The organism is Streptomyces sp. NPDC058576 (assembly GCF_042718715.1).
In the GTDB taxonomy this organism is placed as follows: Bacteria; Actinomycetota; Actinomycetes; order Streptomycetales; family Streptomycetaceae; genus Streptomyces.
This window is the reverse complement of the sequence record NZ_JBHXPF010000062.1, coordinates 1-42,159: the sequence shown is the minus strand read 5'-3', so window position 1 is coordinate 42,159 and position 42,159 is coordinate 1. Positions and strand designations below refer to the sequence as shown.

General features: G+C 71.5%; 41 protein-coding genes and 1 tRNA gene. 17 read left to right on the top strand and 25 right to left on the bottom strand.

The genetic code is table 11. The features are described 5' to 3' along the window. Nucleotides 1–62: 62 nt before the first annotated feature. The 7 genes from ACFWRV_RS30525 to pdhA form a co-directional block, all read right to left on the bottom strand. Complete coding sequence (locus ACFWRV_RS30525) at nucleotides 63–1,055, bottom strand: NAD(P)H-quinone oxidoreductase (RefSeq protein ID WP_384339128.1); 993 nt, start codon at nucleotides 1,053–1,055, stop codon at nucleotides 63–65. A 90-nt stretch (nucleotides 1,056–1,145) separates the two neighbouring features. Continuing rightward, on the bottom strand, nucleotides 1,146–2,282 hold the full coding sequence (locus ACFWRV_RS30520; RefSeq protein ID WP_384339126.1) for a potassium channel family protein: 1,137 nt from the start codon (nucleotides 2,280–2,282) through the stop codon (nucleotides 1,146–1,148). Next, nucleotides 2,240–3,988 (bottom strand): molybdopterin molybdotransferase MoeA, encoded by a 1,749-nt coding sequence (locus ACFWRV_RS30515; RefSeq protein WP_384339124.1) that lies wholly within the window; start codon nucleotides 3,986–3,988, stop codon nucleotides 2,240–2,242. The genes ACFWRV_RS30520 and ACFWRV_RS30515 overlap by 43 nt, the downstream gene beginning before the upstream one ends. Next, nucleotides 3,985–4,923, bottom strand: a complete 939-nt coding sequence (locus tag ACFWRV_RS30510) for a DUF6457 domain-containing protein (RefSeq protein WP_384339122.1) — start codon at nucleotides 4,921–4,923, stop codon at nucleotides 3,985–3,987. Before ACFWRV_RS30510 ends, ACFWRV_RS30515 begins: the two co-directional genes overlap by 4 nt. A gap of 111 nt (nucleotides 4,924–5,034) precedes the next feature. Continuing rightward, a complete protein-coding gene (locus ACFWRV_RS30505; protein ID WP_384339120.1) occupies nucleotides 5,035–6,513 on the bottom strand; it encodes a dihydrolipoamide acetyltransferase family protein in 1,479 nt (492 codons plus the stop codon). Further along, entirely contained in the window at nucleotides 6,513–7,544 is a 1,032-nt protein-coding gene (locus ACFWRV_RS30500) for an alpha-ketoacid dehydrogenase subunit beta (protein ID WP_384339118.1), read from the bottom strand. Before ACFWRV_RS30500 ends, ACFWRV_RS30505 begins: the two co-directional genes overlap by 1 nt. Then, nucleotides 7,541–8,701 carry a pyruvate dehydrogenase (acetyl-transferring) E1 component subunit alpha gene (gene pdhA / locus ACFWRV_RS30495; protein ID WP_384339116.1) on the bottom strand — a complete coding sequence of 387 codons (1,161 nt, stop codon included), beginning with the start codon at nucleotides 8,699–8,701 and terminating at the stop codon, nucleotides 7,541–7,543. The genes ACFWRV_RS30500 and pdhA overlap by 4 nt, the downstream gene beginning before the upstream one ends. Nucleotides 8,702–8,943: 242 nt before the next feature. Between pdhA and ACFWRV_RS30490 the strand changes: the two genes are divergently transcribed. Further along, the gene (locus ACFWRV_RS30490) at nucleotides 8,944–9,549 is read left to right on the top strand and encodes an Lrp/AsnC family transcriptional regulator (protein WP_384339114.1); all 606 of its coding nucleotides are present in this window, start codon (nucleotides 8,944–8,946) and stop codon (nucleotides 9,547–9,549) included. Nucleotides 9,550–9,564: 15 nt separating this feature from the next. Here the strand turns inward: ACFWRV_RS30490 and ACFWRV_RS30485 are convergent, their stop codons facing one another. After that, nucleotides 9,565–10,164 (bottom strand): TetR/AcrR family transcriptional regulator, encoded by a 600-nt coding sequence (locus tag ACFWRV_RS30485; protein ID WP_205083547.1) that lies wholly within the window; start codon nucleotides 10,162–10,164, stop codon nucleotides 9,565–9,567. A 123-nt stretch (nucleotides 10,165–10,287) separates the two neighbouring features. Here ACFWRV_RS30485 and paaN point away from each other — a divergent pair, with 123 nt between their 5' ends. Further along, nucleotides 10,288–11,988, top strand: coding sequence for a phenylacetic acid degradation protein PaaN (paaN, locus tag ACFWRV_RS30480; RefSeq protein ID WP_384339112.1), 1,701 nt, complete (start codon nucleotides 10,288–10,290; stop codon nucleotides 11,986–11,988). On the opposite strand, the gene ACFWRV_RS30475 is transcribed toward paaN, so the two are convergent. Genes ACFWRV_RS30475 through ACFWRV_RS30465 form a run of 3 tightly spaced genes read right to left on the bottom strand, consistent with a single transcriptional unit; the run spans nucleotide 11,989 to nucleotide 14,896 of the window. Beyond that, nucleotides 11,989–12,693: a TrmH family RNA methyltransferase gene (locus ACFWRV_RS30475; protein WP_384339110.1), complete on the bottom strand. Its 705-nt coding sequence runs from the start codon at nucleotides 12,691–12,693 to the stop codon at nucleotides 11,989–11,991. Further along, nucleotides 12,690–14,048, bottom strand: a complete 1,359-nt coding sequence (locus tag ACFWRV_RS30470) for an HTTM domain-containing protein (RefSeq protein ID WP_384339108.1) — start codon at nucleotides 14,046–14,048, stop codon at nucleotides 12,690–12,692. Before ACFWRV_RS30470 ends, ACFWRV_RS30475 begins: the two co-directional genes overlap by 4 nt. Continuing rightward, complete coding sequence (locus ACFWRV_RS30465) at nucleotides 14,045–14,896, bottom strand: DUF5819 family protein (protein WP_384339106.1); 852 nt, start codon at nucleotides 14,894–14,896, stop codon at nucleotides 14,045–14,047. The genes ACFWRV_RS30470 and ACFWRV_RS30465 overlap by 4 nt, the downstream gene beginning before the upstream one ends. A gap of 115 nt (nucleotides 14,897–15,011) precedes the next feature. Here ACFWRV_RS30465 and paaA point away from each other — a divergent pair, with 115 nt between their 5' ends. The 6 genes from paaA (at nucleotide 15,012) to ACFWRV_RS30435 (ending at nucleotide 20,004) form a co-directional block, all read left to right on the top strand. Beyond that, entirely contained in the window at nucleotides 15,012–16,109 is a 1,098-nt protein-coding gene (paaA, locus tag ACFWRV_RS30460; protein ID WP_384339104.1) for a 1,2-phenylacetyl-CoA epoxidase subunit PaaA, read from the top strand. Further along, nucleotides 16,106–16,396 carry a 1,2-phenylacetyl-CoA epoxidase subunit PaaB gene (gene paaB / locus ACFWRV_RS30455; RefSeq protein WP_030115881.1) on the top strand — a complete coding sequence of 97 codons (291 nt, stop codon included), beginning with the start codon at nucleotides 16,106–16,108 and terminating at the stop codon, nucleotides 16,394–16,396. The genes paaA and paaB overlap by 4 nt, the downstream gene beginning before the upstream one ends. Further along, nucleotides 16,393–17,109, top strand: a complete 717-nt coding sequence (gene paaC / locus ACFWRV_RS30450; protein WP_384339102.1) for a 1,2-phenylacetyl-CoA epoxidase subunit PaaC — start codon at nucleotides 16,393–16,395, stop codon at nucleotides 17,107–17,109. The genes paaB and paaC overlap by 4 nt, the downstream gene beginning before the upstream one ends. Then, nucleotides 17,103–17,600, top strand: a complete 498-nt coding sequence (paaD, locus tag ACFWRV_RS30445; RefSeq protein WP_384339100.1) for a 1,2-phenylacetyl-CoA epoxidase subunit PaaD — start codon at nucleotides 17,103–17,105, stop codon at nucleotides 17,598–17,600. The genes paaC and paaD overlap by 7 nt, the downstream gene beginning before the upstream one ends. Continuing rightward, entirely contained in the window at nucleotides 17,601–18,659 is a 1,059-nt protein-coding gene (locus tag ACFWRV_RS30440; protein WP_384339098.1) for a 2Fe-2S iron-sulfur cluster-binding protein, read from the top strand. It abuts the gene before it with no gap. Between the two features lie 154 nt (nucleotides 18,660–18,813). Then, nucleotides 18,814–20,004, top strand: a complete 1,191-nt coding sequence (locus ACFWRV_RS30435) for an acyl-CoA dehydrogenase family protein (protein ID WP_384339096.1) — start codon at nucleotides 18,814–18,816, stop codon at nucleotides 20,002–20,004. A 76-nt stretch (nucleotides 20,005–20,080) separates the two neighbouring features. Here ACFWRV_RS30435 and ACFWRV_RS30430 read toward each other — a convergent pair whose 3' ends face one another. The 4 genes from ACFWRV_RS30430 to ACFWRV_RS30415 all read right to left on the bottom strand — a co-directional run bounded on the left by ACFWRV_RS30430 (nucleotide 20,081) and on the right by ACFWRV_RS30415 (nucleotide 23,709). Further along, on the bottom strand, nucleotides 20,081–20,425 hold the full coding sequence (locus ACFWRV_RS30430; protein WP_383602943.1) for a rhodanese-like domain-containing protein: 345 nt from the start codon (nucleotides 20,423–20,425) through the stop codon (nucleotides 20,081–20,083). 65 nt (nucleotides 20,426–20,490) lie between these two features. After that, on the bottom strand, nucleotides 20,491–21,510 hold the full coding sequence (locus ACFWRV_RS30425) for a J domain-containing protein (protein WP_384339094.1): 1,020 nt from the start codon (nucleotides 21,508–21,510) through the stop codon (nucleotides 20,491–20,493). 102 nt (nucleotides 21,511–21,612) lie between these two features. After that, nucleotides 21,613–23,172, bottom strand: coding sequence for a DUF2252 domain-containing protein (locus tag ACFWRV_RS30420; protein WP_384339092.1), 1,560 nt, complete (start codon nucleotides 23,170–23,172; stop codon nucleotides 21,613–21,615). A 186-nt stretch (nucleotides 23,173–23,358) separates the two neighbouring features. Further along, on the bottom strand, nucleotides 23,359–23,709 hold the full coding sequence (locus ACFWRV_RS30415; protein WP_384339090.1) for a winged helix-turn-helix transcriptional regulator: 351 nt from the start codon (nucleotides 23,707–23,709) through the stop codon (nucleotides 23,359–23,361). 171 nt (nucleotides 23,710–23,880) lie between these two features. Between ACFWRV_RS30415 and ACFWRV_RS30410 the strand changes: the two genes are divergently transcribed. After that, nucleotides 23,881–24,492 carry an FMN-dependent NADH-azoreductase gene (locus ACFWRV_RS30410; RefSeq protein ID WP_384339088.1) on the top strand — a complete coding sequence of 204 codons (612 nt, stop codon included), beginning with the start codon at nucleotides 23,881–23,883 and terminating at the stop codon, nucleotides 24,490–24,492. Nucleotides 24,493–24,646: 154 nt separating this feature from the next. Here the strand turns inward: ACFWRV_RS30410 and ACFWRV_RS30405 are convergent, their stop codons facing one another. Together ACFWRV_RS30405 and ACFWRV_RS30400 are read right to left on the bottom strand one after the other, a co-directional pair. Next, nucleotides 24,647–25,465, bottom strand: coding sequence for a ScbR family autoregulator-binding transcription factor (locus ACFWRV_RS30405; protein ID WP_384339086.1), 819 nt, complete (start codon nucleotides 25,463–25,465; stop codon nucleotides 24,647–24,649). A 344-nt stretch (nucleotides 25,466–25,809) separates the two neighbouring features. After that, nucleotides 25,810–25,892: transfer RNA gene (locus ACFWRV_RS30400), tRNA-Leu, on the bottom strand. A gap of 313 nt (nucleotides 25,893–26,205) precedes the next feature. On the opposite strand from ACFWRV_RS30400, the gene ACFWRV_RS30395 reads away from it, so the two are divergent. The 6 genes from ACFWRV_RS30395 (at nucleotide 26,206) to pknB (ending at nucleotide 34,264) form a co-directional block, all read left to right on the top strand. Next, nucleotides 26,206–27,060, top strand: coding sequence for an FhaA domain-containing protein (locus tag ACFWRV_RS30395; RefSeq protein WP_384339084.1), 855 nt, complete (start codon nucleotides 26,206–26,208; stop codon nucleotides 27,058–27,060). Between the two features lie 10 nt (nucleotides 27,061–27,070). Further along, nucleotides 27,071–27,589: an FHA domain-containing protein gene (locus ACFWRV_RS30390; protein ID WP_003967913.1), complete on the top strand. Its 519-nt coding sequence runs from the start codon at nucleotides 27,071–27,073 to the stop codon at nucleotides 27,587–27,589. Nucleotides 27,590–27,718: 129 nt separating this feature from the next. After that, a complete protein-coding gene (locus tag ACFWRV_RS30385) occupies nucleotides 27,719–29,218 on the top strand; it encodes a PP2C family protein-serine/threonine phosphatase (RefSeq protein WP_384339130.1) in 1,500 nt (499 codons plus the stop codon). Nucleotides 29,219–29,240: 22 nt separating this feature from the next. Then, nucleotides 29,241–30,641 carry an FtsW/RodA/SpoVE family cell cycle protein gene (locus ACFWRV_RS30380; RefSeq protein WP_384339082.1) on the top strand — a complete coding sequence of 467 codons (1,401 nt, stop codon included), beginning with the start codon at nucleotides 29,241–29,243 and terminating at the stop codon, nucleotides 30,639–30,641. Further along, on the top strand, nucleotides 30,638–32,095 hold the full coding sequence (locus tag ACFWRV_RS30375) for a peptidoglycan D,D-transpeptidase FtsI family protein (protein WP_384339080.1): 1,458 nt from the start codon (nucleotides 30,638–30,640) through the stop codon (nucleotides 32,093–32,095). The genes ACFWRV_RS30380 and ACFWRV_RS30375 overlap by 4 nt, the downstream gene beginning before the upstream one ends. Nucleotides 32,096–32,266: 171 nt before the next feature. Beyond that, nucleotides 32,267–34,264: a Stk1 family PASTA domain-containing Ser/Thr kinase gene (gene pknB / locus ACFWRV_RS30370; protein WP_384339078.1), complete on the top strand. Its 1,998-nt coding sequence runs from the start codon at nucleotides 32,267–32,269 to the stop codon at nucleotides 34,262–34,264. Nucleotides 34,265–34,357: 93 nt separating this feature from the next. Here the strand turns inward: pknB and ACFWRV_RS30365 are convergent, their stop codons facing one another. The 6 genes from ACFWRV_RS30365 to ACFWRV_RS30340 all read right to left on the bottom strand — a co-directional run bounded on the left by ACFWRV_RS30365 (nucleotide 34,358) and on the right by ACFWRV_RS30340 (nucleotide 38,828). Next, nucleotides 34,358–35,092 carry a class E sortase gene (locus tag ACFWRV_RS30365; protein WP_384339076.1) on the bottom strand — a complete coding sequence of 245 codons (735 nt, stop codon included), beginning with the start codon at nucleotides 35,090–35,092 and terminating at the stop codon, nucleotides 34,358–34,360. Nucleotides 35,093–35,117: 25 nt separating this feature from the next. Continuing rightward, entirely contained in the window at nucleotides 35,118–36,425 is a 1,308-nt protein-coding gene (locus ACFWRV_RS30360) for a class E sortase (RefSeq protein ID WP_384339075.1), read from the bottom strand. Further along, entirely contained in the window at nucleotides 36,422–37,060 is a 639-nt protein-coding gene (locus ACFWRV_RS30355) for an aminodeoxychorismate/anthranilate synthase component II (RefSeq protein WP_384339073.1), read from the bottom strand. The genes ACFWRV_RS30360 and ACFWRV_RS30355 overlap by 4 nt, the downstream gene beginning before the upstream one ends. Then, nucleotides 37,057–37,245, bottom strand: a complete 189-nt coding sequence (locus ACFWRV_RS30350) for a hypothetical protein (RefSeq protein WP_384339071.1) — start codon at nucleotides 37,243–37,245, stop codon at nucleotides 37,057–37,059. Before ACFWRV_RS30350 ends, ACFWRV_RS30355 begins: the two co-directional genes overlap by 4 nt. 78 nt (nucleotides 37,246–37,323) lie before the next feature. Then, nucleotides 37,324–38,019, bottom strand: coding sequence for a class E sortase (locus ACFWRV_RS30345; RefSeq protein WP_384339069.1), 696 nt, complete (start codon nucleotides 38,017–38,019; stop codon nucleotides 37,324–37,326). A 41-nt stretch (nucleotides 38,020–38,060) separates the two neighbouring features. Further along, nucleotides 38,061–38,828, bottom strand: a complete 768-nt coding sequence (locus ACFWRV_RS30340; RefSeq protein WP_384339067.1) for a DUF881 domain-containing protein — start codon at nucleotides 38,826–38,828, stop codon at nucleotides 38,061–38,063. A gap of 142 nt (nucleotides 38,829–38,970) precedes the next feature. Here ACFWRV_RS30340 and crgA point away from each other — a divergent pair, with 142 nt between their 5' ends. Next, nucleotides 38,971–39,225 (top strand): cell division protein CrgA, encoded by a 255-nt coding sequence (gene crgA, locus ACFWRV_RS30335; RefSeq protein WP_384339066.1) that lies wholly within the window; start codon nucleotides 38,971–38,973, stop codon nucleotides 39,223–39,225. A gap of 281 nt (nucleotides 39,226–39,506) precedes the next feature. On the opposite strand, the gene ACFWRV_RS30330 is transcribed toward crgA, so the two are convergent. Together ACFWRV_RS30330 and ACFWRV_RS30325 are read right to left on the bottom strand one after the other, a co-directional pair. Then, nucleotides 39,507–40,406, bottom strand: a complete 900-nt coding sequence (locus ACFWRV_RS30330; RefSeq protein WP_384339064.1) for a rhomboid family intramembrane serine protease — start codon at nucleotides 40,404–40,406, stop codon at nucleotides 39,507–39,509. A 144-nt stretch (nucleotides 40,407–40,550) separates the two neighbouring features. Continuing rightward, nucleotides 40,551–41,078 carry a peptidylprolyl isomerase gene (locus tag ACFWRV_RS30325; RefSeq protein ID WP_384339062.1) on the bottom strand — a complete coding sequence of 176 codons (528 nt, stop codon included), beginning with the start codon at nucleotides 41,076–41,078 and terminating at the stop codon, nucleotides 40,551–40,553. Nucleotides 41,079–41,358: 280 nt separating this feature from the next. Between ACFWRV_RS30325 and ACFWRV_RS30320 the strand changes: the two genes are divergently transcribed. Then, nucleotides 41,359–42,078 carry a DUF5324 family protein gene (locus ACFWRV_RS30320; RefSeq protein ID WP_384339060.1) on the top strand — a complete coding sequence of 240 codons (720 nt, stop codon included), beginning with the start codon at nucleotides 41,359–41,361 and terminating at the stop codon, nucleotides 42,076–42,078. Nucleotides 42,079–42,159 lie beyond the last annotated feature (81 nt).

The window sequence follows — 42,159 nt, the reverse complement described above, 5'->3', positions numbered from 1 at the left end:
GGGTGTGCCGTGGGGGTGTGTGCCGCCGGGCCCCTCGTCGTACGGGTGGCCGGCTACGGAGGTCAGGCGCCGGCCGACGGTGTGACCAGCAGGACCTTGCCGATGTGCGCGCTGGACTCCAGCACCCGGTGCGCCTCGGCGGCGTCCGCCATCGGCAGCGCCCGGTCCACCACGGGCTTGACCACCCCGCCGCCGATCAACGGCCACACGTGGTCGCGTACGGCGGCGACGATGGCGGCCTTCTCGTGGAGCGGCCGGCCCCGCAGGGAGGTCGCGGTGACGGCGGCCCGCTTGGTCAGCAGGGCGCCGAGGTTCAGTTCGCCCTTGGCGCCGCCCTGGAGACCGATGATCGCGAGGCGGCCGTTGACGGCGAGCGCCTGGACGTTCCGCTCCAGGTACTTGGCGCCGATGAGGTCCAGGATGACGTCGGCGCCCGCTCCGGCGGTGTTCTCGCGCAGCTCCTCGACAAAGTCCTGCTCGCGGTAGTTGATGAGGATGTCCGCCCCCAGCTCGGCGCACCGGGCGAGCTTCTCCGGGCTGCCCGCCGTGACCGCGACCCGGGCGCCGACCGCCTTCGCCAGCTGGATCGCCATCGTGCCGATGCCGCTGGAACCGCCGTGGACCAGGAAGGTCTCGCCGGGGCGGAGGTGGGACACCATGAAGACATTGGACCACACCGTGGCGGTGACCTCGGGCAGCGCCGCGGCCTCCACCAGGTCGACGCCCTCCGGTACGGGCAGGAGCTGGCCGGCCGGAACGGCGACCTTCTCCGCGTAGCCGCCGCCCGCCAGCAGCGCGCACACGGCGTCGCCGACCGCCCATCCGGTCACCCCGGGACCGAGCGCGAGGACGCGGCCCGCGCACTCCAGGCCGGGGTAGGGGGAAGCGCCGGGCGGCGGGTCGTAGAAGCCCTGCCGCTGGAGCACGTCGGCGCGGTTCACGGCGCTGGCGACGACCTCGACGAGGACCTCGCCGTCGCCGGGTACGGGATCGGGCACCTCGGCCCACACGAGCGCCTCGGGGCCACCGGGTTCGGGAATCGTGATCGCATGCATGGCCGCGAGGCTACTCCGGCTCGGCGTACGGTCCGGGGCACGGCGTGCGGTCCGGGGCCGGCGTTCCGGCCGAGGAGGCGCGCGTTGCGATCAGGGGCGCGGCGGCATCGAGGTGTGCGGCACCGAGGCGGAGCTGGGGCTCTTCCGCACGATGGTGATGACCCGGTCCGTCAGCTGCAACGGGCTCGCCGCCGGGTCGTCGTAACCGAGCAGCCGGTGCCCGCGCAGCACACTGACCACGAGGTCCTCCGTCTCTCGTACGTTCTTGCCCACCTCGGCCTTTATGACCGGCCGTTCGACCAGGTCGAGGCCGCTGCCCTGCTGGATCAGATCCTCCATCACGGTGCCCGCGCTGGGGCTGAGGACGGAGAGGCCGAGCAGCCGTCCGGCGGCACTGGCGCTGGTGATCACGGCGTCGGCGCCGGACTGCCGCAGCAGGGGGGCGTTCTCCTCCTCCCGCACGGCCGCCACGATCTTCGCCCCGCGGTTCAACTGCCGCGCGGTCAGGGCGACCAGCACGGCGGTGTCGTCGCGCTGGGTGGCAATGATGATCTGACGCGCCTTCTGGAGCTCGGCGCGCAGCAGGACATCGCTGCGGGTGGCGTCGCCGAGCACGCCGGTGAAGCCCTCGGCATTGGCGGCCTCGATCACCTTGGAGGCCGGATCGACGACGACGATCTGGTCTTTCGACAGGCCGGTGGTGCAGAGGGTCAGGATCGCCGAGCGGCCCTTCGTTCCGAAGCCGACGACGACGGTGTGGTCTCGCAAGTTGGATCTCCAACGCTTCAGCCGGAAGTCCTCCCGGGTCCGTTCCGTGAGGACTTCGAGAGTGGTACCGACCAGGATGATCAGGAAGAGCACGCGCAGCGGTGTCACGAGCACCACGTTGATCAGCCTGGCTCCGTCGCTGTACGGGGTGATGTCCCCGTACCCGGTGGTGGAGAGGGTGACCGTCGCGTAGTAGACCGCGTCGAGCAGATCGACCTTGCCGTCGGCGTTGTCGTTGTAGCCACCGCGGTCGAGCCAGACGATCAGCACGGTCGCGGTCAGCACGAGCAGCGCCATCAGCAGGCGCTTGCCGACCTGCCGAGCCGGACCGAGGGCCACCCGCCGGGGGAGCATCACCCGGGTTAGCACGACCACTTCTTCGGCTCGCCTGGCCATCGCATCATGGCCGGGAAGTTTCACGTGAAACACCCTTCCGTCCACGGCGTCGCCGGGGCCCATGGGAGATCCAGAATCTCCACCTCGGTGCCGGACCGTACCCCGCCCGGCGGCACAACTGCCAGCCCGTCCGCCGCGGCGATCCCCCGCAGCATCGCGGGCCCGTTGTAACGCAGCGGCGCGACATGGTCCCGGGCACCCGCCCGGCCCGCGCGGTGGACCACGGGGACGAGGCGGGTGTCGTGCGGATGGCCGGGCACGTCGGCATGGACGAGGGCCCGGTACGCGTCCTGGGCGGGGCGGCCCGCGATGCCCGCGAGGAGCGGCTCCGCGAGTGTCAGCAGACCCGATACGGCCGCCAGCGGATTGCCGGGCAGCCCGACGAGATACGGCCCGTCCGGCGACAGCCTCGCCAGCAGCATGGGGTGGCCGGGGCGGACCGCGACCCCGTCCACCAGAAGTTCGGCCCCGAGGGCGTCGAGGACCGGGTGCACATGGTCGACCGGGCCGGCGGCGGTGCCGCCGGTGGTGACGATCAGGTCGGCGTCGGACGCGGCGAGGGCGTCGCGCAGCGCCCCGGCGTCGTCCCCGAGACGGCGGGGTCCGGAGACCTCGGCTCCCAGGGCCCGCAGCCAGGGGCCGAGCATGGGTCCGAGGGCGTCCCGGATCAGCCCGTCGTGCGGCAGACCGGCGGCGAGCAGTTCGTCGCCGAGGACAAGGATGTCGACGCGTGGGCGGGGCACAGCGGGCAGCGCGTCGTACCCGGCGGCCGCGGCGAGGCCGAGCACCGCCGGGGTCACGACCGTTCCGGCCGGGACGAGCTGCTCGCCCGAGCGGCACTCCTGGCCCCGGGGCCTGATGTCCTGCCCGGTGGCCACGGGCCGCCGGGCGTGCAGCAGCCCCTTGGCCTCGTCGGCGTGCGCGTGCTCGCTGCGGATGACCGCCGTGGCGTCGGGCGGGACGCGGGCACCGGTGGCGATCCGTACGGCGGTGCCGTCGGGCAGCGCGTCGGCCGGGCCGCGACCGGCGAGGATTCCCGCCCCCGCCTCGTACGCCCAGGGCCCGGGACCGGCGACCGCCCAGCCGTCCATGGCCGAGGTGTCGAAGGACGGCAGATCGGTGAGCGCGCCGAGCGTCTCGGCCAGCACGTGCCCGAGCGCACGGTCGAGCGGCAACCGGATCGTCGCGGGCGGACCGGCCCGCCCGGCCCTGGCCGCGACCGCCCGCGCCCGGTCCCAGGACAGGGCTGGTGCGGGAGTCCGGGTGGCGCGGGGCGAGGGGGATCCCGGCAAGGCTTCCGTGGGGCCGCCCGGGGAGGCCCGATCGGGCAACGACCGCTGATCGCTGTCGGACGCCTGGGCGGGGGCGGGGGCGGGGCGACGGTCGCCCAGTCCGCTGTTCCGGCCGTCGCCCAGGCTCTCGTTCGGGCCGGTATTCCAGCCGTCGCCCAGGCTCTCGGTCGGGCCGCTGTTCCGGCTATCGCCCAGGCTCTCGTTCGGGCCGCTGTTCCAGCTATCGCCCGGGTCCTCGTTCGGGTCGCTGTTCCGGCCGTCGTCACCCGGGTCCCCGTTCGGGGCACTGATCCGGCCGTCGCCGAAGCCGCCGTCCCGGGTGTCCCGGCCGTGGCCCGGACGCCGGCTCGACCCGCCGACGAGGGCGAGCGCCTGCTCGACGGCCCGCTCCTCCTCCTCGCGTGCGAGGTCGCGCCCGGACCCGGCGGGGCGGCGGTCGCTGCCGGGCTCACGCAGCGGCCCGTCGGAGCCGGTCATGGTGTCCCGGTCCCCTCGCGGCCCGCGTCGGGCTTCGCCGCGCCCGCAGGCCCGCCCGCCGTGTCGCTCTCCCCCTTCGCCGCCGCTGCCGCCTCCGCCTCCCAGCGCAGAGCGAGGGCGGTGGCCTTGCGGGAGGCCTCCGCGACCGCTGCGGCGGCCTCGTCGGGCCCCGCGCCGGCACTCGCCCTGGCCGCCGCGTACCCGACCAGGAAGGTCGTGAGCGGAGCAGCGGGCCGGGCGACTCCGTGCGCGGCGTCACGGGCGAGGTCGAGCAGGACACCGGTGTCGACGTCGAGTTCGATTCCCAGTTCGTTCTTGACCGAGGTGATCCATTCGTCCAGCACGGCCCCATGCTCCCTGATCCGGGCTCGGGCGGCGGCGATGTCGTCCCAAGTGTCGCAGTCGAACGCGGCGTCAGGACCCGCGTCGACCCGTGCGAGGTCCAGATCCGCCGTCAGAAGCCGGAGCGGCAGCCCGGCGAGGCCCCCGTACTCGGTGGCGATCAGGCCCAGCTCCCGGCGGAGCGGTTCGGCACGGTAGGCGGCGACGAGCGGCTGGTCACGCCCGTCGGGGTCGACGCACAGGGCCCCTTCCCGGCCGGGCTGTCCGGCGGCGGCGAGCAGCGCGTCGACCGTGCCCGGGCCGAGGAACGGGAGGTCGGCGGAGAGGACGAGGACGCGCTCCGCCGTGGTCAGCCGCAGCCCCGCGCCCAGCGCCGCCAACGGGCCGCCTCCCTGGGGCACTTCGCAGGTCCAGACGACTGGTCTCGCGGTCGCCCGACGTCCGCCCACCACGACGGTCAGCGCCGCGCCGGCGCTCGCCGCGAGGACGCGGTCGAGCAGCGCCCGGCCGCCCACCCGGACTGCTGGCTTGTCGGCGCCGCCGAGCCGCTTCGCGGCCCCGCCGGCAAGGACGATCACGTCATAGGCGGTCATACGTCGAGTATGGGCGGCACCCCGGAACGACGCGCCCGCCGGGGTGGCCGGAAGACCCGGCCGGCCCGGCGGGGCGCCTCAGGGGGAGCCGCCGGTCGCGCACCTGCGCGGCTACAGGGTGCGCAGCAGCACCGCCGGCTGCTCCACGCAGTCCGCCACGTACCGGAGGAAGCCGCCCGCCGTTCCGCCGTCGCACACCCGGTGGTCGAAGGTGAGGGACAGCTGCACGACCTGACGTACGGCCAGTTCGCCTCGGTGCACCCAGGGTTTGGGCATGATCCGGCCGACCCCGAGCATCGCCGCTTCCGGGTGGTTGATGATCGGTGTCGAGCCGTCGACCCCGAACACCCCGTAGTTGTTCAGCGTGAACGTGCCCCCGGTCAGCTGGGCCGGGCTGAGCTTCCCGGTGCGAGCCAGCTCGGTCAGCCGGGCGATCTCGGCCCCGATCGACTCGGCGTTACGGGTGTGCGCGTCCCGGACGACCGGGACGACGAGGCCCCGCTCGGTCTGGGCCGCGAACCCGAGGTGCACGCCGGGCAGCCGGACGATCTCCCGGGCCTCCGTGTCCACGGTGGAGTTGAGCTCGGGGAACCGGGCCAGCGCCGCCGTGCAGATCCTCGCCAGCAGGGCCAGGACCGACACCTTCGGCCCGGCGGACGGGCCCGTGGCGGCGTTCATCGCGGCCCTGACCGCCATCAGCTCGGTGGCGTCGGCGTCGACCCAGCAGGTGGCGTCGGGGATCTCGGTGCGGCTGCGCGACAGCTTGTCGGCGACCGCTCCGCGCACCCCGCGCAGCGGAATCCGTTCGGCGGCCGGAGCAGCGGGTACGCCGGTCGCGGGCGCGGCCACAGCCGCCGGTGCCTGGTCCTGTGCCTGTACCTGTGCCTGTGCCGGGCGCGCCGTCGTCGTCGCCGTCTCCTCCGCCGTCCGGATCGCCCGGTCGACGTCGGCGCGCAGGATCAGCCCGTCGGGGCCGGAACCCGCCAGCCGTCGCAGATCGATGTCGTGCTGCCGGGCCAGTCGGCGTACCAGCGGAGAGACCACCGGCACGGGGCCCTCCCGGTCCGGCGCGAGAACCGCCGCCGGGGCGGGAGCCGTGGCGGATGCCGTCACCGCGTCGGGCCCCGGGGAAACGGTCGCGGTCACGATCGCGGCCACGGGAGCCGTGGCGGATGCCGTCACCGGGGCAGTCACGACGACGTCGGCCCGCGCCCGGTCGAGACGGTCCGGACGGATGCGCCGACGGCGTGCGGCGGGTGCGCCGGTCCCGTACCCCACGAGCACGTTCCCCGACCCGCCCGAGGGCTCCTTGTCGGAGCCGGAAGAGGAGGACGACCCCTCCGGCGCTCCGACGGCGACCGTCAGCAGCGGTGCGCCGACGGGAAGTTCCGTGCCCTCCTCGCCGAACCGTGCGGTCACCACGCCCCCGTAGGGGCAGGGCACCTCCACCATGGCCTTGGCCGTCTCGACCTCGACGACGGGCTGGTCGATGGCGACGACATCGCCGACCTCCACCAGCCAGCGGACGATCTCCGCCTCGGTCAGGCCCTCACCGAGGTCCGGCAGCTTGAATTCGAGCACCTGGGCCATCAGCTGTCCGCCTCCCACTGCAACCGGGCCACCGCGTCGAGCACGCGGTCCACTCCCGGCAGATGGTGCCGCTCCAGCATGGGCGGCGGATAGGGGATGTCGAACCCGGCCACCCGCAGCACCGGGGCCTCCAGATGGTGGAAGCACCGCTCGGTGATCCGGGCCGCGATCTCGCCGCCGGGCCCGCCGAATCCGGGGGACTCGTGGACGACGACCGCCCGTCCGGTGCGCCGCACCGACGCGGCCACCGTCTCGTCGTCGAACGGCACCAGCGAGCGCAGGTCCACCACTTCGAGGTCCCAGCCCTCGGCGAGCGCCGCTTCGGCGGCCTCCACGCAGACCGGCAGGGAGGGCCCGTACGTGATCAGGGTGGCGCTGCGCCCGGGCCGGCGGACGACGGCCCTGCCGATCGGCTCGACCGCGGCGGGGGCCTCGGGCGACCAGTCGGACTTGGACCAGTAGAGCCGCTTCGGCTCCAGGAAGATCACCGGGTCGTCCGAGGCGATCGACTCCCGCAGCAGCCCGTACGCGTCGTCCACCGTGGCCGGGGTGACGACGTGCAGGCCGGGGGTGGCCATGTAGTACGCCTCGGAGGAGTCGCTGTGGTGCTCGACCCCGCCGATCCCGCCGCCGTACGGCACCCGCACGGTGATCGGTAGCGGCATGGCCCCGCCGGTGCGGTTGCGCATCTTGGCGACATGGCTCATCAGCTGCTCGAACGCCGGATAGGCGAAGGCGTCGAACTGCATCTCCACCACGGGCCGCAGCCCGTACATCGCCATGCCGACGGCCGCGCCGAGGATGCCCGCCTCGGCCAGCGGGGTGTCGGTGCAGCGGTCGTCGCCGAACTCCTTCGCCAGCCCGTCGGTGATCCGGAAGACCCCGCCGAGCGTGCCCACGTCCTCACCGAGCACGTGGACGGTGGGGTCCTCGGCCATCGAGTCGCGCAGCGCGCGCCCGAGGGCCTGCGCCATCGTGGCCGGTTTCGCCTTCACGGGGCGACCGTCGGCCGTCACTGCCGCGGTGGTCATCGTCCTGCCTCCGGGCCGTGCTCGTCGTGGTCCTGCTCGGCGTCCAGCTCGGCGCGCAGGGCGGCGGCCTGCTCCCGGAGCTGGCTCGTCTGCTCGGCGTACACATGGGTGAAGAGGTCCATCGGGGCCAGATCCGGATCCGCGTTCATCCGGTCGCGCAGGGCGGCGGCCATCCGTTCCGCGGCCTCCTTCGCCTGCTCGATGCCCGCGTCGTCCAGCAGCCCGCGCTCCGTCAGCTCCCGCTCCAGAAGCCGCACCGGGTCGTGCGCCTTCCACGCCTCGACCTCGCTGTCGACCCGGTAGCGGGTGGCGTCGTCGGCGTTGGTGTGGGCCTCCATGCGATAGGTGACCGCCTCGACCAGGGTCGGGCCCTCGCCGCGCCGGGCTCGCGCCACGGCCTCGCTGAGCACCTGGTGCACCGCCGCGGCGTCGTTGCCGTCGACCAGGCGGCCCGGCATCCCGTATCCGACGGCCTTGTGGGCGAGGGAGGGGGCGGCGGTCTGCTTGGCCAGCGGCACGGAGATCGCGAAGCCGTTGTTCTGCACGAAGAAGACGACCGGGGCCTTCCAGACGGCCGCGAAGTTCAGCGCCTCGTGGAAGTCACCCTCGCTGGTGCCGCCGTCGCCGACCATGGCGAGCGCCACCACGTCGTCGCCCTTGAGCCGGGCGGCGTGCGCCAGTCCCACGGCGTGCGGGAGCTGGGTGGCGAGTGGGGTGCAGAGCGGGGCGATGCGGTGCTCGCGCGGGTCGTAGCCGGTGTGCCGGTCCCCGCGCAGCAGGGTCAGCGCCTCGACCGGGTCCAGTCCGCGCGCGACGGCCGCCAGCGTGTCGCGGTAGCTGGGGAAGAGCCAGTCGCGCTCCTCCAGGACCAGGGCGGCGGCGATCTCGCACGCCTCCTGGCCGGTGCTCGACGGGTAGACCGCCAGTCGGCCCTGCTTCGTCAGCGCGGTGGCCTGGGCGTTGTAGCGGCGCCCGCGGACCAGCTCCGCGTGGAGCCGGAGCAACAGTTCGGGGTCGACGTCGGCGACCGCGTCCGTACCGAGCACCCGGTAGGGCTCCGGGTCCGGGAGCAGCGGGGCGGGGTCGGTGATCGGCTTCCAGGCCGGGGGCGGCGTGGGCCGGTAGGCGGCCGCGCCGGGCAGCTCTTGGACCGTCATGAGAAGCACCTCCTGGCATCGAGGGAGATCGAGGGTGTCGATCGGCGGTGTCGATGGGTGTCGATGGTGTCGATCGGGAGCGAGACATCGAGGGGTGGGCGGGGCACGGGTGTGGTGTGCCTCACCTACCGATTGTTCGGTCGCAAGGGCATTTTGGCTACAGGCGCCGCCAGCCTGTGGACAAACGGTTCTCCACAGCCTGGGATAGGGACAGGTCGTCCACGACAGGGAGGCGCGGGCCGATGGCAGCTGAACAAATGGCCGACAAGGGCGAGGAGCCGGGCCAGGCCCCGCCCGCCGTCACGCCGCCGACCGCGCCCGCGGTCGTACCGTCGGCCGCCCCCGGGGGCCCGCTGCCGGAGCCGCCCCCGGTACCGCCCGCGCGGCCGCTGGACGCCATCGACCGCGACATCCTGCGCATCCTCCAGACGGACGGCCGCGCCTCGATACGGTCCGTGGCCGAACGGGTCCACGTCTCGCGCGCCAACGCCTACGCCCGGATCAACCGGCTCGTCGAGGACGGTGTGATCCGTGGCTTCGGCGCCCGGGTCGACCACGAGCGGGCGGGCCAGGGGGCGTCCGCGTACATCACGCTCAAGATCGTGCAGAACTCCTGGCGCACCGTGCGCGAGCAGCTTCAGGCGCTGCCCGGGGCCACGCACATCGCCCTGGTCAGCGGCGACTTCGACGTACTGCTCCTGGTGCACACGCCGGACAACCGGGCGCTCCGCGAGCTGGTCCTCACCCGGATCCAGTCCATCCCCGAGGTGCTCTCGACGCGCACGCTGCTGGTGTTCGAGGAGACGGACCTCGGACCGCGCCCGGACCCGCCGGCCGAACTCGCCTGACCGCGCCGAGCCGGCTCAGCGGGTGCCGCTCGCCCGCATTCCCTCGAAGGCCAGCTGGACGACCGTGTCCGCGAGCTGCTCCTCCCCCGGAAATCCGCCCGGCTGCGGCCGGTACCACTCGACCAGCGAGTTGACCATGCCGAACAGCAGCCGGGTCGCCAGCCGTATGTCCACGTCCGCCCGCAGATCGCCCTCGGCGACCGCGGCCTGAAGCAGCTCCGACACCCGCTGGTCGAACTCGCGGCGCCGCTCCAGCGCCCACCGCTCCGTCTTCGTGTTGCCGCGCACGCGCAGCAGCAGGGTGACGTAGGGAACCTCCGCCATCAGCACATCGACGGTCCGGCGCGTGACGTACTCGACCCGCTCGACCGCGCGCCCGCGCTGCGCCCCCGGCTCGTCGAGGATGGCGAAGAGCCCGTCGAGCGCCCGGCTCACGGCCCGGCGCAGCAGCTCCTCCTTGCCCGCCACATGGTGGTAGATGGAGGATTTCGAGATGCCCGCCGCCCGGGAGAGATGCTCCATGGACGTGCCGTCGTAGCCGCGCTCGTTGAAGACACGGACGGCGACGGTGAGCAGGGTCTCCGGTGTGTACGTGTCCCGCTTGGCCGTGGTCATGTCCGCGATCCTCCCCCATGAGTTGTCCACAGGTTCCCTGGGGCCCCTTGTCCCGACCGATCGTTCGGTTACTCTAACTCCGTCCGTACGTCCCCGCCCGGCTCGATGAGGAGTTGGTCCGCCATGGCCTCCGCGCTCACCCCCCAGCAGCTGTCCGAGACCCACCGGCCCACGCTCGACCAGGCCCTCGATGTGATCCGCACCCGCGCGTACTGGTCACCGCACCCCGAGCACCCGAAGGCGTACGGCGAGGGCGGCGCCCCGGGCAGCCTCGGGGCGGCCGAGGGCAAGGCCGCCTTCGACGCTCTGCTGGGCGCCCGGCTCGACCTGGGGCAGCCCGGCACCGACGGCTGGACCGGGGGCGAGGTCTCGCCGTACGGGCCGGAGCTCGGCGTCGAGTATCCGCACGCCGACCTGAACGTCCTGCTGCCGGCGATGAAGGCCGGCACGGGTGCCTGGCGGGCCGCGGGGCCGGAGATCCGGGCCCTGGTCTGTCTGGAGATCCTGTCGCGGATCAGCGCCCGCACCCACGAGCTGGCGCACGCGGTGATGCACACGAGCGGCCAGGCCTTCATGATGGCGTTCCAGGCGGGCGGCCCGCACGCCCAGGACCGCGGCCTGGAGGCCGTGGCGTACGCCTATCAGGAGCAGGTCCGCACCCCCGACGCCGCCGACTGGTCGAAGCCCCAGGGCAAGCGCGATCCGCTGAAGCTGCACAAGTCGTTCATCGCGTCCGGCCGCGGCCTCGCACTGGTCATCGGCTGCAACACCTTCCCCACCTGGAACGGCTACCCCGGCCTCTTCGCCTCCCTCGCCACGGGCAACCCGGTGCTGGTGAAGCCGCACCCGCGCGCGGTGCTCCCGCTGGCGCTCACGGTGTCCATCGCCCGCGAGGTGCTGAGCGAGGCGGGCTTCGACCCGAATCTGGTCGCGCTGGCCGCCGAGCGGCCCGGCGAGGGCATCGCCAAGACCCTGGCGGTCCGCCCCGAGATCCGGATCATCGACTACACCGGCTCGACCGCCTTCGGCGACTGGCTGGAGGAGAACGCCCGCCAGGCCCAGGTCTACACGGAGAAGGCCGGCGTCAACACGATCGTCGTCGACTCCACCGACGACTATCGGGGCATGCTGGCCAACCTGGCGTTCTCGCTCTCGCTGTACAGCGGCCAGATGTGCACCACTCCGCAGAACCTGCTGATTCCCCGGGACGGCATCGCCACCGACGACGGCGCCAAGTCCTACGACGACGTGGTCGCCGACATCGCGGCCGCCGTCACCGGACTGCTCGGCGACGACGCCCGCGCGTCCGCCCTGCTCGGCGCGCTGGTCAACCCGGACGTCAGGGCCCGGGTGGAGGCGGCCGGCGAGCTGGGCGAGGTGGCCCTGCCCTCGCGTGCGGTCGCCAACGCCGAGTTCCCCGACGCGGTCGTCCGTACGCCGGTCGTCGTGAAGCTCGACGGCACCAAGCCCGATGACGGCGCCGCCTACCTCTCGGAGTGCTTCGGGCCGGTGTCCTTCGCCGTCGCCGTCGAGTCGACGCCCGCCGCCCTGGATCTCCTGCGCCGCACGATCCGCGACAAGGGGGCGATGACCGTCGGCGCCTACACCACGTCCCCCGAGGTGGAGCGCGCGATCGAGGACGTCTGCCTGGACGAGTCGGCCCAGCTCTCGCTGAACCTGACCGGCGGGGTCTACGTCAACCAGACGGCCGCGTTCTCCGACTTCCACGGCTCGGGCGGAAACCCGGCGGCCAACGCGGCCCTGTGCGACGCGGCTTTCGTCGCCAACCGCTTCCGCGTGGTGGAGGTGCGCCGCCAGGCGTAGTCAGCGAGCGTCTCGCGGGTCCGGGACGTCGGCGTGGCGCTGCACCCACGCGTGCATCGCGATGGCCGCGGCCGCGCCGGCGTTGATGGACCGGGTCGAGCCGAACTGCGCGATCGAGCACACCATCGTGGCGTGCTCGCGCGCCTCCTCGGTCAGACCCGGGCCCTCCTGCCCGAACAGCAGGACGCAGCGGCGCGGCAGCTCGGTGCGCTCCAGCGGTACGGCGCCGGGGAGGTTGTCGATCCCGATGATCGGCAGCCCCTCGGCCGCCGCCCACGCGGTCAGGTCCGCCGTGTCGGGGTGGTGGCGCACATGCTGGTAGCGGTCGGTGACCATCGCGCCGCGCCGGTTCCAGCGCCGACGGCCCACGATGTGGATCTCCTTCGCCAGGAAGGCGTTGGCGGTCCGCACCACCGAGCCGATGTTGAAGTCGTGGCCCCAGTTCTCCACGGCCACGTGGAAGTCGTGCCGCCGCAGGTCGAGATCGGCGACGATCGCCTCCCGCGTCCAGTAGCGGTAAGCGTCACCGACGTTGCGCCGGTCGCCTTGGGCCAGCAGCTCGGGGTCGTACCGCTCGCCCTCGGGCCAGGGCCGCGGGTGCGGCCCGACACCGATCGGCTGGCCGTAGCCGTCGTCGTACTGGAGGGGTTCCGTCGGGAGAGGCTCCGTCGGGGGCTGCTGGGGTCTGCCGGTCTCACTGCTCACCCGACGAGCGTATGGCCCCCGCCGCCGCCCTGGCGCCGGGGCTCCTCCGGACCGCCGTGGCCGTCCGTCGCCGGACCGTCCTCGGAGGCGGGCGTCCAGGGCTTCGCGGGCGCACGGGACCGGCCGGGCAGCCGGGAGAACAGTCGTTGTTTGCCGGTCGTGACCCGGACCCCCAGCCACATGAGGAAGGCCGTCGGCAGGAAGACCGCGTCGGCCGCGATCATCGCCATGGAGAAGAAGGGCAGCCCGAGGAGCAGGGCGATCCCCGCGTGCTCGCAGATCATCACGCCCAGCAGGACGTTCTTGACCCGCCGGTTGAACAGCGTGAACGGAAAGGCGACCTGGACGATGACCGTGCCGTAGGTCAGCACCATCACCATCAGCCCGCTGGCGCCCAGGATGTCCGACAGGGCGGGCCACGGGGTGAAGTAGTCGAGGTTGAGCGGGTAGTAGAGCGCGGTGCCGTCCTGCCAGCGCGAGCCCTGGATCTTGTACCAGCCGGCGGTCGCGTAGATCAGGCAGACCTCGGCCATGATCACGGCGAGCGTGGCGTTGTGCGCGAGGTTGGCCAGCACGTCGAGCAGGGTGCGGGGCTCGCCGTGCGGCGCGTGACGGTTCACGCCCCACCAGGCCGCGGCGGAGAGCCAGATCGTCCACAGCAGAGCGGGGAGCCACCAGGTGCCGCCGAGCTCGTACGTCAGCGTGGCCACCACGAGGACGGGGCCGAGGAGCGCCCAGAGCACCGGGCCCACGATGTCCCGCGGCGGCGGCAGGCCCGCCGCGGCACGCCGCGCGTCGCGCGCCGCACGCCGGGCGTCCAGCGACCAGACCTGGGCGCAGCGGGTGAGCACGAGGTAGATCGCCATGAGGTGGACGACGTTGTCGCCGCCGTCGCCCATGAAGATGCTGCGGTTCTGCACGGAGAGCACGCCGACCATGAACAGGACGGACATGGTCCGGGTCCGCCAGCCGAGCATCAGGGCCGCGGCGGACAGCAGCGTGAGGACGTACACGGCCTCGAACCAGACCGTGCTGTCGGTCCACATCAGGACGGAGAAGGCCCCGTTGCCGTCGGTGAGCCGGCGGGCCAGGTCCCAGTGCCACGGGCCGTCGGGGCCGTACAGCTCATGGCGGTGCGGCAGCTCGCGCAGCAGGAAGAAGAGGTAGGTGGCGGCGAAACCGATCCGGACGACGGCGCTCTGGTACGGGCCGAGGGCGGAGGCGGTGACGCGCTGGAGGCCTCGGGCCAGCGGGCCACCGGGGCCTCCAGGGGCACCGGAGCGGGTACCGGCCGGGCGCGGGCCGGGCGGCTGCGGGGCCGCGTTCCGTGGGCTCGCGGGCGAGGGGATGGTCACTGGTTCGCCTCCACGCGCGCCGCGTCCCGGTCGGGTCCGTCCACGCCGTGCGCCGCGTCCCGGTTCTGATCCGCGTCACGCGCGGGAAGATCGTCGGGGTTCACGGTCCACCAGGGGAGTACGCGGTAGACGGGCCGGGTGCTGATCTTCTCGTTGCTCCACGGGGGCGGGGCGATGGAGCTGGTGGCGGAGCGGAGCTGGATGCGTTCGATCGTGCCGCCGTAGTCGCGCTCGCTCAGCCGCAGCATCGCGATGCGCCGCACGTAGCGCTCGGAGAGATCCCCGCGCAGGCCGTTGGGGCGGTTCTCGCTGTCGTGGGAGTTGATGTAGAAGTCCCAGCCCCGGCGGAGCTCGTTCTGGTCCACATGGCTGGGGAAGAGGTTGCCGCGTATGGCTTCGCTGTCCTCGTGGGTGAGGTTCATCCACCGCGTGGTGCGCCGGCCGTCCGCGCCCACCACATCGGCCCGCACATGGACGGCGATGTTCTGCTGGAGCGGGTTCGGCGCGAAGAGCTTCCAGTTCTGCTCGAACTCCGGGTAGATCCAGCTGTCGATCGTCTTCCCGTGCTGTTTGGTCAGCGTGTTGGACGGGGCGACGTGCAGGAACACCATGGCCACCTGCGTGCAGGCGAGCAGTCCGATCAGGGACAGCGCCAGGGCCGCGACCACCTGAAAGGGGAAGGAGAGCCCGGCTATGCCCAGGCCGGTGGCCGGGGCATCCGCCACCGGTGCCGGGGGCTTTTGCGGTATGGCTTCGGGTGTGTCCTGCGCCTCCGCCGGCCGGTTCAACGCCTGCGGCCAGGCGTCCTTTCCCCCACCCGCAGAGCTCCTGTCGTGGTCCGAATCCATCCCGCCCCGCTCACCGTCGATCACCACTCAGTTATCCACAGGGTTGACACCCTACGGGCCTCCGACTCACCATTGAAGTCAAGGAACCGAACGATCGGTCGGTAGGGAGCCCGGGATGGCGGCAGTGACTGCGGACCAGACGACGCAGAAGACGCTCGGCACGGTGGACGGTGCGGAGGCGGCGGGCGCGGACCGCCTCGCGGCCTTCGACGCGACCGTGGCGGCGGACGAGCGGATCGAGCCGCGCGACTGGATGCCCGACGCCTACCGGGCGACGCTGGTCCGCCAGATGGCCCAGCACGCCCACTCGGAGATCATCGGCATGCAGCCCGAGGCCAACTGGATCACCCGGGCGCCCTCGCTGCGCCGCAAGGCGATCCTCATGGCCAAGGTGCAGGACGAGGCGGGTCACGGCCTGTATCTCTACAGCGCCGCCGAGACCCTGGGCACCAGCCGCGAGGAGCTGCTCGACAAGCTCCACGCGGGCCGTCAGCGCTATTCGTCGATCTTCAACTACCCCACGCTGACCTGGGCCGACGTCGGCGCGATCGGCTGGCTGGTGGACGGCGCGGCGATCACCAATCAGGTGCCGCTCTGCCGGTGCTCGTACGGCCCCTACGCCCGAGCGATGGTCCGCATCTGCAAGGAGGAGTCCTTCCACCAGCGCCAGGGGTATGAGCTGCTGCTCGCCCTCAGCCGCGGCACCGAGGCCCAGCACGCCATGGCCCAGGACGCGGTGAACCGCTGGTGGTGGCCCTCCCTGATGATGTTCGGCCCGCCCGACGACGCCTCGTCGCACTCCGAGCAGTCCATGGCCTGGAAGATCAAGCGGCACTCCAACGACGAGCTGCGCCGGCGCTTCGTCGACATCTGCGTGCCCCAGGCCGAAGCGCTGGGCCTGGAGCTCCCGGACCCCGACATCCGGTGGAACGAGGAGCTGGGCCGGCACGACTTCGGCGCGATCGACTGGTCCGAGTTCCATGCGGTCCTCAAGGGCAACGGCCCCTGCAACGACCAGCGGATCAGCCAGCGGCGCGAGGCCCACGAGGAGGGCGCCTGGGTCCGGGACGCGGCAGCCGCGTACGCCGCCAAGCACGCTCCGGTACAGACAACGCCCCGTTCACCGGCATCAGTACCGGCATCGGCATCGGCATCGGCATCGGCATCGGCACAGAACAGCGCACCCGCGCAGCATGTGGAGGAGACGGCATGAGCAGCTCGACCGACTGGCCGCTGTGGGAGGTGTTCGTGCGCTCGCGGCGCGGACTGTCCCACACCCATGCGGGCAGCCTGCACGCACCGGACGCCGAGATGGCCCTGCGCAACGCCCGCGACCTCTACACCCGCCGTTCCGAGGGCGTCTCGATCTGGGTGGTCCCGTCCACCGCGGTCACCGCCTCCTCCCCCGACGAGAAGGACTCGTTCTTCGAGCCGGCCGCCGACAAGCCCTACCGCCACCCGACGTTCTACGAGATCCCGGACGGGGTGAAGCACCTGTGAGCGCCGCACTCGCCCTCGGCGACGACGCGCTGGTGCTCTCGCACCGGCTGGGGGAGTGGGCCGGTCACGCCCCCGTCCTGGAGGAGGAGGTGGCTCTCGCCAACATCGCCCTGGACCTGCTGGGGCAGGCGCGGGTGTTGCTCTCGCTCGTCGGCGACGAGGACGAGCTGGCCTATCTCCGGGAGGAGCGCGCCTTCCGCAACCTCCAACTGGTCGAGCAGCCGAACGGGGACTTCGCCCACACCATCGCCCGGCAGCTCTACTTCTCGGTGTATCAGCACCTGCTGTACGAGCGACTGGCGACCGGGGAAGGCGAGTTCGCCGGGCTGGCGGGCAAGGCCGTCAAGGAAGTGGCCTACCACCGGGACCATGCCGAGCAGTGGGTCCTGAGGCTCGGCGACGGCACCGAGGAGAGCCACGGCCGGATGCAGAGCGGCCTGGACGCGCTGTGGCGATTCACCGGCGAGATGTTCCAGCCGGTCGAAGGGCTCGATTCCCCGGGTTCCGGTATCGACCTGGAGGAGTTGCGCGGCCGTTGGCTCGCCGCCGTCACCGACGTCGTCGAGCGCGCCACCCTGACTCTCCCGGCGGGCCCGCAGTCCGGGGGCTGGGCGGCGGGGGCGGGCCGACAGGGCCTGCACACCGAGCCGTTCGGCCGCATGATCGCCGAGATGCAGCACCTGCACCGCAGTCATCCGGGGGCGTCATGGTGACCGACACCCGGCTGGAGGCGGAGCTGCGCGGACTGGCCGGATCCGTGCCCGACCCCGAGCTCCCGGTGCTGACCCTGGCCGAGCTGGGCGTCGTGCGGGACGTCACGGTGGACGGCCCGGGCCGGGTGACCGTGCGGCTGACCCCGACCTACACGGGCTGCCCCGCGATCGAGGCGATGTCCGCCGACATCGAGCGGGTGCTGCACGACCACGGCGTCCCGGAGGTCTCCGTGGTCACGGTCCTGGCCCCGGCCTGGTCGACGGACGACATCAGCGCCGAAGGACGCCGCAAGCTCGCCGAGTTCGGCATCGCGCCGCCGCGCGCCCACAGCGCGGACGGCGGCCCCGTGCCGCTGACGCTCTCGGTGCGCTGCCCGCACTGCGGCTCCACGGACACGGAGTTGCTCAGCCGGTTCTCCTCCACGGCGTGCAAGGCCCTGCGCCGCTGCGCCGCCTGCCGTGAACCGTTCGACCACTTCAAGGAGTTGTAGATGTTCCATCCGCTCCGGGTCAGCGCGATCGAACGGATCACGGACGACGCGGTGGCCGTGACACTCGCCGTGCCGGCCGAGCTGCGCGAGACCTTCCGCCACACCCCCGGCCAGCATCTGAACGTGCGCTACACCGTGGACGGCCAGGAGATCCGCCGCTCGTACTCGATCTGCGCACCGGCCACCGAGCAGCCCGGCGAGCCGGTGCTGCGGGTCGGCATCCGCATGGTCGAGGGCGGGGCGTTCTCCACGTACGCCCTGAAGGAGCTGGCCGTCGGGGACCAGGTGGAGGCGATGCCTCCGATGGGCCGCTTCGTCCTGAAGCCGCGCCCGGGCCTGTTCGTGGCGGTGGTCGGCGGCAGCGGCATCACTCCGGTGCTGTCCATGGCGGCCACCCTGCTCGGCCGGGAGCCGACGGCCCGGTTCTGTCTGATCCGCAGTGACCGCACGGCGGCCTCGACGATGTTCCTCGACGAGGTGGCCGACCTCAAGGACCGGTTCCCCGACCGCTTCCAGCTGGTCACCGCGCTCTCCCGGGAGGAGCAGTCGGCCGGGCTGCCCTCCGGGCGGCTGGACACCGAGCGGCTCACCGGCCTGCTGCCCGCCGTGCTCCCGGTCGCGGAGGTGGACGGCTGGTTCCTGTGCGGGCCGCTCGGTCTCGTTCGGGGCGCGGAGCAGGCCCTCAGAGCGCTCGGCGTCGACCGGTCCCGGGTCCACCAGGAGATCTTCCACGTCGACGAAGGTCCCGCGGATGTGACGGTGGTCAAGGTCGCCGCCCCGTCCGACTCCGTGCTGACGGCCACCCTCCACGGCCGCTCGGGCACCTGGCCGGTGGAGAACGCGGAATCCCTGCTGGAGACGGTGCTGCGAAGCCGGTCGGACGCTCCGTACGCCTGCAAGGGCGGGGTCTGCGGGACCTGCCGGGCGTTCCTCGTCTCGGGCGAGGTCCGGATGGAGCGCAACTTCGCGCTGGAGCCGGAGGAGACCGGCGCGGGCTTCGTGCTGGCCTGCCAGTCGCATCCGCTCACCCCGGAGGTGGAGCTGGACTTCGACCGCTGAGGAGCGCCCGCGCGCGCCTCGGCCCAGGCCTCCTGGCCCCTTGCCCGCCTGCTCACTTGCTCACGTGCCTGTTCCCTTCCCATAGAACCTGTTCTATCTTGACGAGCCGTCAGGTCGCGGGGATCAGGCGCAGGGTCAACGGGAGGCTGGGCCAGTGGACTTCACCTTCACCGAGGAACAGCAGGCGGCCGTCGAGGCGGCCAGGGCCGTCTTCTCGGATGTCGCACCCGACCGCGCGCCCAGTCCCGCCCTGACCCCGGGCGCGGTGGCGGAGGACATCGACCGGCAGCTGTGGCACGAGCTGGCCCGCACGGATCTGCTCGGGCTCACGCTGTCACCGGACCACGGCGGAGCGGGTCTCGACCCGATCGCGCTCTGTCTGGTCCTGCGGGAGTCGGCGAAGGTGCTGGCCAGGGTCCCCTTGCTGGAGAGCTGTGCGGTCGCGCTGGCGGTCCAGCGGTACGGCGGGAGCACCCTCGCGGCGGAGCTGCTGCCCCGGGCCGGCCGGGGCGAACTGATCCTGACCGTCGGCGCCAACGGACGCAGCGGTCACGATCCGGCCGAACTCGCGGTCACCGCACGGCGGTACGGGCAGGGCGACACGGAGTCCGACGCTGCGGCCGGGGCGTCGGGCGGTCCGGCCGGGGAGTCCGGCTGGGTGCTGGACGGCGTGCAGTCCGGCGTCCCCTGGGCCCAGGTGGCCGACTGGATCGCCGTTCCGGCGCATACCGCCGGGGGGCGGCCGGTCCTCGCCCTCGTGCCCCGTACCCGCGACGGCGTCACCCTGGCGGACCAGGTCTCCACCAGTGGTGAACGCCTGGCCGAGGTCCGGCTGGACGCCGTGCGCGTGGCAGCGGGCGAGCTGATCGACGCGGCGGGCTGCTGGGACTGGCTGCGGTCCCTGCTCACCACGGGGACGTGCGCACTGGCGCTCGGGCTGGGCGAACGGGTGCTCGCGATGACCGCCGAATACACCGGCAAGCGCGAGCAGTTCGGGTTCCCGGTCGCGACGTTCCAGGCGGTGGCGGTGCAGGCCGCCGACCGGTACATCGATCTCCGGGCGATGGAGGCCACCCTCTGGCAGGCCGCCTGGCGGATCTCCACCGACGCCGGCGGCCCGCTCCCGGCCGCGGGCGATGTCGCCGTCGCGAAGATCTGGGCCTCCGACGGCGTCCGCCGCGTCGTGCAGACCGCACAGCATCTGCACGGCGGCTTCGGCGCGGACACCGACTATCCGCTGCACCGCTTCCATGCCTGGGCGAAGCTGATCGAGCTCTCCCTCGGCCCGGCGGCGGCCCATGAGGAGGCCCTGGGAGACCTGCTGGCCGCCCACCCGCTCGGTTGACGACCGGGCCGCGGAAGGCCGAGACCGGCCCCCGCCCGGCCCCGGGTCGGGTCGGTTCGGGTCGGGTCGACGCGGCTCAGAGGACGAAGGCAGGCGTTCCGTTGTCCGTGACCATCGGACGGCCGGCGCCGTCCCAGGCCTGCATGCCGCCGTCGATGTTCACCGCGTCGATGCCCTGCTGGACCAGGTACTGGGTGACCTGGGCCGAACGGCCGCCGACCCGGCACATCACATGCACGCGCCGCCCGTCCTCGGCGGACTCGGTCAGCTCGCCGAACCGGCCCACGAAGTCGCTCATCGGAATGTGCAGCGCACCCTCGACGTGACCGGCCGCCCACTCGTCGTTCTCACGGACGTCCAGGATGAAACCGTCCGACGGCACCGCCGCGGCGTCCACCGAGGGCAGCGGGGCGAAATTCATGGGTCATGCCTTCTCTCGTACATACGTGGAAGAGTCATCCCTACACGGAAGAGTCATCCGGAACGCTACTGCACCATTTCCGCGAGCTCGGCCTCGCGCCGGGACACCTCGCCCAGCAGTTGCTCCGCGATGTCCTCCAGCAGCTGGTCCGGGTCGTCGGGGGCCATCCGCAGCATCGAGCCGATCGCGCCCTCCTCCAGCTCCGTGGCGAGCACCGTCAGCAGCTCCTTGCGCCTGCTGAGCCACTCCAGCCGGGCGTAGAGCTCCTCGCTCTCGCTGAGCGGGGCCGGCTGCTGCACCGGACCGGCCGCCCACTCCGCCACGAGCTCCTTCAGCAGCTCGACGTCGCCGCGCCCGTAGGCGGCGTTCACCCGGGCGATGAACTCGTCCCGTCGCTGCCGCTCCGCCTCGTCCTGGGCGAGGTCCGGGTGCGCCTTGCGGGCCAGCTCCCGGTAGAGCCTGCGGGCCTCCTCGCTCGGCCTGACCCGCTTCGGCGGCCGGACCGGCTGCTCGGTGAGCATGGCCGCGGCCTCGGGGGACAGCCCGTCGGTGTCCATCCAGTCGTGGAACAGCTCGTCGACCCCGGGCATCGGCATGACGACCGCCCGCGCCTCGCGCGCCTTGCGCTCGTCCTCCGGGTCCCCGGTCCTGGCCGCCCGCGCTTCCGCGATCAGCGCGTCCAGCTCGTCGAGGCGCGCGTACATCGGGCCGAGCTTCTGGTGGTGCAGCCGGGAGAAGTTCTCGACCTCCACCCGGAAGGTCTCCACCGCGATCTCGAACTCGATCAACGCCTGCTCGGCGACCTGCACCGCCCGGGCCAGGCGCGCCTCGGGCCGCGGCTCGGCGTCCGCGGGACCGACGGGCTCCCCGGCGGCGGCGTCCGCGGCACCGGCGGCGTCCGGCGCTCCGTGGGCGTCCCGCGCCGCCGTGGCTTCCTGCGCCTCTGCGGCGGCTTCCGCTTCGGGGGCTTCCCGCACCTCGGGAGCGGGCCGGGACGCGTCCTGCCGGTCGTTCTCCTGCCGGTCGTTGTCCTGCCGGTCTTCATCGTTCCGGGTGGTCGGCACCCCGGCGGCTTCGTGGGTCACTCGTCCAGCGTATGGCCACGGCCCGGCGGCACGGGACACACGGTGGAGACCGGCCCGGGGCCCGGCGCCTCCGGAACCGGGCCCCACCGCCTCACGGACCCGTCAAATTCCGGGCTCGGCGGCCAGCCTGCCCGCCTTGATCGCCCGCAGCAGGTCGGCGTGATCCGCTTCCGTACGGTCGGCGTACGTGACCGCGAAGGCGGCCATCGCCTCGTCGAGCTCGTCGTTCTTGCCGCAGTAGCCCGCCAGCAGGCGGGGGTCGGCGCTGTGGGCGTGCGCCCGCGCGAGCAGCGCGCCGGTCATCCGCCCGTAGTCGTCGACCTGGTCGGCGGCGAGCGCGGCGGGATCCACGCTGCCCTTGCGGTTCCGGAACTGCCGGACCTGGAACTGCCTGCCGTCGACGTCCGCCCAGCCGAGCAGGATGTCGCTGACGACCTGCATCCGCTTCTGCCCGAGCACCACCCGGCGGCCCTCGTGAGCCACCTCCGGCACATCGAACCCGACCGCGGGCAGGTAGGGGGCGAGCACCGAAGGGCGCGCCTCCTTCACCTGGAGGACCAGCGGCTCCCCGCGGTGATCGAGCAGCAGCACCACATAGGACCGGGTCCCCACACTGCCGGTGCCGACCACCCGGAACGCCACGTCGTGGATCGTGTACCGGGCCAGCAACGGCACCCGGTCCTCGGAGACGGTGGAGAGATAGCCGCCGAGACCGGCGGCAACGACCGCGGCCTCGGCGTCCGGCACCCGGCGCAGCACGGGCCGGGCGTCGACGAAGCGCCGGCCGCCGTCGGCGCATTCCTCGGTGGACCGGGCGGCGAAACGGGCGCTGGTGTTGTTGCGGGCCTTCTCCGAGACCCGCTCCAACGTGCCGACCAGGTCACGCGCGTCCGTGTGCGAGACCAGCTCCTCGTCCGCGATCGCGTTCCAGGCATCGAGGGCGGGCAGCCGGGCCAGCAGCCGCATCGTGCGCCGGTAGGCGCCGACGGTGTCGTACGCGCCCCGGCGGCAGGTGTCCTCGTCGGCCCCGGCGGCCCGGCCCGCGAGCACCAGGGAGGTGGCGAGCCGCTTGAGGTCCCACTCCCACGGCCCGAAGACGGTCTCGTCGAAGTCGTTCAGGTCGATGACGAGGCTGCCCCGGGCATCACCGTAGAGGCCGAAGTTGGCCGCGTGCGCGTCGCCGCAGAGCTGGGCGCCCACCCCGGTGACCGGGCTGCCCATCAGATCGTGGGCCATCAGTCCGGCCGCACCCCGCAGGAAGGCGAACGGGGTGGCCGCCATGCGGCCCACCCGTATCGGCGTCAGACCCGGCACGCGGCCCCGGTTCGACTCCTCGACGGCCCGTACCGCGTCCGGCCGTCCCGACGGCAGGACCAGCGAGGCGTGCGAGGACCGCGGCACCCGGTCGCGGAGCGCCTTGCCCGCCGCCTTCGGTGAACTCCCGGCCCCACGGCGGGCGAACCCGGGCACGACAGGAATGCGCGGGTCCCCTCCGGCAGCCCCAACAGGCCCCACGGACGCCGCAGATCCCGCGGCCCCCGAAGGTCCCGCAGACCCCGAAGGTCCCGCAGACCCCGAAGGTCCCGCAGACCCCGAAGATCCTTCAGCTGCCGTCGTTCCCACCGCCCGCCGCTCAGGCATCGTCGCCTCGGTTCCGCCCATGGAGCGTCGCCTCCCCCACCCTCGTACCGCTTCCGGCTGCCCGGCTGTCCGACCGGCCAGCGGCCCTGTCCACCAGCGACCGAGCACGACGGTACCGCCGGATGCCCGGTCCTGGCGGGGCCTGTGGACGGGCGTCCGCCGGCCCTGCGGACGACGGGGGAGCGCCACCGGTCCCGCGTGACGCCGTCAGCAGCCGGTCCCGGCTTCCGGCGCCAGATAGGTGTCCGCCCACTGCCCCAGCTCCTTGAGCGCGGGCTCCATCGCGGCGCCGGCCTCGGTGAGCCGGTACGCCACGCGCAGCGGCGGCCCCTCGTCGACCTCGCGGATGACCAGGCCGGCCGCGCCGAGTTCGGTCAGCCGGTCCGAGAGCATCCGCTCGCTGATCCCGGGAATCGCCCGGCGCAGCTCGGCGAAGTGCACCGGCCGCTGCAGCAGCACCGAGACGATCGGGCCGGTCCAGCGCTTGCCGAACAACTCGAAGACGCGACTGATCCCCACATCGACCCGCCGACAGGCCTGTTCGCCGTGATCCGCCATGCCCCTAGCGTACTGCGCCGCCGTGGGCAGCTTACTAATTCTTAGTAGCTATGCTATTAGTAGTTACGTACGGAATGGATAACCCCCGGACGCCCGCGAGGTCCCACCGACCCGCCCTCGTCCCCTTCACTCGTCCCCTCCCCCTCCCTTCCTCTCTCTGTGGAGATCCCCATGGCCACGCTTCTGCACCTCGACTCCGCCGTCTTCCCCCAGGGCTCCGCTTCCCGCGACGTCACCGCGGCGTTCGTCGAGGCCTGGCGCGAGCAGCACCCGGACGGCACCGTCGTCCATCGCGACCTGGCCGCCGATCCGCTGCCCCACCTGGACGCCGCCGCCACCGCCGCGGGCGCCGGCGATCCGCTGCGCCGGGAGCTGGCCGACGAACTGGCCGCGGCGGACGCCGTCCTGATCGGCGCACCGATGTACAACTTCACGATCCCGTCCACCCTCAAGGCCTGGCTGGACCAGGTGATCATCGTCGGGCACAACGCGGGACCGGACTCCCCCATCGCCGGGACCCCGGTGACCGTCGTCGCCAGCCGCGGCGGTTCGTACGCTCAGGGCACCCCGCGCGAGAGCTTCGAATTTGTCCAGAATTACTTGGCGAAGGTGTTCGCGGGCATGTTCTCCGCCGAGGTGGACTTCATCGTTCCGGAGCTGACCCTCGCCCACTCGCAGCCCTCGATGGCCGAGCTGATCCCGCTCGCCGAGGCCTCCCGCACCCAGGCGCTCGACGACGCCCGGGACAAGGCGAAGGCTCTCGCCTCCCGCCTCGCCGCCTGAGGAGAAACGCCCCCGGAAACGCCGACAGGGCCGCGGAGCTTGTTACGAGCTCCGCGGCCCTGCCGCATGATGATCATGATGGCGCCCGCGAATCGGACGTTTCACGTGAAACACAGCACGCCCCACCCCGTGGGCACGGCCCGCCCCCAGCGGATCAGGCAGCCCCTCCGGCCGCCACCCCCGCACCTGCGGGCTCCTCGTCACCCTCGTCGCCGGCCCGCGTACCGCGGCCGGACCCACCGCCCCGCAGGCCCGACCCGCCCGCCCGGGAGCCCGCGTCCGACGCGGGGTCGGAGCCCGCCTCCTTGGCCTCCGCGGCGATCCGGGCCTCCTGCTCCTCCCGCTCCGCCTTCTCGCGCGCCTGGGCCGCCAGGTCCACCCGGCCCTCGGGCTTGATGTGGGCGATGACACCCGGGTGAGCGATCGACGGCAGGATGTGGCGCCACATCTCCGCCACCTGCTCGCGCAGATCGGCCCGCCCTGAATCGGCCTCCGAGACCAGCTGGATACCGGTGAACGAGGCGACGATGATTTTGGCCGACACCATGGGGTCGATCTGCGGGAACACCTCGCCGCGCTCCTGCCCCAGCTCCAGCATCCGAGCGGTCGCGTCGATCCAGTCGCCCCAAGGATGCGGTCCGCCGAGGAAGACGCCTTCGATGGAGAGCCTGGTACCGGCCCGGGCCATCGCGTTGTGGCGCAGGGCGAAAGCGAACTGCTGGCCGCCGTCCACCAGGGACTGGAGCGGCGATCCCTCCTGCTCGAACTCGACCGTGGAGGTCTGCTCGTCCATGATCGCCTGCGCGATGGCCTCCTTGGAGGCGAAATGGAAGTACAAGGCCCCCTTGGTGACCTTGGCGCGGCGGAGAATCTCCGAGATGGCGGCACGCTCGTAGCCGTAGTCGTCGAAGACACTCGCCGCGGCATCCACGATCGACCGCCACGTCTGGACCGCGCGAGCCTGCTTCGCCATTTCCTGCCTCCGGGACGTTCTGTGCGCTCAGCCCTTCGCCGCCGAGACGCCGTCGATCCAACCTCTGCGGCCAGCGTATGCAAGTACGCCGTTGCACCGGCCATCGGTCTGTCCGGAAACCGTGCCCGCACCCGGTGGATCGCCGCCTGCGGACGACCGCTGCCGTCCTCTCCCATCCGGTCCTGTCCGACCGGTCCTGTCCGGCTGTCCGTACCCCGCCCGTCCGTCAAAAACACGGAACAGGCACGGAGCGGAGCCGCAACAACGAAGAACCCCCGCTCCGGATCTCTCCGAAGCGGGGGCTCTCCCGAATCAACTTCAGCAGTTGCGAGCAACCGCCGTTGTGCGCGAGGGGGGATTTGAACCCCCACGTCCCTAAGGACACTGGCACCTGAAGCCAGCGCGTCTGCCGTTCCGCCACTCGCGCATGAGTGGTGTTTTCAGACTCTCACCCTGGGGGGTGAGCGCCTGGCGACAAACGGAAGATTAGCACGCTGGACAGGGTGGATTCACATCCGTTGTTTCGCCGGCTCCGGGAGGGGAAGCGGGAACCCCGAACCATCGCCCCCACTCCTCCAGAGTGCTTCCCGGGTGCGGGACACTGTGAGGAGGCCACCTCTACGATCCGTGTGAGGGGTGACACTCATCCACAGGCCAGACAAGGGGAACCAGCCGATTTCCCGACGCGTGGATACGATCAGTAAGCAGTACAGCGACGATGACAACGGAGGAGGTGCCCCATGGGGGTCATGAAGCGTTTCGAGCAGCGCCTCGAGGGGCTGGTCAACGGCACCTTCGCCAAGGTCTTCAAGTCCGAGGTGCAGCCCGTCGAGATCGCCGGCGCCCTCCAGCGCGAGTGCGACAACAACGCGACGATCTGGAACCGTGAGCGGACCGTCGTCCCCAACGACTTCATCGTCGAGCTCAGCACCCCCGACTACGAGCGGCTCAGCCCGTACTCCGGTCAGCTGGGCGACGAGCTCTCCGGCCTGGTGCGCGACTACGCCAAGCAGCAGCGCTACACCTTCATGGGACCGATCAAGGTCCACCTGGAGAAGGCCGACGACCTCGACACCGGGCTCTACCGGGTCCGCAGCCGCACGCTGGCGTCGAGTTCGTCACAGCAGGACCAGTCGGCACCGCCCCAGTCCGCGGGTGGGCGGCCCGCCGCCCCGCAGGCTCCCGGCGGCTACGGCTACCCCCCGAGCGCCGCTCCTCCGATGCCCGCGGCCCCGCCGCCCGGCGCCGGACGGCCCTCGGCTCCCACGAACGACCGGCGCCCGCCGGCCGCGCCCGGCCCCCTGCCGGACGCCCGGACGCGACGCTGGATCGAGATCAACGGCACCCGCCATCAGATTTCCCGCCCGACGTTGGTGATGGGACGATCCACCGACGCCGACGTGCGGATCGACGACCCCGGCGTATCGCGCCGGCACTGTGAGATCCGGACCGGAACGCCCTCGACGATCCAGGATCTCGGGTCTACCAACGGCATCGTGGTAGACGGGCAGCACACCACCCGCGCTACGCTCCGCGACGGCTCGCGGATCGTCGTGGGCAGCACCACCATCGTTTACCGGCAAGCCGAAGGGTGAAGCGGGGGCAATGTCAGAGCTGACCCTGACGGTCATGCGGCTAGGTTTCCTGGCTGTTCTGTGGCTGTTCGTCATCGTGGCCGTACAGGTCATTCGCAGCGACCTGTTCGGAACGCGCGTCACGCAGCGCGGCTCACGCCGCACTGCCGCCGACGCACGCCCGCAGCAGGGCCGCCAACAACAACAAGCGGCGCCGCCCCAGCAGCGCCAGCAGCCCGGGCGGCAGCGCCGCGGGGCGCCCACCAAGCTGGTCGTGTCCGAAGGCACGCTCACGGGCACCACGGTCGCGCTCCAGGGCCAGACCATCACCCTGGGCCGGGCCCACGATTCAACGATCGTGCTGGACGACGACTACGCGTCCAGCAGGCATGCCAGGATCTACCCGGACCGTGACGGCCAGTGGATCGTCGAGGATCTCGGGTCCACCAACGGCACGTATCTGGAACGGACCCGGCTCACCACCCCGACACCAGTTCCGCTGGGCGCGCCGATCCGTATCGGCAAGACCGTCATCGAGCTGCGGAAGTAGTACGACAATGAGCGAGCGGAGCGAGCGAGCCGCGGCGGCCTGGACGACGGACGCTGCCCGGTTCCCGACCGGAGGGTGGGCAGTGTGGCTCGAGACAGGCTGTACCCCGAGCCGACGGGCGAGGTGCGCATGAGTCTGTCGCTGCGCTTCGCCGCCGGATCGCACAAGGGCATGATCCGGGAGGGGAACGAGGACTCCGGCTACGCCGGTCCCCGGCTCCTCGCCATCGCCGACGGCATGGGCGGTCAGGCGGCCGGTGAGGTCGCCAGCTCCGAGGTGATCTCCACACTCGTCCCGCTCGACGACGACGTCCCGGGATCCGACCTCCTGACCTCGCTCGGCACGGCCGTGCAGCAGGCCAACGACCAGCTGCGCGTCATGGTCGAGGAGGACCCCCAGCTGGAGGGCATGGGCACCACGCTCACCGCCCTGCTCTGGACCGGTCAGCGCCTCGGCCTGGTGCACGTCGGCGACTCCCGCGCGTACCTGCTGCGCGACGGCGTCCTGACGCAGATCACCCAGGACCACACCTGGGTGCAGCGTCTCGTCGACGAGGGCCGGATCACCGAGGAAGAGGCCACCACCCACCCACAGCGCTCCCTGCTGATGCGGGCGCTGGGCAGCGGCGACCATGTCGAGCCGGACCTCTCCATCCGCGAGGTCCGCGCCGGCGACCGCTATCTGATCTGCTCCGACGGCCTCTCCGGCGTGGTCTCGCACCAGACGATGGAAGAGACGCTCGCCAGCTACCAGGGCCCGCAGGAGACCATCCAGGAGCTGATCCAGCTCGCTCTGCGCGGCGGCGGCCCGGACAACATCACCTGCATCGTCGCCGACGTCCTGGACGTCGACAACAACGACACCCTGGCCGCGCAGCTCAACGACACCCCGGTCGTCGTCGGCGCGGTCGCGGAGAACCAGGCCCAGCTGGGCGACGGCGGGGCCATGCAGACGCCCGCCGGCCGCGCGGCCGGTCTCGGCCGCCCCGTGCCCCCGCCCTCCGGCGGCTTCGGCCCGCCCGGCAGCGGCGACCCCGGCTACGGGGGCATGCCGGACGGCTCCTACGACGCCTACACGGACGACGACTTCGTCAAACCGCGCGGCGGCCGCAAGTGGCTGAAGCGTTCCGTCTACATCGTGCTCGCGCTGGCCGTGATCGGCGGCGGCCTGTACGGCGGCTACCGCTGGACGCAGACGCAGTACTACGTCGGCACGCAGGACGAGAACGTCGCGCTGTTCCAGGGCATCAGCCAGGACCTCGCCTGGGTCTCGCTCTCGAAGGTCGAGAAGAACCACCCCGAGATCGAGCTCAAGTACCTGCCGCCGTACCAGCGCAAGCAGGTCGAGTCGACCATCGCCGAGGGCAGCATCACCGACGCCCGCAAGAAGGTCGCCGAGCTCGCCGCCCAGGCCTCCGCCTGCAAGAAGGACGCGCAGCGCCGCGCGGCCGACGCCGAGAACCGCGCCCGTACGGGCGAGGGCGAGGCCGGGGGCACCGCCGGCGCCCCCGCCACCAGGACTTCCGCCACGTCCTCCGCCAAGGGGACCAAGCCGACCACCGCTCCCACTCCCGGCCCCAGCCTCTCGGAGGAAGAGAAGAAGCTGGTCCCGCAGTGCGGTAAGCAGTAAGCCGTAGGGGGCCTTCAGCATCATGAGCGTTGTCACCAACACGACCACCATCGGCGCGATCGACGCACCGAGCCGCCGTAACACCGAGCTGGCGCTCGTCGTCTTCGCCGTCGCCATCTCGGTGTTCGCCTACGCCAACGTGGGACTCGCCCTCAACGGCGAACTGCCCGCGGGCATGCTCGGCTACGGGGCGGGGCTCGCGCTGCTCGGCGGCGTCGGCCACCTCGCGGTGCGCAGGTTCGCCAAGTACGCCGATCCGCTGTTGCTGCCGCTGGCGACCCTGCTCAACGGGCTGGGGCTGGCCCTGATCTGGCGGCTGGACCAGTCGGAGCGCTTCCAGGCGCTGGACACCTTCGTCCCCGCCGCCTCGAAGCAGCTGCTGTTCTCCGCCATCGGCGTGGGCATGCTGGTCGCGGTCCTGGCCATCCTGAAGGATCACCGCATCCTCCAGCGCTACACGTACATCTCCATGGTCGTGGCGCTGTTCCTGCTGATCCTGCCGATGTTCTTCCCCGCCGTGAACGGCGCCAAGATCTGGATCAAGATCCCGGGCTTCGGAACGCTCCAGCCCGGCGAGTTCGCCAAGATCATCATCACCGTGTTCTTCGCGGGCTACCTGATGGTCAAGCGGGACGCGCTGGCCCTGGCCAGCCGCCGCTTCATGGGCCTGTACCTCCCCCGCGGCCGTGACCTGGGCCCGATCCTGATGGTCTGGGCGTTCTCGATCCTCATCCTGGTCTTCGAGACCGACCTCGGCTCCTCGCTGCTCTTCTTCGGCATGTTCGTCGTCATGCTGTACGTCGCCACCGAGCGCACCAGCTGGATCGTCTTCGGTCTGCTGATGTCGGCGATCGGCGCGGTCGGCGTCGCCACGTTCGAACCCCACGTCCAGCAGCGCGTCACCGCCTGGCTCGACCCGTTCGCCGGCTGGGGGGAGGTGGCCGCGAGTGAGCAGATGGCGAAGTCCCTGATGGCGTTCGGCTCCGGTGGCACCCTCGGGACCGGGCTCGGGCAGGGCAACTCCGACCTGATCGGCTTCGCCGCCAACTCCGACTTCATCCTCGCCACCGTCGGCGAGGAGCTCGGGCTCGCCGGGATGATGGGTGTGCTCCTCGTCTACGGTCTGATCGTCGAGCGCGGCGTGCGCACCGCCCTGGCGGCCCGCGACCCGTTCGGCAAGCTGCTCGCGATCGGCCTCTCCGGATCGTTCGCCATCCAGGTGTTCGTCGTGGCCGGCGGTGTGATGGGCCTCATCCCGCTCACCGGTATGACGATGCCGTTCCTGGCGGCAGGTGGTTCCTCCGTACTCGCCAACTGGGCGCTGATCGCCATCCTGATCAGAATCAGCGATACCGCCCGCCGCCCGGCTCCGGCCCCCTCCCCGTCCACGGACGCCGAGATGACCCAGGTGGTCCGACCGTGAACAAGCCCCTCCGTCGGATCGCGATCTTCTGCGGTCTGCTGATGGTCGCCCTCCTCATCCGGGACAACTGGCTCCAGTACGTCCGGGCGGACGAGCTGAACAGCCACAAGTACAACCGCCGCGTCGAGATCGAGCGGTACGCCCACGAGCGCGGCGACATCATCGTCGACGGCAAGGCGATCACCGGTTCTGCCGAGACCGAGGACAGCGACTTCCGGTACAAGCGGGTCTGGAAGGACGGCCCCCTGTGGGCCCCCGTGACCGGCTACTCCTCGCAGGCGTTCGACTCCTCGCAGCTGGAGAGCCTGGAAGACGGCATCCTCACCGGCAACGACGACCAGCTGTTCTTCGACCGGACGCTGTCGATGTTCACCGGCGACAAGAAGCGCGGCGGCAACATCGTCACCACGCTGAACGGCGACGCTCAGAAGGCCGCTTTCAAGGGGCTCGGCGACAAGAAGGGCGCGGTGGTCGCCCTCGACCCGAAGAGCGGCGCCGTCCTGGCCCTCGCCAGCACCCCGTCGTACGACCCCTCGGTCTTCGCCGGGAACTCCATGAAGGACTCGGACAACCGGCAGAAGCTCCTGAAGGACGAGGACAAGCCGATGCTCAACCGGGCATTGCGCGAGACCTACCCCCCGGGCTCCACCTTCAAGGTCGTCACCGCCTCCGCCGCCCTGGAGAACGGGCTCTACGACGACATCGACGCCAAGACGGAGTCGCCGCTGCCGTGGACGCTGCCGCAGTCCACCACGCCGCTCCAGAACGAGGGCGACATCCCCTGCGAGAACGCCACGCTGCGCGAGGCCCTGCGGGTGTCGTGCAACACCGTCTTCGGGAAGATGAGCGACGACCTCGGCAACAAGAAGATGATCGAGCAGACGGACAAGTTCGGCTTCAACAAGGAAGTCTTCACGCCCGTCCGCGCCGACGCGAGCATCTACCCCGAGGACAACAGGCCGCAGAACGCCATGGCCGGCATCGGGCAGGCGTCCAACCGGACCACCCCGCTCCAGATGGCCATGGTCGCCTCCGCGATCGCCAACGACGGCAAGCTGATGGAGCCGTACATGGTGGCCGAGCGCCAGGCTCCCAACCTGGACCCCGTCTACACGCACGACCCCAAGGAGCTCAGCCGGGCGCTCTCCGGTGAGAACGCCCAGAAGGTCCAGCAGATGATGGAGACCGTCGTCAAGAACGGCACGGGAACCAACGCGCAGATCCCCGGCGTCACAGTGGGCGGCAAGACCGGTACCGCCCAGCACGGTCTGAACAACAGCGAGAAGCCGTACGCCTGGTTCATCTCGTACGCGAAGACCGACAACGGCTCCCCGGTCGCCGTCGCCGTCGTGGTCGAGGACGGCAACGCCAACCGGGACGACATCTCCGGTGGCGGCCTGGCCGCCCCCATCGCGCGCGACGTGATGAAGGCGGTCATCGACAGCAAGAAGTGAGACCTGTCACGGCGGCCGCCCGTCATACCGGACATCGCATACCGGTCGGATATCGGCTGACGGGTGCGGGCTGATCACGTCACCCGTGCCCGGTAGCGTATGCGCGAACAGCGCACCGCCGCGGACCACACACGGGTGCGGTCGGGACTGACGGAGAGGGCTGGAACAGTTATGGAAGAGCCGCGTCGCCTCGGCGGCCGGTACGAGCTGGGCTCGGTGCTCGGCCGTGGTGGCATGGCCGAGGTCTACCTCGCGCACGACACCCGGCTCGGCCGCACCGTAGCTGTGAAGACGCTCCGGGCCGATCTGGCCCGCGACCCGTCCTTCCAGGCCCGGTTCCGCCGTGAGGCCCAGTCGGCCGCCTCGCTCAACCACCCCGCGATCGTCGCCGTGTACGACACCGGCGAGGACTACGTCGACGGGGTCTCCATCCCGTACATCGTGATGGAGTACGTCGACGGGTCGACGCTGAGGGAGCTGCTGCACTCCGGTCGCAGACTGCTCCCCGAGCGCACGCTGGAGATGACGGTCGGCATCCTCCAGGCCCTGGAGTACTCGCACCGCGCCCAGATCGTCCACCGCGACATCAAGCCGGCGAACGTCATGCTGACGCGCACCGGTCAGGTCAAGGTCATGGACTTCGGCATCGCCCGCGCCATGGGCGACTCCGGGATGACGATGACGCAGACCGCCGCGGTCATCGGCACCGCCCAGTACCTCTCCCCGGAGCAGGCCAAGGGCGAGCAGGTCGACGCCCGCTCCGACCTGTACTCCACCGGCTGTCTGCTGTACGAGCTGCTCGCCGTGCGCCCCCCGTTCGTCGGGGATTCGCCCGTCGCGGTGGCCTACCAGCACGTCCGCGAGGAGCCGCAGCCGCCGAGCAACTTCGACCCCGAGATCACGCCCGAGATGGACGCGATCGTGTTGAAGGCGCTCACCAAGGACCCGGACTACCGCTACCAGTCCGCCGACGAGATGCGCGCCGACATCGAGGCCTGCCTCGACGGCCAGCCGGTCGCGGCGACGGCGGCGATGGGCGCCGCGGGGTACGGGGGCTACGACGGTTACCACACCGACCAGCCCACCGCCGCCCTGCGCCCGACCGACCCGAACAACGCGCAGACGTCCATGCTGCCCCCGGTCAATCCGGACGACGGCGGCTACGGCTACGACGACCGCCAGGGCCGCCGGCGCCAGCAGAAGAAGAGCAACACCTCGACGATCCTGCTGGTCGTCGCGGGCATCCTGGTCCTCATCGGCGCGATCCTGATCGGCCGGGTGATCTTCTCCCCGAGCGAGAGCGACAACCAGATCAAGGCCCCGTACCTGGTGGGCTCCACGCTCAAGGAAGCGGAGACGCTGGCGGACAGATCCGGCGTGACGGTGAACGTCGGCGCCGAGGAGCCGTGCGAGGAGCAGGAGAAGGGCGAGATCTGCTCGCAGAACCCGGCGCCCGACGCGACGATGGACAAGGACGGCACCGTCACGGTCGTCGTCTCCACCGGAGCGCCGAAGATCGAGGTCCCCAACGTCCTGGAGAAGTCCGAGGACGGCGCCCGCGAGGAGCTGGAGAACAAGGGCTTCTCGGTCAACGTCACGACGGCGGAGTCCGAGGAGACCGAGGGCAGCGTGATCAAGCAGGACCCCAAGGGCGGCGCGAAGGCCGAGGACGGGGCCGAGATCACCATCACCGTGGCCGTGCAGACGACCGACCCGATGCCCGACGTGCGCACCCGTCAGTACGACGCCGCCGTGGCCCAGCTCAACCAGCTCGGGTTCACCAACGTCTCACGGGCCGACGTGGACTCGGACAAGCCGGCCGGAGAAGTGGTCGAGCAGACCCCCGCGGGCCCGAGCAAGCAGGCCAAGGACGTGCAGATCGTCCTGAAGGTCTCCAAGGGGCCGGCGGAGCCGGAGCAGGTCCAGATCCCCGGTGACATCGGCGGCAAGCCGTACCAGGAGGCGAAGGCCCAGCTCGAAGGGCTCGGCTTCGTGGTCGCTCTCTCTCCTGGATCGGTCGACAAGCCGAACGCCCAGGTGATCACCAGCAGCCCGGCGCCGACAACCCCGGCGGCGAAGGGCAGCACGGTCACCCTCGTGACCATCGAGGGCGGCGGAAACGGCGGGAACGGCGGAGGCGGCCTCTTCGGAGGCCTGGGCGACGACTGAACCACCGCCCGCACGAGCCGGTACGGCGAAGGGCCCCGGTCACCACGATGGTGACCGGGGCCCTTCCCTTGTACGCGAACGAGTACGCGCGGCTCAGCGCAGCTCGGCCGGCTGCGTGCGGTCCTTGTCGACCTTCTCCGTACGCTCCAGCTCGCCCCACACGATGTAGCGGTACTTCGAGGTGTAGACCGGGGTGCAGGTCGTCAGCGTGATGTAGCGGCCGGGCTTCTTGACGCCCGACTCCTCCGGGACCGGCTGGATCACCTCGACGTTGAACTTCGAGGTCTCGGGGAGCGTCTTGTAGACCTTGTAGACGTACCAGGTGTCCTTGGTCTCGAAGACGACCGGATCGCCGTTCTTCAGCTTGTGGATGTTGTGGAACTTCGCGCCGTGCCCGTCGCGGTGCGCGGCCAGCGTGAAGTTGCCGTCGTCGTCCCAGGGCAGACCCGACTCGACGGGGTCGGTGTAGTAGCCCGCGATGCCGTTGTTGAGGGTCTTGGGGTCGGTGCCCTTCTTGACCAGCACCTCGCCGTTGTCCATGGCGGGGACGTGCAGGAAGCCGATGCCGTCCTTGGTGTCCAGGGCGCCCGGCCCGTCCGCCCACTTGCTGCGGACCGTGTCGCCCTGCCGGTCGGCCTCGCGGTCGGCGAGCACGTTGGTCCACCACAGGGAGTACGCGACGAACAGCGCGAGCACCAGGCCCGCCGTGATGAGCAGTTCGCCGAAGACGCTGACGGCCGTCGCCACGGGGAGGCGGCCGCGCCGACGCGGCGGGGGCGGGGACGCGGACGTGTCGGTCCGCTCGTCGTGCTCGGTCCTCGCTGCCACCGCACCGTCCCTGTCGTGAGGATGTTCAGCCGACGAGCGCGTCGGGCTTTCCCTCGCTGCGTGGCCGTTCGTCGACCATCTTGCCCCAGACGATCAGCCGGTAGGTACTCGTGAATTCCGGCGTACAGGTCGTCAGCGTGAGGTATCTGCCCGGCTTCTCGAACCCGGAACCGGCCGGGATCGGCTCGATCACCGAGATGTTGGACGGCGAGGTCTGCGGGAGGATGTTCGCCATCTCGTACGTGTAATACGCGTCCCGCGTCTCGACCACGATCGGGTCGCCGGGGTCGAGCTTGTTGATGTAGCGGAACGGTTCGCCGTGGGTGTTGCGGTGACCGGCCACCGCGAAGTTGCCCTGCTTGTCGGAGGGCATCGCCGTCTTGAGCTTGCCCTCGCCGTAGTGGCCGATCATCCCCCGGTCGAGGACCTTCTCCTTGTCGATGCCCTCGGCGATCGGGGCGACGACGTCCAGCTTGGGGATGTGCATGATCGCGAAGCCCTCGCCGGGCGCGAACACCCCGGGTTTCCGGTCGCCGCTGGCCCAGGCGTCCTGGATCCGGTTCGTCTCCTTGCCGGCGATCTGGTCGGCCCGGATGTTGGTCCACCAGAGCTGGTAGGTGACGAACAGCAGCATCAGGACGCCCAGCGAGATGAACACCTCGCCGACCGCCCGGCTGGCGACGACCGCCGGGCTGTCCTTCGCCGCCCGCGCCGCGCGCCGGGCCTCCACCCGGGACATCGGGGCGGCGGCCGGCTCCGCGACCGGCGCCGGGCGCCGACGTCCGCGCCCCTTGGCCGCCCGCCGCCGCTCGGCCCGCCCGCCGGGGGAGGAGGCGGGGTCGGGCTCGGCCGGGATGCGGGCGATGACTTCGGTGCGCTGCTCGGCGGGCTCCACATCGGCCGCCGGAGCTGCCGGAGCTGCCGGGGCTACCGGAGCTGTTGGAGCTACCGGAGCTGTTGGAGCTGCCGGAGCTACCGGGCCTGCGGGGGATACCGGAGCTGCTGCCGGCGCTATTCGCGCAGACGGCTCCTGGGGCCCGTACCAGTCGCGTTGGTACCCGGCGGGGTCGTACCACTCGTTCGGGGCTCCCTGGGGCTGCTGAGGCCCTTGGTGGGACGCGTACCCGGCCTCGTACGGGGGTTCCGCCGCGGGATGCGCCGCCGGGATGCTGTCCGACCGGAACCACGGCGACGTGTGCCCGCCGGGCAGCGGATCGTTGAGGGGATCCGCGAGGCCGTCCACCGCCGCCGTGAACGCGCCGTCGGCCCCGTACGCCCCGTGCGCGTCGGAGCCCTCCGGTCCGGCGTCGTGCCCGGGGCGGCCTGCGGTCACGCGGCGGCCTTGCCCACCACCGGCGCGAGCCCCGCCGACCGCGCGACGGCCCCCTGGTCTCCGCACTGCTCCAGCCAGTTGGCGAGCATCAGGTGGCCGTGTTCGGTGAGCACCGACTCGGGGTGGAACTGCACGCCCTCCACCGCCCGGTCCCGGTGGCGCAGCCCCATGATGATGCCGTCCGCGGTGCGGGCGGTGACCTCCAGCTCCGGGGGCAGCGCGCCGGGTTCGGCGGCGAGCGAGTGGTAGCGCGTCGCGGTGAAGGGGGACGGCAGCCCGGCGAAGACGCCCTGGCCCTCGTGGGTCACCAGGGAGGTCTTGCCGTGCAGCAGCTCGGGGGCCCGGTCGACGACACCGCCGTACGCCACCGCCATCGACTGCATCCCCAGGCAGACGCCGAAGACCGGGACGCCGGTGTCCGCGCAGTGGCGCACCATCTCGACGCAGACGCCGGCCTGCTCGGGCGTGCCGGGTCCCGGCGAGAGCAGCACGCCGTCGAAGCCGTCCTGGGCGTGGGCGGGGGTCACCTCGTCATTGCGCAGCACCTCGCACTCGGCGCCGAGCTGATACAGGTACTGGACGAGGTTGAAGACGAAGCTGTCGTAGTTGTCCACGACGAGGACGCGTGCGCTCACTGGCCGGCTCCTGCTCCACCGGCGCTCGCGCCGTCGACGGTCACATCGCCGAACGGGAGCAGCGGCTCCGCCCAGGGGAAGACGTACTGGAACAGCGCGTAGACGACCGCCAGAACCAGCACGAGCGAGATGACGCCCCGCACCCATGCGTTGCCCGGCAGATGCCGCCAGATCCAGCCGTACATGCTGACCCCTCCATTCGGTACCCGCACCAGACTAGAGGGCCGCGGCCGGAGCGTGGGTCAGCCGGCGAAAAGCGGGAGTCAGCGCCGCAGCGCCGGTGGTCTGCCCTCGCTCACCGGCCGCGTCGCGTCCAGGTGCGCCCAGACGATCAGCCGGTGGCTGCTGCCCCACTCCGGCTCGCACGTGGTGAGCGTCAGATACCGTCCGGCGCCCTCGAAGCCGGAGCCGCGGGGTACGGGGTCGACGACGGCGGTGTCGGTGGGCACGGTCCGGTACGGGGTCTTCACGATGCGGTACGTGAACCAGGTCGTACCGTCGTTGACGACCACCGCGTCCCCGGGGCGCAGCTCGGGGAAGTCCTTGAAGGGGTCGCCGTACGTCCGTCGGTGCCCGGCCACCGCGAAGTTGCCCGTGTCGCCGGGGCGGGCGGTTCCGCTGTAGTGCCCGAGCCCCTTCTGCAAGGTCGTGACCTCGGTGTTCTCCAGGACGGGCCACTCCCAACCGGAGCCGAGGCGGGGGATGTGCATCGTCGCGAAGGGCTTTCCGTCGCGGTACGGGGCCGGGTCCGGCGTCGGGGCCGGGGTGGCGGACGGCGCCGGTGCGGGGGCCGCGGGTTCGCGGGCCCACTGGCTCCGGAGGGTGTCGATCTCGCCTTCGGCCGCGTCGGCCGCTTTCACGCCCGTCCAGAACAGGAAGTAGACGACGAAGAGGATGATCAGCGCGCCCACGGTGATGCACAGCTCGCTGAACGTTCTGACGACGAGTCGCACCGACACCGGACGGCCTCCCCGGGGCTCGGCTGGGGCTCAGCCAGGGCTCACTCCACAGGCTGGGCGTGCTGGAGATCCACTGTGCCCGAGTACCCGGGAAGAGTCACCGCCTCGTTCTCGTCGACTTTCCAGCCCAGCCCGTACGCCTTCACGTACAGCAGGTAGTTCTGGATCGCGGTGGAGTCGTTGAGCGCCCGCTTGAGCTTTCCGGGGTCGCCCACCGCGGTGACCGTGTACGGCGGGGAGTAGACACGGCCCTGGAGGATCAGGGTGTTGCCGACGCAGCGGACCGCGCTGGTGGAGATCAGCCGCTGGTCCATCACCTGGATTCCGCGCGCCCCGCCCTGCCACAGCGCGTTCACGACGGCCTGCAGGTCCTGCTGGTGGATGACCAGGTCGTTGGGCTGGGGCTCGGGATAGCCGGGGTTGGCGGTGGCGTCGGGGGGCGCGTCGTCGAGCGTCACACTGACGGAGTCGCCCGTGACCTTCGCGGTGCCGGCGGCCTTCTCCAGGGCCTTCAGCTTGGCGTCCTCGGCCTCGGTGGAGCCGTCGTCGCGCTGGGCGAGGGCGTCGATGTCCGCCCGCACGGAGGCGGCCGAATCGTTCAGCCCGGCGTTCTTCTCGCTGCGCTCCCTGATCAGGTCGGAGAGCTTGAGCAGGGAGGAGTCACTGCGCAGATTGGTGCCCTTGGCGGTGTTGGCACTGGTGACGAAGATGAGTCCGGCCAGGGCGAAAACCGCAGCGGTGAGCCCCCGGACCGCCCACACGGAGGTGCGCCGGGCCGGGCCTTCGGGAGAGTCGGCAGAATTGCTCAACGTACCCTTATCTCATCAGGCGCCAGAGAAGCACTACGCTAACGGACGCTCGGGGGAGGCAGCATTCCCCCTGGCATCCCGCCCCCGGCGCCCGCCACAGATCCCTGCGCGGTCACGCAGCGCATCGACAGGAGAGTCCCTCGTGCCGAAGTCACGTATCCGCAAGAAGGCCGACTTCACGCCGCCCACGGCGAAGCAGGCAACGGCCATCAAGCTGACCAACCGCAGTTGGGTCGCTCCGGTGATGCTGGCCCTGTTCCTCATCGGGCTGGCCTGGATCGTGGTGTTCTACGTGACCGAGGGTGATCTGCCGGTCGACGCCCTGGGCAACTGGAACATCGTGGTCGGCTTCGGCTTCATCGCCGGCGGCTTCGCCGTGTCGACGCAGTGGAAGTGACGGCCACCTCCGCGCAAGCCTTGCCCTGAGTTACCCACAGAGTTATCCACAGCTGGGGGAAAAGGTCAGACGATCTGTGGATAACCTCCGCTCATGTTGACGCCGGTGTGACTGCAGCCTCTCTCTTCGAGGGGGGCTGCACCCCGTTGTTCAGGCGGAAAGACCCAGCTCAGCGATGAGGGGAACGCATGTTCCTCTTGCCATGCACAAGATTCTCCGCACACTGTGGACAACTTCGGTCGACCTGGGGGTGGAGGGCCCCGTTCCGCGCAGGATCCGGCTCAGGTGAGCGCCATCGTCCGGACGACGATCAGCCCGAGGCTGACCAGCAGGACGAGCGCGCAGGTGCCGGCCTGGACCGCCGTACGCCGCTCGCGCGGGGCGTGGACCATGGCGATGGCGATGGCGACACCCGCGATCAGACCGCCGACGTGCGCCTCCCAGGCGATGCCGCCCCAGGTGAAGGTGAAGACCAGGTTCAGCGCCAGCAGCACCAGCACCGGACGCAGGTCGTAGTTCATCCGGCGCATCAGAACGGCGGTGGCGCCGAACAGGCCGTAGACCGCGCCGGAAGCGCCCAGAGACCCCTCGCCGGGCGCGGCGAGCAGATACGTCAGGGCGCTGCCCGCGAGGCCGGACAGCAGATAGAGCGCGAGATAGCGGGACCGGCCGAGCGCCGCCTCCAGCTGTCCGCCGAGCCACCACAGCCCCAGCATGTTGAACGCGATGTGCACCACTTCCTGGTGCAGGAACATCGAGGTCACCAGGCGGTACCACTCGCCCTCGGCGACGCCCGTGGCGGGAACCAGCATCGGCGCCGGGTCCCAACGCCCGAGCAGCGTCAGGTCGTTCACGAGGGCGGGGCGGATGGTGACCAGGAGGAAGACGGCCAGATTGATGCCGAGCAGGATCTTGGTGACCAGACGCGGATCGGCGGCCACCGAGCCCCCCGCCAGCGTCCGCGGCCGACTGGCCGCCGGGTGGTGTCCGGTGCCCGAGCCCTCGCGTACGCAGTCGGGGCACTGGAAGCCGACCGAGGCGCTGACCATGCACTCGGGGCAGATCGGCCGCTCGCAGCGCGTACAGCTGATGCCGGTCCCGCGGTCGGGATGGCGGTAGCAGGTCGGCGTCGGCACACCGCTTCCCGAGGCGGAACGGTCCCCCGGCGGCTGCTGGTCCATCGGTCCTGGCCTGCCTCTCGGTCCTCGTCGCTCCGGGCGGCACGGACAGGGCCGCCCCGCTGGTCCGCTATGTATCACTACGGACGGGCAGGGCGGTTGGTTCCCGCGAGGGGCGCCCCCGCGAGGCCCCCGGTCCGCGGACCGTCAGCGGGTCTCGACGACCACGGACTCGATCACCACGTCCTGCACCGGACGGTCGGTGCGCGGGTTGGTCGGGGTGGCCGCGATGGCGTCGACGACCTTGCGGCCCGCCTCGTCCGCCACCTCGCCGAAGATCGTGTGCTTGCCGGTGAGCCAGGCGGTGGGGGACACGGTCAGGAAGAACTGCGAGCCGTTCGTCCCCGGGCCGGCGTTCGCCATGGCCAGCAGATACGGCTGGGTGAAGCCCAGCTCCGGGTGGAACTCGTCGGCGAACTTGTAGCCGGGGCCACCGGTGCCGTTGCCCAGCGGGTCGCCCCCCTGGATCATGAACCCGCTGATGACGCGGTGGAAGACGGTGCCGTCGTACAGCCGGTCCGTGGACCTCTCGCCGGTCTCCGGGTTGACCCATTCGCGCTGCCCGGTGGCCAGTTCGACGAAGTTCCTGACCGTCTTGGGCGCGTGGTTCGGCAGGAGCCGGATCTCGATGTCGCCCCGGTTGGTCTTCAAGGTGGCGTAAAGCTGCTCGGCCACGATCTGCCTTCCCTCTTCCTCGCCTGCCGTCAAATCCTTCGCTGACGTCCGGCGATCCTCCCACGGACCGGGAAACGTACGGCCGGATGCCGGGCGAAACGGCGCGTTCACCGCCGAACCATGGCATTGTCGTCGGCACACTTCACATGAACCGTTTTGGCCGCACATGACGATCGTGACCCGGATGCCCGTCCCGCATGCCGGGCATGAACGCAACAGGCATGATTTTGAACTGGGCGGACAGGCGGAGTACCTACCCGCCACCAAGGAGGAGGATCTCGTGACCCGCATCGACAGCGTGCGCGCCGCAACCGACTCGGCGAAGGACAGCGCGCAGCACGCCGCGGAAGTGGTGGCGCCCTACGCCGACACGGCCAAGAAGCAGGCGGCCCACTACGCGCACGAGGCTCGTACGCAGCTCGCGCCGAAGGTGACGAAGGCCGCCAAACAGGCCCGTGTCCAGTACGCGTCCCATCTCGCGCCGCGGCTCGAGCAGGCCCGTACGCACGTGCCGCCCAAGGTCGACGAGGCCGCGCACCGCGCCGCGGTCTCCACCCGGAAGGCCGCACGGAGCGCCGCCGACTACACCGCACCCCGCGTCGAGCACGCCCGGGCGGTGGCCCTGCCCGTCGCCGAGCAGGCTTCCGCCCGCAGCGCGGCCGCCTTGGCGGCGCTGCGTACGCAGGTGACGGCCAAGGAAATCCAGAAGCTGGCCAGGAAGCACCAGCGGCGGGCCAGGGCCGGCCGGGCCGCGAGGGGGTTCCTGGTGCTGGGCGCCCTGGCGGGCGGCGCGTACGCCGCCTGGCGCTGGTGGGACAAGCAGGCCAACCCGGACTGGCTGGTCGAGCCGCCCGTCGCCACCGAGGTGGGCGACGAGCGTTCGCCGCTCAGCTCGGTCGACGGCAGCGAGCGGGCCGACCTCGACCCGGAGGTCAAGGCCAAGCAGGCCGAGGCCGAGTCGGGCGAGGGGGACGCTCCCGGTCTCGACGACCGGCCCTGACCCGGGCCGGCGCGGGGCTCGCCGTGCGCACCCCGTGACATGACGAAACGCGGCTGCGGTACCGCTCGGGCGGTACCGCAG

What these genes read in the sequence shown, in the direction of transcription:
- ACFWRV_RS30525 (WP_384339128.1), bottom strand. Translation starts at nt 1,055, where the DNA reads ATGCATGCGATCACGATTCCCGAACCCGGTGGCCCCGAGGCGCTCGTG.
- ACFWRV_RS30520 (WP_384339126.1), bottom strand. Translation starts at nt 2,282, where the DNA reads ATGGGCCCCGGCGACGCCGTGGACGGAAGGGTGTTTCACGTGAAACTT.
- ACFWRV_RS30515 (WP_384339124.1), bottom strand. Translation starts at nt 3,988, where the DNA reads ATGACCGGCTCCGACGGGCCGCTGCGTGAGCCCGGCAGCGACCGCCGC.
- ACFWRV_RS30510 (WP_384339122.1), bottom strand. Translation starts at nt 4,923, where the DNA reads ATGACCGCCTATGACGTGATCGTCCTTGCCGGCGGGGCCGCGAAGCGG.
- ACFWRV_RS30505 (WP_384339120.1), bottom strand. Translation starts at nt 6,513, where the DNA reads ATGGCCCAGGTGCTCGAATTCAAGCTGCCGGACCTCGGTGAGGGCCTG.
- ACFWRV_RS30500 (WP_384339118.1), bottom strand. Translation starts at nt 7,544, where the DNA reads ATGACCACCGCGGCAGTGACGGCCGACGGTCGCCCCGTGAAGGCGAAA.
- pdhA (WP_384339116.1), bottom strand. Translation starts at nt 8,701, where the DNA reads ATGACGGTCCAAGAGCTGCCCGGCGCGGCCGCCTACCGGCCCACGCCG.
- ACFWRV_RS30490 (WP_384339114.1), top strand. Translation starts at nt 8,944, where the DNA reads ATGGCAGCTGAACAAATGGCCGACAAGGGCGAGGAGCCGGGCCAGGCC.
- ACFWRV_RS30485 (WP_205083547.1), bottom strand. Translation starts at nt 10,164, where the DNA reads ATGACCACGGCCAAGCGGGACACGTACACACCGGAGACCCTGCTCACC.
- paaN (WP_384339112.1), top strand. Translation starts at nt 10,288, where the DNA reads ATGGCCTCCGCGCTCACCCCCCAGCAGCTGTCCGAGACCCACCGGCCC.
- ACFWRV_RS30465 (WP_384339106.1), bottom strand. Translation starts at nt 14,896, where the DNA reads ATGGATTCGGACCACGACAGGAGCTCTGCGGGTGGGGGAAAGGACGCC.
- paaA (WP_384339104.1), top strand. Translation starts at nt 15,012, where the DNA reads ATGGCGGCAGTGACTGCGGACCAGACGACGCAGAAGACGCTCGGCACG.
- paaB (WP_030115881.1), top strand. Translation starts at nt 16,106, where the DNA reads ATGAGCAGCTCGACCGACTGGCCGCTGTGGGAGGTGTTCGTGCGCTCG.
- paaD (WP_384339100.1), top strand. Translation starts at nt 17,103, where the DNA reads ATGGTGACCGACACCCGGCTGGAGGCGGAGCTGCGCGGACTGGCCGGA.
- ACFWRV_RS30440 (WP_384339098.1), top strand. Translation starts at nt 17,601, where the DNA reads ATGTTCCATCCGCTCCGGGTCAGCGCGATCGAACGGATCACGGACGAC.
- ACFWRV_RS30430 (WP_383602943.1), bottom strand. Translation starts at nt 20,425, where the DNA reads ATGAATTTCGCCCCGCTGCCCTCGGTGGACGCCGCGGCGGTGCCGTCG.
- ACFWRV_RS30420 (WP_384339092.1), bottom strand. Translation starts at nt 23,172, where the DNA reads ATGGGCGGAACCGAGGCGACGATGCCTGAGCGGCGGGCGGTGGGAACG.
- ACFWRV_RS30415 (WP_384339090.1), bottom strand. Translation starts at nt 23,709, where the DNA reads ATGGCGGATCACGGCGAACAGGCCTGTCGGCGGGTCGATGTGGGGATC.
- ACFWRV_RS30410 (WP_384339088.1), top strand. Translation starts at nt 23,881, where the DNA reads ATGGCCACGCTTCTGCACCTCGACTCCGCCGTCTTCCCCCAGGGCTCC.
- ACFWRV_RS30405 (WP_384339086.1), bottom strand. Translation starts at nt 25,465, where the DNA reads ATGGCGAAGCAGGCTCGCGCGGTCCAGACGTGGCGGTCGATCGTGGAT.
- ACFWRV_RS30395 (WP_384339084.1), top strand. Translation starts at nt 26,206, where the DNA reads ATGGGGGTCATGAAGCGTTTCGAGCAGCGCCTCGAGGGGCTGGTCAAC.
- ACFWRV_RS30390 (WP_003967913.1), top strand. Translation starts at nt 27,071, where the DNA reads ATGTCAGAGCTGACCCTGACGGTCATGCGGCTAGGTTTCCTGGCTGTT.
- ACFWRV_RS30385 (WP_384339130.1), top strand. Translation starts at nt 27,719, where the DNA reads ATGAGTCTGTCGCTGCGCTTCGCCGCCGGATCGCACAAGGGCATGATC.
- ACFWRV_RS30380 (WP_384339082.1), top strand. Translation starts at nt 29,241, where the DNA reads ATGAGCGTTGTCACCAACACGACCACCATCGGCGCGATCGACGCACCG.
- pknB (WP_384339078.1), top strand. Translation starts at nt 32,267, where the DNA reads ATGGAAGAGCCGCGTCGCCTCGGCGGCCGGTACGAGCTGGGCTCGGTG.
- ACFWRV_RS30350 (WP_384339071.1), bottom strand. Translation starts at nt 37,245, where the DNA reads ATGTACGGCTGGATCTGGCGGCATCTGCCGGGCAACGCATGGGTGCGG.
- ACFWRV_RS30330 (WP_384339064.1), bottom strand. Translation starts at nt 40,406, where the DNA reads ATGGACCAGCAGCCGCCGGGGGACCGTTCCGCCTCGGGAAGCGGTGTG.